Origin of the sequence: Mycoplasmopsis bovigenitalium (assembly GCF_900660525.1) — a bacterium.
GTDB classification, from domain to species: Bacteria; Bacillota_I; Bacilli_A; order Mycoplasmatales; family Metamycoplasmataceae; genus Mycoplasmopsis; species Mycoplasmopsis bovigenitalium.
Genome location: NZ_LR214970.1, coordinates 1 through 57,671 on the forward strand (window position 1 = coordinate 1; position 57,671 = coordinate 57,671).

At 28.5% G+C, this 57,671-nt stretch carries 49 protein-coding genes, 1 tRNA gene and 4 pseudogenes (1 of these 54 running past the window's edge); 25 read left to right on the plus strand and 29 right to left on the minus strand.

The window, feature by feature from the left end; translation table 4 throughout:
* The 4 genes from dnaA to EXC34_RS00020 form a co-directional block, all read left to right on the plus strand.
* Positions 1–1,413: chromosomal replication initiator protein DnaA (gene dnaA / locus EXC34_RS00005; protein WP_129687375.1), on the plus strand; the 1,413-nt coding region annotated here is incomplete at its 5' end.
* 122 nt (positions 1,414–1,535) lie between these two features.
* Positions 1,536–2,642 carry a DNA polymerase III subunit beta gene (locus EXC34_RS00010; RefSeq protein ID WP_129687376.1) on the plus strand — a complete coding sequence of 369 codons (1,107 nt, stop codon included), beginning with the start codon at positions 1,536–1,538 and terminating at the stop codon, positions 2,640–2,642.
* A 1-nt stretch (position 2,643) separates the two neighbouring features.
* Positions 2,644–2,856: an RNA-binding S4 domain-containing protein gene (locus EXC34_RS00015; RefSeq protein ID WP_129687377.1), complete on the plus strand. Its 213-nt coding sequence runs from the start codon at positions 2,644–2,646 to the stop codon at positions 2,854–2,856.
* A 19-nt stretch (positions 2,857–2,875) separates the two neighbouring features.
* Positions 2,876–3,829 carry a hypothetical protein gene (locus EXC34_RS00020; RefSeq protein ID WP_129687378.1) on the plus strand — a complete coding sequence of 318 codons (954 nt, stop codon included), beginning with the start codon at positions 2,876–2,878 and terminating at the stop codon, positions 3,827–3,829.
* 58 nt (positions 3,830–3,887) lie between these two features.
* Here the strand turns inward: EXC34_RS00020 and EXC34_RS00025 are convergent, their stop codons facing one another.
* Positions 3,888–5,324 carry a glycosyltransferase family 2 protein gene (locus tag EXC34_RS00025; protein ID WP_165001199.1) on the minus strand — a complete coding sequence of 479 codons (1,437 nt, stop codon included), beginning with the start codon at positions 5,322–5,324 and terminating at the stop codon, positions 3,888–3,890.
* 737 nt (positions 5,325–6,061) lie between these two features.
* Complete coding sequence (locus EXC34_RS00030) at positions 6,062–6,847, minus strand: PQ-loop domain-containing transporter (protein WP_129687380.1); 786 nt, start codon at positions 6,845–6,847, stop codon at positions 6,062–6,064.
* A gap of 430 nt (positions 6,848–7,277) precedes the next feature.
* Between EXC34_RS00030 and EXC34_RS00035 the strand changes: the two are divergent.
* The 3 genes and pseudogenes from EXC34_RS00035 to EXC34_RS03730 form a co-directional block, all read left to right on the plus strand.
* A pseudogene (locus tag EXC34_RS00035) lies at positions 7,278–7,783 on the plus strand (IS30 family transposase); the annotation flags it as partial.
* 282 nt (positions 7,784–8,065) lie between these two features.
* On the plus strand, positions 8,066–8,662 hold the full coding sequence (locus EXC34_RS03725; RefSeq protein WP_246003936.1) for a hypothetical protein: 597 nt from the start codon (positions 8,066–8,068) through the stop codon (positions 8,660–8,662).
* A 167-nt stretch (positions 8,663–8,829) separates the two neighbouring features.
* Positions 8,830–9,246, plus strand: a complete 417-nt coding sequence (locus EXC34_RS03730) for an IS3 family transposase (protein WP_246003937.1) — start codon at positions 8,830–8,832, stop codon at positions 9,244–9,246.
* A gap of 29 nt (positions 9,247–9,275) precedes the next feature.
* On the opposite strand, the gene EXC34_RS00045 is transcribed toward EXC34_RS03730, so the two are convergent.
* From EXC34_RS00045 to rpmH, 9 genes and pseudogenes are all read right to left on the minus strand, one after another.
* Positions 9,276–9,692, minus strand: coding sequence for a hypothetical protein (locus EXC34_RS00045; RefSeq protein WP_129687382.1), 417 nt, complete (start codon positions 9,690–9,692; stop codon positions 9,276–9,278).
* A gap of 243 nt (positions 9,693–9,935) precedes the next feature.
* Positions 9,936–10,508: pseudogene (locus tag EXC34_RS03735) on the minus strand (IS30 family transposase); the annotation flags it as partial.
* Positions 10,509–10,617: 109 nt separating this feature from the next.
* On the minus strand, positions 10,618–11,649 hold the full coding sequence (locus EXC34_RS00050) for a variable surface lipoprotein (protein ID WP_129687383.1): 1,032 nt from the start codon (positions 11,647–11,649) through the stop codon (positions 10,618–10,620).
* 90 nt (positions 11,650–11,739) lie between these two features.
* The gene (locus tag EXC34_RS00055) at positions 11,740–12,513 is read right to left on the minus strand and encodes a PQ-loop domain-containing transporter (RefSeq protein ID WP_129687384.1); all 774 of its coding nucleotides are present in this window, start codon (positions 12,511–12,513) and stop codon (positions 11,740–11,742) included.
* Complete coding sequence (locus EXC34_RS00060) at positions 12,513–13,337, minus strand: alpha/beta fold hydrolase (RefSeq protein WP_129687385.1); 825 nt, start codon at positions 13,335–13,337, stop codon at positions 12,513–12,515. The genes EXC34_RS00055 and EXC34_RS00060 overlap by 1 nt, the downstream gene beginning before the upstream one ends.
* A gap of 3 nt (positions 13,338–13,340) precedes the next feature.
* On the minus strand, positions 13,341–14,321 hold the full coding sequence (locus tag EXC34_RS00065; RefSeq protein WP_129687386.1) for a lipoate--protein ligase: 981 nt from the start codon (positions 14,319–14,321) through the stop codon (positions 13,341–13,343).
* A gap of 90 nt (positions 14,322–14,411) precedes the next feature.
* Positions 14,412–16,343 carry a membrane protein insertase YidC gene (gene yidC, locus EXC34_RS00070; RefSeq protein WP_129687387.1) on the minus strand — a complete coding sequence of 644 codons (1,932 nt, stop codon included), beginning with the start codon at positions 16,341–16,343 and terminating at the stop codon, positions 14,412–14,414.
* Positions 16,333–16,659: a ribonuclease P protein component gene (gene rnpA, locus EXC34_RS00075; RefSeq protein WP_096386553.1), complete on the minus strand. Its 327-nt coding sequence runs from the start codon at positions 16,657–16,659 to the stop codon at positions 16,333–16,335. Before rnpA ends, yidC begins: the two co-directional genes overlap by 11 nt.
* Before the next feature lie 20 nt (positions 16,660–16,679).
* Positions 16,680–16,829 carry a 50S ribosomal protein L34 gene (gene rpmH, locus EXC34_RS00080; protein ID WP_004420851.1) on the minus strand — a complete coding sequence of 50 codons (150 nt, stop codon included), beginning with the start codon at positions 16,827–16,829 and terminating at the stop codon, positions 16,680–16,682.
* Positions 16,830–17,112: 283 nt separating this feature from the next.
* On the opposite strand from rpmH, the gene serS reads away from it, so the two are divergent.
* Positions 17,113–18,378, plus strand: coding sequence for a serine--tRNA ligase (serS, locus tag EXC34_RS00085; RefSeq protein WP_004420813.1), 1,266 nt, complete (start codon positions 17,113–17,115; stop codon positions 18,376–18,378).
* A gap of 16 nt (positions 18,379–18,394) precedes the next feature.
* Here the strand turns inward: serS and nusG are convergent, their stop codons facing one another.
* Positions 18,395–19,000, minus strand: coding sequence for a transcription termination/antitermination protein NusG (gene nusG / locus EXC34_RS00090; RefSeq protein WP_129687388.1), 606 nt, complete (start codon positions 18,998–19,000; stop codon positions 18,395–18,397).
* 205 nt (positions 19,001–19,205) lie between these two features.
* Positions 19,206–19,355 (minus strand): 50S ribosomal protein L33, encoded by a 150-nt coding sequence (gene rpmG, locus EXC34_RS00100; RefSeq protein WP_004420806.1) that lies wholly within the window; start codon positions 19,353–19,355, stop codon positions 19,206–19,208.
* A gap of 176 nt (positions 19,356–19,531) precedes the next feature.
* Here rpmG and EXC34_RS03705 point away from each other — a divergent pair, with 176 nt between their 5' ends.
* Positions 19,532–19,675, plus strand: a complete 144-nt coding sequence (locus EXC34_RS03705; protein WP_220096526.1) for a hypothetical protein — start codon at positions 19,532–19,534, stop codon at positions 19,673–19,675.
* Here EXC34_RS03705 and EXC34_RS00105 read toward each other — a convergent pair.
* The 3 genes from EXC34_RS00105 to EXC34_RS00115 are packed head-to-tail and all read right to left on the minus strand — an operon-like array spanning position 19,672 to position 21,959.
* Positions 19,672–19,986 (minus strand): hypothetical protein, encoded by a 315-nt coding sequence (locus EXC34_RS00105; protein ID WP_129687390.1) that lies wholly within the window; start codon positions 19,984–19,986, stop codon positions 19,672–19,674. The genes EXC34_RS03705 and EXC34_RS00105 overlap by 4 nt on opposite strands.
* 1 nt (position 19,987) lies before the next feature.
* Positions 19,988–20,683, minus strand: coding sequence for a 23S rRNA (guanosine(2251)-2'-O)-methyltransferase RlmB (rlmB, locus tag EXC34_RS00110; RefSeq protein ID WP_129687391.1), 696 nt, complete (start codon positions 20,681–20,683; stop codon positions 19,988–19,990).
* Positions 20,684–20,726: 43 nt separating this feature from the next.
* A complete protein-coding gene (locus EXC34_RS00115) occupies positions 20,727–21,959 on the minus strand; it encodes a class I tRNA ligase family protein (protein ID WP_129687392.1) in 1,233 nt (410 codons plus the stop codon).
* A gap of 158 nt (positions 21,960–22,117) precedes the next feature.
* Between EXC34_RS00115 and parE the strand changes: the two genes are divergently transcribed.
* The 5 genes and pseudogenes from parE (at position 22,118) to EXC34_RS03770 (ending at position 29,745) form a co-directional block, all read left to right on the plus strand.
* Positions 22,118–24,028 carry a DNA topoisomerase IV subunit B gene (gene parE, locus EXC34_RS00120; protein ID WP_129687393.1) on the plus strand — a complete coding sequence of 637 codons (1,911 nt, stop codon included), beginning with the start codon at positions 22,118–22,120 and terminating at the stop codon, positions 24,026–24,028.
* A gap of 11 nt (positions 24,029–24,039) precedes the next feature.
* The gene (parC, locus tag EXC34_RS00125; RefSeq protein ID WP_129687394.1) at positions 24,040–26,619 is read left to right on the plus strand and encodes a DNA topoisomerase IV subunit A; all 2,580 of its coding nucleotides are present in this window, start codon (positions 24,040–24,042) and stop codon (positions 26,617–26,619) included.
* A 9-nt stretch (positions 26,620–26,628) separates the two neighbouring features.
* On the plus strand, positions 26,629–27,042 hold the full coding sequence (locus tag EXC34_RS00130; protein WP_129687395.1) for an MAG4940 family membrane protein: 414 nt from the start codon (positions 26,629–26,631) through the stop codon (positions 27,040–27,042).
* Positions 27,009–27,527, plus strand: a complete 519-nt coding sequence (locus tag EXC34_RS00135) for an MAG4940 family membrane protein (protein WP_129687396.1) — start codon at positions 27,009–27,011, stop codon at positions 27,525–27,527. The genes EXC34_RS00130 and EXC34_RS00135 overlap by 34 nt, the downstream gene beginning before the upstream one ends.
* Positions 27,528–27,541: 14 nt before the next feature.
* Positions 27,542–29,745 (plus strand): annotated as a pseudogene (locus tag EXC34_RS03770) (MSC_0775 family lipoprotein).
* Positions 29,746–29,801: 56 nt separating this feature from the next.
* Here EXC34_RS03770 and rbfA read toward each other — a convergent pair.
* A complete protein-coding gene (rbfA, locus tag EXC34_RS00155) occupies positions 29,802–30,146 on the minus strand; it encodes a 30S ribosome-binding factor RbfA (RefSeq protein ID WP_004420690.1) in 345 nt (114 codons plus the stop codon).
* A 165-nt stretch (positions 30,147–30,311) separates the two neighbouring features.
* Positions 30,312–30,872, minus strand: coding sequence for an inorganic diphosphatase (locus EXC34_RS00160; RefSeq protein WP_129687400.1), 561 nt, complete (start codon positions 30,870–30,872; stop codon positions 30,312–30,314).
* Positions 30,873–30,993: 121 nt separating this feature from the next.
* Here EXC34_RS00160 and lpdA point away from each other — a divergent pair, with 121 nt between their 5' ends.
* The 4 genes from lpdA to EXC34_RS00180 all read left to right on the plus strand — a co-directional run bounded on the left by lpdA (position 30,994) and on the right by EXC34_RS00180 (position 34,483).
* Entirely contained in the window at positions 30,994–32,445 is a 1,452-nt protein-coding gene (lpdA, locus tag EXC34_RS00165; protein ID WP_129687401.1) for a dihydrolipoyl dehydrogenase, read from the plus strand.
* A 74-nt stretch (positions 32,446–32,519) separates the two neighbouring features.
* Entirely contained in the window at positions 32,520–33,152 is a 633-nt protein-coding gene (tapR, locus tag EXC34_RS00170) for a TyrS-associated PheT N-terminal domain-related protein TapR (protein ID WP_129687402.1), read from the plus strand.
* Between the two features lie 7 nt (positions 33,153–33,159).
* Positions 33,160–34,398 carry a tyrosine--tRNA ligase gene (gene tyrS / locus EXC34_RS00175; RefSeq protein WP_129687403.1) on the plus strand — a complete coding sequence of 413 codons (1,239 nt, stop codon included), beginning with the start codon at positions 33,160–33,162 and terminating at the stop codon, positions 34,396–34,398.
* Positions 34,399–34,409: 11 nt separating this feature from the next.
* Positions 34,410–34,483, plus strand: a tRNA-Thr gene (locus EXC34_RS00180).
* Positions 34,484–34,549: 66 nt separating this feature from the next.
* Here EXC34_RS00180 and EXC34_RS00185 read toward each other — a convergent pair.
* A complete protein-coding gene (locus tag EXC34_RS00185; protein WP_129687404.1) occupies positions 34,550–35,740 on the minus strand; it encodes an acetate/propionate family kinase in 1,191 nt (396 codons plus the stop codon).
* Entirely contained in the window at positions 35,740–36,705 is a 966-nt protein-coding gene (locus tag EXC34_RS00190; RefSeq protein WP_129687405.1) for a phosphate acyltransferase, read from the minus strand. The genes EXC34_RS00185 and EXC34_RS00190 overlap by 1 nt, the downstream gene beginning before the upstream one ends.
* Before the next feature lie 590 nt (positions 36,706–37,295).
* Here EXC34_RS00190 and EXC34_RS00195 point away from each other — a divergent pair.
* The 7 genes and pseudogenes from EXC34_RS00195 to EXC34_RS00225 all read left to right on the plus strand — a co-directional run bounded on the left by EXC34_RS00195 (position 37,296) and on the right by EXC34_RS00225 (position 50,853).
* Complete coding sequence (locus tag EXC34_RS00195; protein ID WP_165001201.1) at positions 37,296–39,317, plus strand: S8 family serine peptidase; 2,022 nt, start codon at positions 37,296–37,298, stop codon at positions 39,315–39,317.
* Entirely contained in the window at positions 39,317–40,381 is a 1,065-nt protein-coding gene (locus EXC34_RS00200) for a hypothetical protein (RefSeq protein WP_129687407.1), read from the plus strand. Before EXC34_RS00195 ends, EXC34_RS00200 begins: the two co-directional genes overlap by 1 nt.
* A 246-nt stretch (positions 40,382–40,627) precedes the next feature.
* Entirely contained in the window at positions 40,628–40,837 is a 210-nt protein-coding gene (locus EXC34_RS00205; protein WP_096386484.1) for a hypothetical protein, read from the plus strand.
* Between the two features lie 14 nt (positions 40,838–40,851).
* Positions 40,852–41,583 (plus strand): 2-oxo acid dehydrogenase subunit E2, encoded by a 732-nt coding sequence (locus tag EXC34_RS00210; protein WP_129687408.1) that lies wholly within the window; start codon positions 40,852–40,854, stop codon positions 41,581–41,583.
* A 1-nt stretch (position 41,584) separates the two neighbouring features.
* A pseudogene (locus EXC34_RS00215) lies at positions 41,585–41,815 on the plus strand (biotin/lipoyl-containing protein); the annotation flags it as partial.
* A 102-nt stretch (positions 41,816–41,917) separates the two neighbouring features.
* Positions 41,918–49,903, plus strand: coding sequence for an FtsX-like permease family protein (locus tag EXC34_RS00220; RefSeq protein ID WP_129687409.1), 7,986 nt, complete (start codon positions 41,918–41,920; stop codon positions 49,901–49,903).
* On the plus strand, positions 49,903–50,853 hold the full coding sequence (locus tag EXC34_RS00225) for an ABC transporter ATP-binding protein (RefSeq protein WP_129687410.1): 951 nt from the start codon (positions 49,903–49,905) through the stop codon (positions 50,851–50,853). Before EXC34_RS00220 ends, EXC34_RS00225 begins: the two co-directional genes overlap by 1 nt.
* A 12-nt stretch (positions 50,854–50,865) precedes the next feature.
* Here EXC34_RS00225 and EXC34_RS00230 read toward each other — a convergent pair whose 3' ends face one another.
* From EXC34_RS00230 to mnmG, 9 genes are all read right to left on the minus strand, one after another.
* Positions 50,866–51,300 carry a hypothetical protein gene (locus EXC34_RS00230; protein ID WP_129687411.1) on the minus strand — a complete coding sequence of 145 codons (435 nt, stop codon included), beginning with the start codon at positions 51,298–51,300 and terminating at the stop codon, positions 50,866–50,868.
* Positions 51,293–52,153 (minus strand): ribosome biogenesis GTPase YlqF, encoded by an 861-nt coding sequence (gene ylqF / locus EXC34_RS00235; protein WP_129687412.1) that lies wholly within the window; start codon positions 52,151–52,153, stop codon positions 51,293–51,295. The genes EXC34_RS00230 and ylqF overlap by 8 nt, the downstream gene beginning before the upstream one ends.
* Positions 52,153–52,392 (minus strand): MAG0865 family DivIVA-related protein, encoded by a 240-nt coding sequence (locus EXC34_RS00240; protein ID WP_129687413.1) that lies wholly within the window; start codon positions 52,390–52,392, stop codon positions 52,153–52,155. The genes ylqF and EXC34_RS00240 overlap by 1 nt, the downstream gene beginning before the upstream one ends.
* Entirely contained in the window at positions 52,382–53,104 is a 723-nt protein-coding gene (locus EXC34_RS00245) for a TrmH family RNA methyltransferase (protein WP_129687414.1), read from the minus strand. Before EXC34_RS00245 ends, EXC34_RS00240 begins: the two co-directional genes overlap by 11 nt.
* Complete coding sequence (locus EXC34_RS00250; RefSeq protein ID WP_129687415.1) at positions 53,097–53,618, minus strand: tRNA (cytidine(34)-2'-O)-methyltransferase; 522 nt, start codon at positions 53,616–53,618, stop codon at positions 53,097–53,099. The genes EXC34_RS00245 and EXC34_RS00250 overlap by 8 nt, the downstream gene beginning before the upstream one ends.
* An 81-nt stretch (positions 53,619–53,699) precedes the next feature.
* Positions 53,700–55,166 (minus strand): trigger factor, encoded by a 1,467-nt coding sequence (tig, locus tag EXC34_RS00255; protein WP_129687416.1) that lies wholly within the window; start codon positions 55,164–55,166, stop codon positions 53,700–53,702.
* 93 nt (positions 55,167–55,259) lie between these two features.
* Entirely contained in the window at positions 55,260–56,510 is a 1,251-nt protein-coding gene (locus tag EXC34_RS00260) for an HAD family acid phosphatase (protein ID WP_129687417.1), read from the minus strand.
* Between the two features lie 99 nt (positions 56,511–56,609).
* On the minus strand, positions 56,610–57,056 hold the full coding sequence (locus EXC34_RS00265; RefSeq protein WP_129687418.1) for a 23S rRNA (pseudouridine(1915)-N(3))-methyltransferase RlmH: 447 nt from the start codon (positions 57,054–57,056) through the stop codon (positions 56,610–56,612).
* Positions 57,043–57,671, minus strand: the final stretch of a protein-coding gene (gene mnmG, locus EXC34_RS00270; RefSeq protein ID WP_129687419.1) for a tRNA uridine-5-carboxymethylaminomethyl(34) synthesis enzyme MnmG. 1,204 nt of this gene lie beyond the right edge of the window; only the last 629 of its 1,833 coding nucleotides appear in the window; the start codon falls outside the window, past its right edge; it ends in the stop codon at positions 57,043–57,045. Before mnmG ends, EXC34_RS00265 begins: the two co-directional genes overlap by 14 nt.

Genomic DNA, 57,671 nt, shown 5'->3' on the forward strand with positions numbered 1-57,671 from the left:
GTGGGTATTCAGGTACAAAAAGAAGAAAAGTTATTGGCTTATAATGAAAGTTTTTTAAATGTTGCAAAATCAGAAATTACTGACAAAATGATTTTAAAAAACTTTTTTATGGCATTAAAGATTGTTAATGTAAACGGAGATAATGTTGAAATTGATGCTGAGTTAACAACAGAAAGTATTAATATCATAAAATCTTCAATGAGAGAAAATTTGGAAAAAATATTAAAAGATGTTTTTGGAAGATATGTAAATTACATTATTAATAGTGTAAAAAAAATAAAAAAACAAGATAATGATTTTGATGCAAATGTCGGCGCAATAAAGAAAAATGTAGTAAAAAACATTAAAAATAATCAAAGTTTTTTAGTTGACTTTACTTTTAAAAATTACATTGAATCCGAATTCAATAAAGACGTTGTCAAGATGGCAAAATCATTAGTAAATGGTGAATTAAATCCCTTCAATGTTGTTTTTATTTTTGGCAATTCTGGATTAGGTAAAACTCACTTATTCAACGCTATTGGCAATGAATTGATAAAACAAGATAAATCAGTAATTTACATAAACCCAACCAATTTTGTCACAGAAATATCAATACTTCTTCAAGAAAATAATCAAAAAAAAATATACTCAAGAATAAAAGAACTTAATGAAGTTTCTGTGTTGATGTTTGATGATTTTCAAAATTATGGTCAAGGTAACAAAAAATCAACCTTAAATGTGATAAATCAGATTCTTGACCACAGGTTAAACTCCCCTGACAAATATACGCTTTTCGCTTCTGATAAACAAGTTTCTGCTCTAAATACCATGTTTGAAAGAAGACTTATTACAAGATTAACACAAGGTTTACAGCTTGAAATTAAGCCTCCTAAACAAGCTGACTTATTAAAAATATTAGAATATTTCATAACTATTAAAAAATTAAGCCCTGAAAATTGAGAAATTGAGGCCAAAAACTTTGTTACTCGAAATTTTAAAGAATCAATTAGAAGTTTAATTGGTGCAATTGACAGACTAGCTTTTTACGGAAAAGCTATACAAGAAAATACTAATGGCAAATATACCGAAGCAATTGTAAACAACATACTTTCGTCAATTGCTAATAACAAAGAACGAGTTACTCCAGATGTTATTTTAGATTATGTTTCGAAATATTATAAAGTTGCTAAAAAAGAAATTATTGGCAAGAGCAGAAAACAAGACATAGTGGTAGCGCGACATATAGCAATTTATATCATAAGAACTGAATTAGAGCTTCCTCTTGAAAAAATTGGTAAATTTTTCGGGAATAGGGATCATACAACAATTTTAAATGCTATAAATAAAATAGAAAATAATAAAGATTTAACTGACCAAGCGACAAACAGAGCTATTGCTGCAATATCAGACGAAATTTATAAATTACAATAAACTTATTAACAAAACAAAATATGATAAAAAATGAATTTAACTTATAAAATTGCTTTATAAAACCATTTTTTATGGCTTATTCACAAATTCACAAAATATATTTATTCTATGAAAGGAATAACATGAAATTTCAAATAAATAAAAAAATATTTGATGAAGTTTTAGAAATTGTCTCAAAGTACTCTGATGCTATTAGTACATTTTATGGTTTCAGATGTGTTTTAATTGAAGTCACTGACGAAAAAATAATTCTTAAAACTTCAAATGATTCAATAAATATAATTAAAAAAATAGACGTTGATGATATTAACGTAAAAGTTGAATCAACAGGAAAATTTTTAATACAAACTAATGTTATTAAACCTATTATTAAAAAACTGTCGGGAAATATTGATATCTCAACAGATAATAATCAATTATTAACCATTTCTCAGGGAACTTCAAACTATCAAGTATCTTTAGTTAATGAAAATAGTTTTCCAGCTTTTGACAATATAATAAATGTCAAGGAAATAAAAATTAATGCATCTAAGCTTAAAAAGGCAATTAAAAGCGTTATACATGCGGCAAGTTTAGACAATAATTTAATTTACAAGTGTATTAATATAAGAAATAAAAACGACTCACTACACTTCACGACAACCGATTCATACAGACTTGCACTTTATCAATTAAAACACAATGGATTAATAACAGAAAATGTTGATATATCAGTTGTTGCTAAAGATTTAAGTTCGCTAATACCAATAGATGCCCCCGAAGAAATTACACTATTCTACAACGATATAAAAGTAGGTATTAAATATGAAAATACAGTTATAACTTCAAGGGTGGTCACAATTCCTTTTAAAGACACTGAACCATTATTTGAAAATTTAAATATTAAACATAGTATTCAAATTGAAAAAACTGAGTTAAATGATTTATTAAATAGAGTTTGATTAGCAAACGGCGATAAACAAAACAGACTTTCTTTTGCGGTTAAAGAAGGCAGCTTAAAAATCACTAATAATGTTGTAGAGGTAGGCTTATTTGTTGCAACTACAGATAAATTTAAATACTCAGGGGATTTAATAGAATTTGATTTAAATTATAATTTTTTAAAAGATGCTATATCAATTTTTGATGGAGAAATTTCAATTCTTGTTGACGAAAGAGTTGCTAAATTTTTAATTATTTCTCACTCAGACACCGGTTCAAAACAATTGATAACCCCTTTAAGGAGATAAAATGAATAATGTGGTTTTAATAGATGGTAATTCAATTACATTAGGTCAGTTTTTAAAATTAACTAAAATCATTTCCACAGGTGGGCAAGCAAAATTTTTTATAGAAACAAATAATATTAAAATTAATAACAATGTCGTGAATGGGAGAAATACTAAAATTTTTTCAGGCGATGTTGTTTGAATAAACAATAAAGCATATTTTGTTAAAAATTAATTACCTTAAAGGATTTATTATGAAAAAATACGAGAAATTATTTTTGTTAACACCTATAGTTGCTATTGCACCGGTATTTGCGGCTGCATCTTGCTCTAAAAATGTTGAAACTAAAAAAACTCAACCTCTTACAAAACTTGAGTTACCTATTATAAGGAAACATAAAGACAATCCAAATGTTGATAGACAAAAAGATGAAAAAAGTAAAAGCTCTATTATATTTGGGTGAATGGGTGAGGCTAAAAACATAAATAAGAAAATAAAAATTAAGAAATTAGAAGGATTGAAATTGTTGCATCCGCAATTATTAATTAGACGGTTTGAATTTCTTATAGAAAAAAATATGATAGTTTCTTCAATTATTAGGGTTACTGATTGATTTGAACAATTGTCTATTATGTTTCCAAATGACAATGTTATTAAGAAAAATAAGGAACTTGTTTTAAAGATAAAGAAAGAAATAATTGATACAGAATCTTCTTGAAAAAATAGTGAAGACTCGGAAAGGCTAACTGAGCAATTTGGCAATATTTATGAAACAGATTTAAAACTATTGTTTTATAAATATGATTATGAAATTTTAAAAAAATATTTAGAAGAAAATCACCCTAGCTTTAAAGATAGTCTTGAAGATATCAATAAAAAATTAACTAGCAATCCCAAGTATAGCAACTATGAAAACGCTATAGACCAAATTTTAAAATTAGTATCAAGTAATATTGATTTAGTTAAATTCCCTTTCCCTAAAACAAGTTATATAGAAAAACAAACCGAAACTTCATTCTTTAATGGTATTTTTAAAGACTTTTATAAAAGATTAAAATCAGAGTTTGTAGAACAAGTTGATTTCATTAAGGAAATCGATGAAGTTTATAACTTTATAAACGGAGATTGATCGTTAGGTAATGTTAAAATAGCTTTAACTAAATTGATTAAACTACACTCTCAAGTAAGAAAAAACACTCAGCAATAAACTGAGTTTTTATATATGTGGCATAGTAAATTATATTGGCCAAAATTTTTGTTGTTTTTTATTCAACAGGTTGCCCGAAATTTTGTGTTTCGTATTCACTCAATAAATTTAAATCAACATTACAAGTCTTTTTGAAAACATTATTCATTTTATTGATTGAAATTTTTGCTGTTTTTTGGTCTTTTTGCATATAATTCTTGATTTTTATATTACTAAAAAAGATTAGAAATATGGGCAGAATTGCTGTTAGTACAATTAGTATTACCGGCAACACGCTTTTTAGAAAAATATAACTTATTGCAGATATTGCTACAGCAAACAACAATTCTTTCCATTGATATCTGAATATATCAAAAAACTTATATTTGCTAGTTTTTTTTGGCGTAACCACAAATTTTGCTTTTTTACCTACCAAAACTAAAAAACTTGTTAAAAGTGAAATCGTTAACATAGACCCATACAAAACAACTGTTGAAAATAAATATAGTATAAATTTAAATATGTTCATTCTAAAAATTCAATAAATAATATCATTTAGTGTAGGCGCTAAAAAAAATAGTACAGTAGGAATTAAGAATCAAACCGGATATATCTTAGTAAGATTTAAACCTATAAAAGGTGCTGCAACTATATTTATTATTATATAGAGAGAGAATAATGCGGTTAAAGGTAAATTGAAGGTAAATAAAACAATATCTAATTTTTCGAACCACTTCATTTTAGACATGAATATTTTTTTAGTATATTTTTTTATAAACTCAACATTGCCCTGGGTTCATTTAGAGTGTCGCTTTTTAAATGCTACATAATCAACGGGATATTCCTCTTCGCATATAATTTCTGGAGCGAATGCTACATAATAGCCCAAACTTCTTAATTCAATACTTATACATATATCTTCGGCAACAAGGTGTGGAAATCCACTATCTAATTTATAAAAGCATTCAGCTTTTATCATTGCTCCATGTCCTAACATTGTTGAAAAACCGAAATAATGCTTCATTGATTGATACACCGGTCAGTGAGAATTAACTCCAATATGGAATAAGTTCATAAAGAAATTTTTATTTTTGGTTGAAATGTGGTTAGCTTGAACTACACCCACATTATCATATGTATAAAAGTATTTTAATGACGATTCGATGAAATTTTTAGGAATAATTTCATCCGAGTCTAATATTACAAAATAATCATATTTTAGTTGTTTACATTCATCCGAGTTTAAGTAGTTATTTATATTACCTGCCTTAAACCCTTCCCTATTCGGTCTTCTCACAACTTTTATGTTGTGTTTTTTAGCAAAATTATCAACTTTTATTTTTTCTTCTTCTTTTCTCGAATCATCTAATATAACCACATCGAAATTTCTGTAATTTTGTTTGAAGCATTTTTCTAGTGACGCCTCAACAATATCGTCACAACAACAATAAACTAATAAAACTTTATCATCTTGTGTAATTTTAGTATTTAAGACTTTTGTATACTTCTTAAACATATGATGTTTAAATATGTAATACCAAATAACATATATTACATCTTTTACACCATTTAGCCAAAAGTAAGAAATAAAGATAGTATTTAAAATGATAAAAATTATGGCTACAACTTTTCTAGCTTTTGATTCAAAAATTATGTTCCCAAAAAAATCCTTTTGCCCTATATTAAAAGGCAAATTAACAATATTTTTAAATGCGTAATAAAGCAACCAAATGGTTAATGCACTTCAAATAATAAGTAAAACTCAGTAAAATAAAGAACTTTTTAAAAGTGAATTACTCTCTCTCTCTCTCTCTCTGATTCTATTTATTTTTGTATTAACTTTTTTCATTATTAAACCTCGTTTTTAATTTAGACAAATAAATGAATTTTACAATATGCAAAAATTTTAACAAATATATCGGAAAAATGTATAAATAATATAAATTCTTAAAGTAGATTGCTTAACTTTTTCAAGCACTGTTAAAATGATTATAAATTGAAAAATCGAGTTTAAATAAGTGTAAAATCAATTTAAAATAGAATTGAGGAAACAATACTCTTAATAATTTTTTATTAATTCGGTAATAATAAAGAAATAAATCAATAAACTTTTGTTGTATTTTACTTTAACAATGAAAACTTACAAATATTCATTTTTTGTTCCTCGCAGTCTATATCACTACGCAAGACAATATAATTTTACGAGTTGCCGAGAAACAATATGTCATAATCACACAAAAAAAACTAACGTTTTTATTCGTTAGCATTTTTTGTTATGATTCTTTTTTCGCGTTTGTTAATTACGTATTGTCTAATTAATAAATAAACTTGTGATAGGTAAATAGATAATGAAACAAATTGTCACACCATTGTTGTAATTAAACCGGCTGTGAATTCACCATTATTAATTCCTAGGTTAATTCTATATATTATTCAAGTTATGTTTATTGATACAAGTGTAAAAAGCATTCCTTTTGACATACCCATAAAACGTTTTTGTTCAAGAGATTTAATAACAGAAGGGAAGAAACTGAATGTTGTAAGCATAGGGAAGACAACAACACAAACAGCGTGCAATTGTGGTCACATTCTTAGTTGGTTTCCATTTGCATCTTTGCCAACTAAACCATAAATAGCTAGAGCACTTGATAAAGCCACTGCCACAACAGCAACAGTTAACGCGATTCAAGCTTGTTTTCTTTTTGCTTCGTTTCTTGCATATTTATAAGTGAAGAATATTGTAAATATAAATAACAGCAATGACAACATATTGGCAATTGCTGACGCTGCCATTTTAACTTCCGCAACGTCTCACGAGCCTATTAGCATTCAACCAATAGCTCCTACTAAAACTATTCAAAATGAGTAGAAGTTGACGCCCTCTCCTGTGTCTTTATTTTTAAGTAAGTAAACTAGTTGAGGCACGCCAATACTTACAGTTAAAATAATTGAAATTGTTGCAAATACTCAAGCTATTCACCCAGAAATGGGACTATCAGCTTTTAAAGTATATATGTCTAATATTTTTTGTTCTCACATATAACACCCCCTAATTTAGTATCTTTTTATTATATAACTTTGACAAAAAAATAAAATAAAAATAACATTATCAAGGATAAATTAAGGTAAATAAATTTGTTTTATATTTTACTTAATGAATTAATTTATGAATGAATTAGGCAAATAAAAACCCTGGTTTATAGATAAAAATCTAGATGCATTTTTACTACCTTTTTATATAAAATTTAAGTAACAAAAAAACAAAAAGGTGAATATATTATATATGAATGTGTATAAGATATCTAAAATTGATTTTTGTATAGGATTTAAGAAACTAAACTTAAAAAGAAACAAGTATATTATAAAACATGTACATTATGCTATTCAAGAAAGAGACTGAGAAAGCATTCTTGAAAAATGCAATATTTCTACAAATGCAAATAATATTTCTGCTAGAAAATTCATAAGAGATGTCAAGAAAAAAAGTATTGGAGAATTGATTAAGAAAAGACATGAATCAGTTAATCAAAGATTGAATGATAATGATTATGAATTAGATACAATGATTGGAACCGCTTCTGATAAATACTGTATTCTTACACTTATCAATCGAAAAACAAGAATGTTCTATTTTATGATTGTGCGGCGATCTGCTTTGGCTGTTAAACAAGCATTAATAACAATGATAAATAAATATCACTTAACTATTGACACCTTGACAATTGATAATGGAAACGAAAATTACAGACTTTCAGGAATTGATTGTATAAAAACCATTTATATTGCCCATCCATATTCTTCATCAGAAAAAGGTAGCATTGAAAATTGCCATCGCTTATTAAGAAGATACTTTCCAAAAGGAAAATCCTTGATAAATATGCAGACCAAGACACATCAAAAGTTATGAAATATATCAATTCATATGCTAGAAAAATATATAGCAAAAATTGCGTTTCAAATGCTTTATCTATGTAAATTTTATTAAAAAAATGTTTGTTTTGGCGGGTGCCGCCCCCTAGGGCCTTGGTTTCTATATTCTTTTTTAGTTTTTTGTCCTAAAAAAGAATATAGAAACCATAAATTTAGTAATATTTGTCATGTACTTAATGAAGGCGTATTTTACTTTTGGAATTTACACAGGACAAAAAAAGTTAACACTGAGGTGTTGGCTTTTTTTGTCCGAGTTTAAGGTAGGGAGCTAACATCAAAAGTGTTAGCTTTTTTAAATTTTCAAATGCAACAAAAAGGAGAATACATATGTCAAGACACTTTATCAAAGAAGAGTTTGATATGATTTATAAAATCTACAACGAATTTGGATTGAAACAAACAATAAATTATATAAATGATATTTCGCCAGATACAAATTTTATAACCAGAAAACATCTACTTGGAAGAATCGGAAAAATTATAAGATACTATAATAATGGTATGCAAGATCAATTATTAGATAAAAAGGGTGCAAACAGAAAGCCAGGGAGTGGTAGACCTAAAAAACCAATCGAACCCGATTGAAACGAATTTACAAAAGAAGAATTAATAGAAATAGCTAAGAGATATAACGAAATCAATAAAAATAAATCAAAATCAGAAAAACTTAGTGAAGCTAAAAAACTAAATATTCGTTATAGCAAATCTGCAAAATTTTTTAATGTATGCAGACAAGCAGTAGTAAAATCTAAAACTAGAGTTATAAAAGTAAGGGAACACAAAAATGACACAATAATTAGAAAATCTTTTCTTGATAACAAAGGTAGATATGGTCGCTTAAGATTGAGTGCTTATATTTCTATGAAATATAATATTTTTATTAACCCTCGAAGTCTTGGAAGACATTTAAAAGATTGAATTTAATATGCAAAATTAGAAAACAAAGAAGAAAGAGTGAAATTAAGAACACTAAATTCGCGTTGCCAGATATTGTTAAACGCGACTAAAATGACAAATTAAACAGAAATATTTTTGCTACCGATGTTTCATATGTAAAAGCGCCAAGAGATGTTAAGGATAACCTTGTATTTTTGTCCGTAATAATTGAGCATAAAACTAAAAAAATCAGAGATTTTAAATTATCTGTAATCAATGATCTTGATTTAGTTATGGATAATATAAATACATTTAAGTCTATTGATAAAGATTTTGTTATTCATTCAGACCGCGGATTTCAATACACTTCAAAAATCTATATTGACAAAATAAATAAAATGGGTGGAACTGTTTCATTGTCTTGTGTAGGAAATTCTTTAGATAATGGGGAGGCTGAATACTGATTTTTAATTATTAAAACTGAATGTTTAAACGAATTAGATTTCAGTAAAATAACTTTGGAAGATCTGAAAAAAATAATTGCAGATTATATATTTTGATACAACAACTATAGAATTCAATCGAATTTAAATTGAAAAACACCACAGCAATATGCTATGATGTTAAAATAATATTAAACTGTTAACTTTTTTGTCCTAGTTTAGATTCATTCTCTTTCTTTTCCGGTTAAAACCATTTTAATAATTGAACCAATAAGAATTCAAAGTCAATAAAAACATAACGCTATATCAAACCCAATATTTACTCATTTAAGAGTTTTTTCTTCAATTAATATTTTGTTCGAATAATGCTGAACTGTCTTGGTAATTTGAAGAGCAAAAAATGCAATAAAAACTAATACAAAAATTTTTGTAATTATTGAAAATCAGCTTGTTCGCCAGCCTAATCATATTTGGAGTCCTAATGCTAGTATTAATGAAATTGAAATACCAATTTCATATTTGGGATTATTAATGCTTGCTTTTTGAAAAATTAAGCTTGCTACGTATATTCCTATAAGTAAAAGAATTGAAAGAAAATTAAATAAATATCAAAAGAATCCATCATTTTTGTGCATTTGTCCATTTTTCCTCTTTTATTAAAAAATAGTCCTATACTTTAAATTATAAATGAAAAATGGAATTTACATTAGTTAAGTTGTAAATTCCAAAAGTAAAATACGCCTTCATTAAGTACATGATAAATAATACTAAATTTATGTTTTCAATATTCTTTTTTAGGGTGAAAAACTAAAAAAGAATATAGAAACCAAGGCCCTAGGGGGCGGCACCCGCCAAAACGAACATTTTTTTAATAAAATTTACATAGATAAAGCATTTGAAACACAATTCTTGCTATATATTTTTCTAGCATGTGAATTGATATATTTCATAACTTTTGATGCGTCTTGATCTGCATATTTATCAAGCGATTTTCCTTTTGGAAAGTATCTTCTTAATAAGCGATGGCAATTTTCAATGCTACCTTTTTCTGATGAAGAATATGGATTGGCAATGATAAATGGTTTTTATACAATCAATTTCTGAAAGTCTGTAATTTTCGCTTCCATTATCAATTGTCAAGGTGTCAATAGTTAAGAGATATTTATTTATCATTGTTATTAATGCTTGTTTAACAGCCAAAGCAGATCGCCGTACAACCGTAAAATAGAACATTCCTGTTTTTCGATTGATAAGTGTAAGAATACAGTATTTATGAGAGGCGGTTCCAATCACTGTATTTAATTTATAATCATTATCATTCAATCTTTGATTAACTGAATCAGGTCCTTCCGTAATCAATTCTCCAATGCTTTTTTTCTTGACATCTCTTTTGATTACATTTTGTTTTTCTAGCCTTTGCCTCGTGATAAATAAGGAAAAATATCTAATTTATTCGATATTCCTAAATAGTAAGTTCAAGTGCAACACATGCACTTACTATTTAGGAACACTGGTTTTATTGCAGTGTTTTATAAATTATTGATTTTTATTTGAAAACGGTTAGGCAGTTTTATTCTTTTCTTTGATTAATTCTTCTATTTTACTTGTAGCTTCTTGTAATTGTATTATGTTCGCTGTCGATGACAAATGCTCATGAATTCGCATTAATTTATCATATAGTGACTTATCTTTTTCTTTATCAAATAAAGCAGTTGCTTTTTCATATGTTTCGTTGTATTTTTCAGTTGCTGCCTTATATTCTTTATCATTATTTACGTCTTCATTAAACAATTTAAGGAGTAAATGGTTTAATCTAAATAGTGCGGCACTATAATCTCGCATCGTTGAAGAATGATTAAGGGAGTCATTTATTTTTTTAATTTTTTCTTGATATTCTGGTTTATTTTTAACTAAACTTTCAACTGATTTATACATTCCAGAATAAGTCATTTTAATTTCTTTAAGATTTTTTTCTGGATATATTTTTGAAAAACGTGAGTCAGGAGGAAAAGTGACATCTGCATCTGGATTCTTATCTAGATACTTTAAAAGTTTATCACCGTATATAACCGTCAAATTGCCAAGTAATGAACTATATGCATTTTTTTCATAACCATCTCTGTTTGATAATTCATTGAACCTAGCATCCACTTGGTTAATTTCATTTTTTGCTTCAGGGAATGTCTTTAAAATGTGATCTCGTAAGTCTTTGTAATCATATTTAATATAAATAATCATTAAATAATAATCTAAAAATTGCGAAAACTTGTTTCTCAAATGTTCAACATCGTCAGATTTTATTTCTTTGCTTAATTTAGATTCAAAATCAGTATAGAATTTTTGAATTGTAGGCTTGAAATTTATTACAAGTTTGTCTTCTGGGTTAGATTTTTCAATTTCTTGGTATATTTGTTTGCTTATCCTTACGGCTTGTTTTAATTCTTTAATTCGTTTAACTTCTTGTTGGTTTAATACATTTTGTTCGCTCGGTGTCGTTTGTTGTGGGTTATTTTTAGTTTTACTTTGGCACGAAGCCGCAATTAATGGAAATGTGCTTAATGTTGCTAACGCTCAAATAATTTTCTTTTTCATTTTTATCCTTTTTATTTATATATTCATATTATAGTACTTTTAGTAAAATTTGATTTCATTGATAAAATTCAAATAATAAAAAATCCCGCTTTAACGAGCGAAATTTTTGTCTTTTTGTTTTTGAGATACATTTACAATCAATAGAACAGTCAGTGATAAGTAGATTAATAACGCTAGTACTTGTCAAACTATTGCCATATTTAAGGCAAAATCGAATGAAGAGTTTAGTCCAAGAGCAATTCAATAACCTAATCAACCAATATTTAGTGTTAATAAAGTTATCAACATTCCACTTGACATACCTTCAAATTTTCTTTTCATAAATGAAGAAATTGCGGCAGGCAAGAAACTAAATGTAGTAAGAACTGGGAAGACTCAAACACTAATATTCATTAATCAGCCGGGCATACGTTTATTAGCAATAATTCCGTATAATGACACGCCAGCTATTGTTAGTGCTAATGTTATTGAAAAAGCCCCTATTATATAAGCCATTGATTTTCTTTTTTGGTCTCTTGAGTATAAATATGATAAAAATATTGTTATTGCAAAAATAATTGAAGACACCATGTTGGCTATAGCTGTCGCTAATTTTTTAGTTTCAGCAGCATCAAATGAACCGATGATTGTTCATCCTAAAATACCTGAAAAAAAGATTCAAAAAGTATAATATTTTATCCCGTCTCCAGTGTCTTTGTTTTTAATTAAGCTTATTAACTGAGGCACTCCAACGCCAATAGTTAAAATTATTGACACTATACCGAAAACTCAAGCAGTTCACGCAGATATTGGTTTATTAAAATCAAGACTCAGTCAAACAATATTGTTAATGATATTTGTATTATTTGATCCAGATTGATCCATTAATATAGACCCTCCTTTTTGATAATAAAATTATTTATGTAATTATGTATTTTTTGTGTGTTTTTGTAAAACATGGCATGCCCTGAATCATTCAGTTCATACGTTCCCAAATTATATAGATTTATATAATTTTCAACATCAGAAAAATTAATATATTTATCATTTCTACTTACAATAGCAGTAAAATTTTTGTTTTTTGCAAAGAACTTTTTGTATACATTTTCAATAAAAGTCATAGCAAAAATTTCGTGTGCCAATACAGAAAATACACGCTTACGTTCATCAATATAATCTTGCGGAGTATCTAATATTTTTTGTTTTACATCAGGTCTTAAAATTCATTCATTGTCAAATTCGGAAAAAAGATTGAATTGAGAGTCATATCAGTCCTCGGGGTTATTTGGTAACATTCATTTAATTCGTCTATCATTTTTTAAAGCATTTGTTGTTGGCATTGCTGGCGCCACCCCAAAAACATATTTAATTTTTGGGTTATTTGTTGCATTATATAAAGCCGGGATCGTGCCTAAAGAGTGAGTAACTATGTAAATTTCGCGATCGGGTAGGAATTTATCAATAAATTCGCCTACAATATCACAATAATATTGTAAAGTCGGCTGGCCAACATTATTGCTTGATTTGCCACAACCTGGCATATCAATGGAAACTATTGAATAAAGTCTATTTTTGCATTGAAAAAGTGTTGTTGCGCGTGTTGCATCGTCTCCAAAACCATGCAAAAATAAGACAACTATATTTGATAATTTTTCATCAGTTAAATAACTAATTGATTCATTTTTCAATTGAATTTGTTTTCTTATCATCTATTATCCTAGTATTAGTGAAAGCAATTCTTCCTGAGTTATTGTGCCAAAATATTCAGCAAAATTAAATTTAGTAAATACTGAACGAATAGCATCTTCTGAAAGTAAAATTTCATTAAATAATGGTTCAATTTCACTAACATCTTTTTTGCTTAAAAAGTCACCTTCAAATTTGATATTTTTTATAATTCCCTTTTCAATATTCCCTTTAACATTAATTATTCCACCCTTGAATTTATTTCCGCTTTTGAATGTAAAAGTCGCTGCTTTATTGTATATTCATTCATCTGAACTCACAAATTTAGATAATTCATCAAGTTGTTGTTTGTACTTGTCGTATGGAATTTCATGCAATTTTGCATTTTTATGTTCAACAAAATATGCGATAAGTCTTTGTATAAATTCTTCTACATCCATTTTTTCAATTAATTCGTCATAAACATTGGTTACACGTGATCTAACAGATTGAATACCTTTTGATTCGTATTTAATTCTAGCCGGGTTTAGTGCATTTGATAATTTGGTTAAATCGACATTGTATAAAATGGTTCCGTGACTTACTATTCTATTTTTGCTTAGGTATTGAGCATTACCGCTTATTTTTGCGCCGTTAACGTGAACATCGTTACGCCCGTGGAATTCAGCATTTAAACCTAGTGAGCGTAAAAAATCAATAATAGGAGCTAAAAAGCGTTCATATCCGCTTTGGCCATTGTAATCAGTAATAAAACTAAAGTTAATATTTCCCATATCATGGTATACGGCGCCACCGCCTGATTTTCTTCTTGCTAATTTAATGTCTTTTTCAATAACATATTGTCTGTTAATTTCTTCGTGTGTGTTTTGGTTAGCGCCAATAATTATTGCATTATCGTGTTGATATAAAATTAAAATATCACCCGTCATATCAGGGTCATTAAGGATTATGTTTTCAATTGGGAGTGTAATATAAGGACTAGTTTCCTTGATTCTATATATTTTCATTTTGCCTCTTTTCTATAAACAAATTTTACCATTAGATTTATTTTACAATTGATAATGGCAAAATAAAACCGGGTTAATTACCCGAATTTATTATGAAACAATTTTTTTGTTATATCTTTTTTTGTAGAATTCAGTTTTCTTAAAGAAATGAATTGCGATTGCTTGTAATATTGATCAAATATTGGTTATTATTCAGTATATTTGAACACCCGCATTGAAGATTACAGTCATAACAATGAAAACTAACATCATAATTCATTGCATTTTGTCATTTTTTCTCATTGCTTGTTTTTGTTCGATAGTTAGGTGTTTATTGTTTCGTTTGTTTAGCAATCTTGGAATAAGCATTGACAACACTTGTGTCAGCGCTGTTGTAACCAATAAAAAGATATATCATCATTCACCAGAAAGTAAACGTTTGTAAGATGTGGCCGCGAAGTCGAAACCTAGTCAGCTTGTTGATTTAAGTTCAGGTACTGATTGAATAACACGCCACATAGCCAAGAAAATTGGTATTGAAATTATTAGTGAAAGCATCGAGTCAAATGGGTTGATACCATTTTTTTTGTATAATGCTGAAACCTCTTGTTGCTGACGCATTCTCATTTCTTTATTGTTTTTAAATTCAGCATATTTAGCATCAATTTTTGCTTTTTTAACACGTAATTCTTCTTGCATTGATTGAGACATTGTTGCTTTTCAAGTGATTGCAAGAACTAATAAACGAGTAATTATTACTGCAACAATTAAACACAAAATTGTTGTTCAACCAGCGGCAGCAGGTAATGGAACCCTAATTGCCATTGTTAATTGTGCAATTGGCCAAATTAGAAACATAAAGAATGGCCCATATTTTGCTGTTTCAGCAAATGAAGTAAATGCAATTTGTGGTTCATCTGCCGACAATATTAATTTAGTATGGTTTGCAAAAACCGGTGATCCATAAACTAAGTTTTCATCGGCAACACCCGAGTCTCTAACATTGCCATTTTTATCAAATTGCTGAACACCATTTTTATCTAATAACGGCTTAAATATACTTGGTTTAGTCATATCTGTTATTTTTAAGTATTCAGCTAAAGCATTTTGATAATTTTTGATAAATTCGTATTCACTCGAAGTTAAAGTTGTTTTTTGATCATTTAAAACTTGAGTTATTAAGTCTTTGTAAGAAATATTTGATACGCGTTTATAGTAATTTCCTTCTTTTAGGAATGTTTCTCTGTATAAGAATTCCAAAACATCACGCGCGTATTTTAATTTTGGATTATCAATATTTTGGTTCGAATAAACAGAATATAAACTTGCCTTTTTAACAGTAATATCTTCATTTTCAGGGTGTTTAATTTCTAATTTATCTTTATTTAAGGTGTATGATTCACCTTCTTTTTTGAATATTTTATCAAGTTTGAAATCAGGATCTAGAAATACGATTTCGTTTCAACTATTGTAAATTGATTCGTATTTTTTCATTTTTGCATCTTGATTTCTTGAGTTATCAACAGCGAATAAGTATCTATTAGGTTTTTCGCCTTTATGAATTGGTTGTTCTTTAACAGCAAATTCATTTTTGCTATTTAAATATTGAATTGATGAAGAAAAACCATGTCATTCGCCATATTTTGCACCATCTGATTCAGCTTGGTTTCTCAATTCTTGAATTGTTTTTGAATATTCTTTGTGTGATAAGTGAAAGTTAGATTCAGGAGAATAATTTATTGAGTAATATTCGCCTGGTTGTAAATTCTTGTCACCTTTTGGTGCGGTTGATTGTTTAAATGTTCTAACAGTAGGTGATATTTTTGCTGATGAATCATAAAATTCAGTACCAGCTCCAGTAAATCCAGAGCTTTTGACTATCATTGTCTGAACGCAACCACCCAGAGTTAGTGCAAAAAGTAATACGTAAAAAATAATTTTTACGACAAGCCAGACAATTTTTCTGATTTTTTTAGGGTCTTTTCCTTTTTTTGATTGTCCTGAAGGCTTGAAATAATCAAAGTTTTTTGATCTATTTTCCATTTTCTACCTTTTTAATTAACCTTTTGGTAGTATCAAATTTTGTTTTATAAGTTTGGGTTAAAAAATCTTTACGCAAAATTACAACAAAGTGATAATTTAAATGATAAACATTTAACTCGTGAAAAATAGCCTTTAATTGTCTTTTGTAATAATTTCGGTAAACAGCATTACAGAATTTTTTTGGCACTGTTATTCCAACTTTAAATTCTGATGCTTCCTTAAAATAAACAATTAAAAACTTGTTTACAACTTGCTTTTTGTGCTTAATTACATTGTCAAATTCTCAACTTTTTTGTAATCTAAATTGTTTTTTCATTTTTAATTCCAAACAAAAAACTAATTAGCACTTGATACAGTTAATCTTGCTCTACCTTTTGCTCTTCTAGCTGCTAAAACTTTACGGCCGTTTGCAGTAGCCATTCTTGCACGGAAGCCGTGAACTTTAGCGTGTTTTCTTTTATTTGGTTGGTATGTTCTTAAACTCATAATATTACCTCCTGTATTAAGTTTTATTATCTAAATATATAAAACGCTTTTATATTATAAACTAAACAATTTAAAACAAAACAATTGTTTGCTCTTTTTAAAACGTTGATAAAAGTGTGCTATTTTTGATTCTAAATTTTACTTTTTCAATTGAAAAATGAATAAATAAATAAAATATAATAATTATAAAATTTAACAATAATATTTTTAAATACAGTCAAAATCGATTAATGTATTATTAGTGTTATAATTTACAAGATAAAAAATATAAGGATAAAATAGTATGCTAAATATTAAATATATACAAGAAAACAAGCAAAAAGTTAGGGACTTACTTGAGAAAAGAAATTTCAATGTAGAGATTTATGATGAACTTCTTTCATTACTTGAAAAACGCGGAAAATGCATGTTTGATGCACAAAGTAAAAAAGCAGAATTATCAAAATTCGGTAAACAATTTGTTGAATTTAAAGATGACAAAAATAAACTAAATGAATTGAAATTACAGGCATCTAAGTTAAAAGAAGAACAAGCACAATTAGAAGAAATAGCAAAAAAACTTGAACAAAAAACCGAGGAAATTTTACACATAATTCCCAATATTGCGCTTGATGATGTTCCGGTCGGAGATTCTGATAAACAAAATATTGTTATCGCTACACACGATAAACTTGGCAGAGGTCTAGTTTCAGGGGTTAAAGCCCACCATGAAATAGCTCGTGATTTAAATTTAGTTGATTTTGATAGAGGTGTCAAATTATCTGGAACTAGATTTGTGGTTTATAGCGGACTTGGAGCAAGACTTACAAGAGCTATTCAAAACTTTTTACTTGATTTGCATACTGAAAACGGTTATATTGAATATTCAACTCCCGTTATTACTAAACCAGAAATTTTATTTGGTACTGGCCAGCTTCCTAAATTTAAAGAGGATTTATTTAGTGTAGATAGCAATGGGTGATATTTAATTCCAACTGCCGAAGTAACATTGACAAACTTATTGAATAATGAAATAGTGGATTTAACAAAACCACAATGCTATACCGCTTTCACTGAATGCTTTAGGTCAGAAGCGGGAAGTAGCGGTAAAGATACAAAAGGAATAATTCGCCTACATCAGTTTAAAAAAGTAGAATTGGTAAAAATTACAAACGAAAAAGATGCGCTTATTGAGTTTGAAAAAATGTTAATTCAAGCAAAGAAAACACTTGAATTATTAGAAATACCATTTAGAGAAGTGCAATTATGTACTGGTGATACTGGTTTTTCATCAAGAAAAACAATTGATTTAGAAGTTTGACTTCCTTCTGAAATCAAATTTAGAGAAATCTCATCTGTATCATACATGGGTGATTTTCAAGCAAGAAGAGCAATGATTAGATACAGAGATGAGCATGGCAATACACAATATGCACACACAATGAATGGGTCCGGGGTTGCAATTGACAGATTGGTCGCTGCAATATTAGAAAACTATCAAAATCCAGATGGAACAATAAGTGTTCCAAAAGCATTAATACCTTATATGGGTTGCTCAATAATTAAATAAAAATAGTGGCGCGCCACTATTTTTCTTGACTTTTTATGTATTCATATTCAAATTCAGTTGGCACATATTTGCCAAAATATTCAACTTCAACGGTTGCCATTTTAGTAGAGTCGTTTGCTTGAGTTACTTTACCACTTTGACCTTTAAATGGACCATCAATAATTTCAACTATTTCGCCAATAGCGAATTTAGTTTCTAATTTACCTTCATTAAAGTCATTTAGTAATTTTTGCTCAGATTTGAAACATTTTCTAATTTCGCTTGCAGAAACTGGAGTTGGTTTAGCACCCTTTCCTGAAGAACCAATTAATCCAGTTACATATTGAGTGTTCCGAATAACAAATCAAGCCTCATCACTCATGTACATGTTTATAAAAATGTAACGACTATACATATTAATCATTTTAACTTTGTATGGTAAACCATTTAATTTATTTTCAGCTTCTTTAACAGTTAAACTAGGTTTTTTGAATATTTTAAAAGCACCTTCAGGAGTTGCTTCATTGTTAAAACAATCATCAACTTGCTCAGAAACAATTCTATTTTTCAATGATTCAACAACAATATCTTCTTTTCCTGAAACTGTACTAATCATGTATCATAAAAATTTTCTTTCTTCCATATTAACCTCTATTTAATACCAATTCTACTTCATAGCAATCCAACACAGGTTGCAAATAACACGACAATAATAGTGAATAATGTTGCAAAAAATATTACTTTTCAAAACGAAATTCAATTAGTTTTGTTAGATGGCCATCTAACCCTTTTTAGCTCCCTAAAAAACTTTTTGATTCTATATTTTTTTGGTTTTTTTGTCTTGTCCATTATTTTTCCTCTTTGTGAATAGCGTGTTTTCTACATTTTGGGCAGTATTTTTTTATCTCAATTCTCGAAAGATTTCCTGCTCCTTTATTAGTTGCATAATTCATGGCAAAGCATTCTGAGCAACTAAGTAATACCTTAGTTTTTTTCATAATAATATTTTACACCACCTAAAGCAAAATAAAAAAGTGCCAAGCACTGTTATTATTTTACACTATATTTATACATATGAAATAATCTTTTTTTAAGTTCAAATCGCAGTGAGTTAATTTTTGAAGTCGTAACCATTTTTGAATTTTTTCATAAATTGATTTTTTGTTTTAATTCATTGAAAAAATTCTTGTTTTTTTCAATGAATGATTTTCAATCTTCAATTGTTAATTCTTTGTTAAATCTTCCCTCCGAATCATTGTCATATAAATCAAATAATTCACTAGATGGTATCGGGATTAGTTTGGCATCTCTTTTTTAAGTGGAATTAGCACGATTATACATATAAGTAAAGTTTTTTAAGGATTTAAGAATAAATGTTTTAAAAGTAGCACCTTTTTCTTGATTGAAAGACAAAATAATTTTGTTAATACCACCTAAAAAATCATTGTAAATATCTTGTGGTTCAATGCTTGAGTTAACCTTTTTATTTAAATTGTTTTTAATTGTATAAATTAGAATATCTTTGTAACGAAAATCAATCAATTTAATTGATTTAAGTAAATTTTGTTGCTTTAAAAATTCACCAACTTCGTTTTCTGGAAGCTGTGTAAATTTTTCAATTAAAGTCATATTATTCCTTTGTTAATTTGTACAATAGTAAACCAGCAGCTACTGAAGCATTAAGGGATTGGACTGTTCCTCTTTGTGGTATATAAATTTTAACATCAGACTCATTTAAAACTGGTTTACTCACACCGGACGACTCATTACCGATAATTAATGCCGCAGGTTTGTTGTACTCAATCGAGTCAAAGCTAACTGCTTCTTTGTTTAATTCAGATGCGTAAATTCAATAACCCATATTTTTGAGTTTTTTTAGTGAAGCAACAAGGTTATTGACCTTTATTATTTTTATATTTATAAATCCGCCTGAACTGATTTTTAAAACAGTCGAAGTTATGCCAACGCTTCTTTCCTTTGTTAGAATGATATGTTTAATACCGAAAACATTTGCACTTCGCATTATTGCACCTAAATTGTGCGGGTCTTGAATATGATCTAATATTAAAATGTTTTGAGGTTTGTCTTTTTTTAATATATCCAAATCATAAATTGGAAAATCTTTAAGAACAGCAATTATGCCCTGGTGATTCTCGCTAGTTATTGAGTTGAAAAATGAATTATCTTCAACAATAACTCTGGTTTTTGTTTGATTTGTGATTAATTGTGAGGATTTAACTGAGTTTACATAAATAACTTCAATAGGTAATTTTGAATTTATTGCATCTAAAACAGAATTTTTTCCTCACAACATTAATTTTTCCATATAACACCTCTTATTTTTTATATTTTTTTCCATTTTGAAAATGTTAATAAAGTCCTGATTCTTGAAGTTTTTTTCTTAATATATCTGCTTGTTCGAAATCTTTATTTTTTACTAATTCAATTCATTTTGAATATATTTGGATAAATTCATTGTAATTTTGAACATCGGTTAATGTAGGATGAATTATTGACAATGTTTTGTGAATATTTCTAGCATATTGGATGTCTTTTGTTTTATTGTATTTTTTTATTTGTTCATTTAATAAAAGGTTATATTTTGCAAAATCATATTTTGATAAAGCTTCGAAAATTTCTTTAATTTCTTTATTATTTTCAAAACCAACTAGGTTGGTACCATGATTTACAAAAATTGAAAACATTGTTTTTTTATATTTTTGTTCAATATTTTTTAAATTTTCAATTAATTCATCACTCATATTTATTGGAGCGGATAGTTTAGCTGTAAGAATTAGTAATTTGTAAATTTCAACACCATGTTTGTTAAAGAAATCTTGCGGATATATTATGTTTCCTAATGATTTGGACATTTTAACTCCGTCTAAATTAATCTGACCGCATCTAATTCATTCTTTAGTTATATTTTGATTGTGGAGTGCAAAATGTTGAATGTTTTCATTCTCGTGGTGTGGAAAAGTTAAGTCCATCCCACCGCCATGAACATCAACTCCGTCTTTTCCGAAATGTTTATCTATTAATGCACAACATTCAGTATGCCAACCAGGTCTACCCAAACCAAAAGGTGAATTATATTGAATTCCTTTTGATGTTGACTTCCATAGTGCGAAGTCGGCATTGAATTTTTTGTCGTTTGATTTTTCATCAAACTCCATATTTTCTAGAATTTGACCCGATACACTTCCATACTGTTTTTCATTGTTTTTAACATTAAATCATATATCGGAATTAGACCCTTTATATCCTTGATTTAAATTTACCAATTTGTTTATATAATCAATAATTACGCCAATATTGTCGGTTACTTTTTCTACATCTGTTATTGTATCAATATTTAATTGTTTAAGCAATTCAAAGTATTGTTCTGTGTACTTTTCACTAATTTCTTTTTCAGTTACTTTTAGCTCAATGGATTTGTTGATAATTTTGTCATCAATATCGGTAATGTTGTGAACAAGTTTAAACTTTTGACCTAAAAAACGATTTGCCTTTAAAACCAAATCGAATGTTGTTATAGCGCGCAAATTGCCAATGTGTGGGTCATTATAAACAGTTGGTCCGCAAATATATATTTTTAACATATGTTAATTATACTCAATTAATTCATTGACTTTTTGCCATTTTTTTCAATGGTTTTTGAAAAATTATTGTTAAAAATCAATAAATATTGAAAATTTTAATTTATGTATTATTAATATAAATTTTTTAATTAATTCAAAAAATATTACAATTATAAAATATGTATAAATATGATGAAAATAGTATTCAACAATTAAAAGGGCTTGAAGCTGTTCGCAAAAGACCAGGTATGTATATTGGTAGTACTGATGTCAATGGATTACACCATTTAGTTTGAGAAATCGTAGATAACTCAATTGACGAGGCACTAGGCGGGTTTGCCACTGAAATTTCAGTTACTTTGACAAAAAGTGGGTCGGTAATCGTAGAGGATAATGGGCGTGGAATACCCGTGGGAAAAACTGAAACAGGTAAAACTGCTGTTGAAAGAGTTTTCACTGAACTTCATACTGGTGGTAAATTTGATAGCAGCGCCTATAAAACTTCAGGTGGTCTTCACGGTGTTGGTGCATCAGTTGTAAATGCACTAAGTCACAAACTAATAGCAACAGTTCAACGCGATGGCCAAGTTTATGAAACAATTTTTGAGAATGGCGGCGAGGATATAACTCAACGAACTAAAATAATCAAAAAATCTAACAAAACTGGAACTCGTGTTGAATTTTGACCAAATTATGATGTTTTTAAGCGTTCTAAATTTAGTTACGAAAAGATTTCTGAGCGCTTGCGTGAAAGTAGTTTTTTAATTGCAGGACTTAAAATAACTCTTAAAGACGAAACAAAAGATTTGTTTAATGAGTTCAAATTTGAAAATGGAATTAGTGCTTTTGTTGAATTTATGAATGATTCAAAAACGCCGATTGGCGAAATTTATAGCTTTAAAGAAACAAAAAAAGAAATAGAAGTCGAATGTGGTTTTCAATATACTGACAGCTATAATGAAACAATTTTGTCTTTTGTTAACAATGTTAAAACCAAAGATGGCGGGACTCACGAAGTTGGACTTAAAACAGCACTAACGAAATTATTCAATGAAATTGCAATGGATGAAAAAATTATCAAAGGCAAAAATACCTTTGATGGTGAAGACATTCGCGAAGGTTTAACTATTATAATTAGTGTAAAAATTCCCGAAAAATATCTTGAATTTGTCAGTCAAACTAAGGATAAATTAGGTACACCTGAAGCCAAAAGCGCTGTTGAGGAAGTTGCTTTTAAACATCTAAAAATTTGGTCAGTTGAAAATAAACCACTAGTTAAAAAAATACTTGACAAAATCAAAAAAGCAGCCGAAGCTCGCGCAAGCGCGCGCAAAGCAAGACTTGAAGCGCGTTCTACAAAAAATGCTTTAAAAGAAAAACAAATTTTAAGTGGAAAATTAACCCCTGCACAATCAAAAAATCCTGCTGAAAAAGAATTGTTTTTAGTGGAAGGGGATTCTGCAGGCGGTACTGCCAAAAAAGGTAGAAATAGAAAATTTCAAGCTATTTTACCTCTTCGTGGAAAAGTTTTGAATACAGAAAAAGCAAGGCTTTATGACATTTTAAAAAATGAAGAAATAGCGACAATAATTAATACCATTGGCGCTGGTGTTGGCGAAGATTTTGATATTAAAAAAGCACAATATAGCAAAGTTGTTATTATGACTGACGCCGATACCGATGGCGCTCATATTCAAATTTTACTTTTAACATTCTTTTTTAGACACATGCGTCAATTGGTTGATGCAGGAATGGTCTACATTGCATTGCCGCCTTTATTTAAGATTTCCAACAAGTCAAAACAAGTTACATATGCTTGAGATGAAAGTGAATTAAGAGAACTTTTAAGTGACCCAAAATTCAAAAATTCTGAAATTCAAAGATACAAAGGTCTTGGTGAAATGAATGCCGACCAAATTTGAGAAACAACTATGGACCCTGAAACTAGAACCTTAATCCAAGTTCGTATCAATGATGTTTCATTAGCGGAAAGAAGAGTTTCTACATTAATGGGGGATAATCCAGAATCGAGAAAAGAGTGAATTAATGCTAATGTTGAATTCACAATGGAAGATGATTTTACATATTAAGGAGGCAATAAATGAAAAAAGATATCAAGTCTAAAATTGACCAAATTATTGAAAAGATTGTTTCCGAAAATATTGATTCAGTAATGGAAGATCGTTTTAGTCGCTATTCAAAATACATTATTCAGCAAAGAGCGTTGCCTGATATCCGTGATGGTCTAAAACCAGTTCAAAGAAGAATACTTTATTCAATGAGTGATTTAGGCTTGTTATCAAGCAAACCATTCAAAAAATCAGCTAGAGTTGTTGGAGATGTTATTGGTAAATATCACCCACATGGAGATAGTTCGATTTATGAAGCAATGGTAAGGATGGCTCAAGATTGAAAAATGGGACAAACCTTAATTGAGATGCATGGTAATGTTGGTAGTATTGATGATGACCCGGCAGCCGCAATGCGTTATACTGAGGTGCGATTAGAAAAAATCAGTGAATATATCCTTGGAGATTTAAAGAAAAATACAGTTAAATTTGCACCAAACTTTGATGATAGCGAAAAAGAACCAGTAGTTTTACCTTCAATAATTCCTAATTTATTATTAAATGGAGCTAAAGGTATTGCGTCAGGTTTTGCAACCGAAATTATGCCTCATAATTTGAACGAAATCATTGATGCTACAATTGAAAAGATAAAAAATCCAACTGCAACTCTTGAACAATTAATGAAATTTATTAAAGGTCCAGATTTCCCAACTGGTGGGACTATTTTCGGTACACAAGGAATTTATGAAGGTTTTGAGCTTGGTAAAGGTAGACTAACTTTAGTATCAAAATACAAAATTTATGATGATAATAAATTTAAGTACATTGAAATTTTTGAGATTCCATATGGGGTTGTAAAATCTAAATTAGTTAAAGATATTGATTTATTGATTGCAAACGAAAATATTAATGGATTAATTGAAGTTAAGGATATGTCTGACAGGGATGGGATTAGCATCTTAATTACACTTGATAAGAATAGCAATGTTGACACAATATTGAACTTTTTATTGCAAAAGACTGAAATGCAGGTTTATTTAAACTCAAATAATGTTGCTATTGTTGATAATTCACCAAAATTATGTGGTTTACATCAGTTGCTTAACTCATATATTAGTCACGTTAAAGAGGTCAAAACTAAAACACTTCAATATGATTTAGCAAAATATAAAGCGCGGCTAGAAATTGTTCAAGGTTTTATTAAAGTTTCAGAAATTACTGATGAAGTAATAAAAGTTATTCGTGAAAGTGAAAATGGGAAACAAGGTGTTATTGAGAATTTAATTAAACACTTTGCATTTACAAATAATCAAGCTTCTGCAATCGCTGAATTAAGATTGTACAAACTTTCTAAAACCGACAAACAAGCATTTTTACAAGAAGAAATTGAATTGTTGGAGTTAATAAAAAAATGCGAAATTTTATTAACTCACCCAAGCAAATTTGATCAATGAATAATTGAATTATTAAAAGAAATTAAGAAAGAATTCGGAAAACCACGTAAAACTGAAATAGTTAATGAACAAATAAAAATTAAGTACAGTGAAGCTGATTTAGTTGTTGATGAAGAAGCGGTATTAACAATTTCAAAACACGGTTATATAAAAAGGTTTTCAAACAGAGTTTATGAATCGAATGATTGAACTACCTTTGGAGTAAAAGAAGAAGATTCAATAATATTTTCAAATAGAACAAGAACAACCAACACCTTGTTACTATTTACAAATTTAGGTAATTATGCTTTAATTCCTGTTTATAAGATAAATGAGGCTAAATGAAAAGAATATGGGAATCATTTGTCAGAATTTGTAGAGTTAAAAACAGGTGAAGAACTTGTGTCAGCAATTGAAATTAAGGACTTTAACGATAACTTGTATGTTGTGTTACTTTCAAGACAAGGACAAGGTAAAAGAGTTCTATTAAAAGATTTTGAGGTTTCTAGAAATAATAAAGCATTCAATGCAATTAGTTTAAAAGCTGATGACCAATTAGTGGGTGCAAAATTATCTAATGGTTTTGGCGATATTTTGATAGTTACTGATTTTGGACTTGCTTCAAAATATAGCGAAAATGACATGCAAATTTATGGCACTAAGGCCTCAGGCGTTAAATCTTGCTTTTTATCTGGTGCGGATTTAGTGGCAGATTTTGCAATTGTTAATGATGAAAATTTAGTGGCGCTAATTGACGAAAATAAACATATTAAGATTGTAAAGGTCGAAAATATTCAACCAATATCTAAGAAACATTTAGGAAAACCAATCTTCAAGCAATTTAAAACTGCTCCGATAAATGTTAAGTCAATTAACGTTGTTGACCAATATAGTGAACTTTTTGTAAAAAATACAAATAACGAGACATATATTGAATTAATTAAAAACTATCCAACATCAAAAGTTGGTGAAGGATTTTCAAAAATTAAGATTGAAAACATTCAAAAAATAACATTCAAAATAGTCTGCCAAGAACTTCAAAAACCTACAGACGAAAAAGTTTCTTATGAAAAAAACACTGAACAAGAAGACAAAATAATTGAAAATGCTCAAAAAACAATTGATAGCATTCTTGACATGGATGTTGAAGCAATACTAAAAAAATATGAAATTAAGTAAGGGGGGAACATGTTTAATACACCTGGTTCAGCACTAAAAGTATATTGAAATCCAACTGTTTTTAGTTTTGAAATAATAAGTGTGTTTTTGATTGTTTATTTATTGCTAATTTGAAAATTGATTGCAATAATGAATAAAAAACAACATAATAAATTATTTATGTCGAGCGGTTATATTGTCGTTATTGCAATTGCTATATTATTCCCATTTGGATTAGGCAGTATAGGAGCTAAAACAGCAATTTATCCATTTATAAATCCATTTAATATAATAACAAATAGCATTATTAAAGGATACGGAGTAATTGGTCAATCTAAACAACCTCCCGCACCACTTTTAAAAGGTATTCCATACATTTTTGGGGGGCAAATTATTGTGCATTGATTGGTTTGATTCTGTTTTGAGTTTCGTTTAAAGGAATAAAAAGCTACTTTAAAAATAATGAAGATTATTCCGAGTTAAAAAACTACAGTTTTTACCAGTTTTTTAAAAGTGACACAAAAACAAATTTTGGTTCATGAGGTACAAAAGAGATTGTATTCATTGCGCTTTTTGTTTTAGCAACAACCTTTACAGGTTTTATAAACAAAACTAATTATGATACAAACCATTTCCAAGTTGTTTTAATTCAAATTTTACTAATTGGATTCATAACAATAATTTCATCATATTTTGGATATTTTGAATTCCACTTGTTATTCCCATTAATTATAATTTTTGTCCAAACTATTGAACTTATCGGATTAAAAGGCAATAAAGAAGCCAGAAAAGAGCTTAAAAAACAATATTTAAATAGTTTTTTAAGATTTATTTTTATAACAATTGTTTCAATAATAATTCCAATTTTAGTTGGCTTTATGGTTATTGCAATTAAAATAAAACAGAATGTTAATATTTCACTTTCATAATATTTGGAGCATATATGAAAAAGTATAAAAAAATTCTAGCCCAATTAAGTTTAATAGCCAGTTTTCCATTTCTTGTAGCGTCATGCATACAACAAGAAAAGCAAGATTCGCGAAAACAAGGATCAGCACAACAAAACAGTAAATTGTTAGTTTTTAACAGAACCCAAAACAAAGAAGACCAAAATTACGAACTTTATAATCAAGTTTACACTCTTTCACAAATTAATGAATATTTTGAAAAGAATAGAAATTATGATTTATTTAAATACACAGAAGGCGGCTCGCCAGAAACTGTTGAGTTTAAGAACATGATGGCCAACAATTACATGTATAAATACATGAAATTTGACGAAAATCAATTTAAAAATATTGTAAAAAGTAAATTTAATATAAGTGATAAAGTATTAAATAAACTTAAATTTAAGGTTGACTATAGCAATGTTTATAGGGATTTAGGTAACAATTTTGATGTAAAAGTTCCTATTATTATTAGACTTGATTTAGAAAATCATGAAAAAGCAAATTATCCAAAAGGATTATATAGTCAGCAAACAATTAATGTCTATTTAAAAAACGTCAAGATGTCTAGTAATGAAGAAAAAAATCTTAAAGAACTTAAAGATTCAATTAAGAACATTGAAGCAATTAATGCTCAAGATTTCACAACTTCAATAAACATTGATGATTCACACAAAGAATTGATCGAGAAATATGGAATTAATGAATTAAATTCCAAGCAAATTTCAACAATTTTTAATACCCAAAACAAGAAATTTAATAAATAGCAGAACAACTAAAAGCAAAAAATATTGAGATTAAGGCTACTGTTAATAAAGTATATTTCGATGAAAAAGAACCTAACTTCATCAGAATCAATTTAAGAATAGGGGCTAAACATAATGGTAAAGAAAAAAACTTTAATGAATTCGGATTTGATTTACCTGTTTTAGTAAACATTGAGAATAATGAATATTTAAAACAATTAAAACTTGCAGAATCAATCAAAGTTAAAACAGTTGTTAACCCTGATATAAATACTGACTTATCTAAGATAACAAGCGATGATTTACTTGTTGAATTTAATAATGAAAGCATTGAAAAAATTGAATTAGATAAAATCACCTCAAATAATTTTAGATCTGCAGCAGTTAGTCTTAATGTTAAGTTGAAAAATACTGAAAAACCATTGAAATTGGTCAAAATGTTAGGAACACAGAATTATGGTCTGCTTTATAGTGAAGAATTTACAAAAAACAACATTCAAGCATATAATTTTGAAATGAATAGACTAACTCAAGAATTATTGCCAAGCATCAATAAAGACTTTTTCGGTCACTATAAATCTGAATTATTTACGGGCGGTTATGGAACTTCAAGGTCATTTTATTCAGAAAAAGTAAAAACCCCTAGCTTTTTACACTGGGGAGAAGACTATTTAGCCCCTGATTTTCAACCAGTATTGATGCCATTTGATGGCGAGTTAATTGGTGTTTACGAAATTGAACAAAAGAGAGAGTTTGAGGGCGTAGGGACTGTAGCTTTAATAAAAGTTAAACATGATAAATTGAATTTAACTCCAAGAGAAAGAGAAATTTATTTAGACCCTTCTGTTGATTACGTTTACATTGGTTACATTCATTTGGATGGGGCTAAAACACTTAATAATTCTGAACTTGGCTTAAGTTCTCAGCAATATTCAAAAAGTGGCAAAAACTATTTTGTAGCTCCGCAAGCTTCTCCAAAAAATCCAATTAGTGTTAATAAAAATCAAATAATTGGTTTTTTAGGAAATAATGCTTCAAATGGCGGTTGGATGTCGCATGCCCATGTTAATTTCTATGCAAGAATAAAAAAATCTACAACAGAAAACTACTTTACCAAAGACACAAGAACTGACATATCGGACAAAAGATTAAAAGATTATTTGAATTTTAGTGATCAAAAAAATGTTAATTACATAATTCACAATATAGGTGTTTTTGGCAACGCACTGAATAGTAAAAATGATGTAGTTTATCCTGTAGATCCTAAAACAGGTGAAAAAATTAAAAACTCCAAAGCTATTGAAAGTGAAATTTTATACTACAAAAAAAGTTTAAGTAAATACGAGCAAGAAGTAAAAAGAGGATATTCAGATCCAAATATAATTTTTAAACTTCGTGACCAGAGAACTTTATCATTTAGTGTTGATGACACATTTAATATAAAAACTCAATAATGCGGGAAAAGCCGCATTTTTATTTAAAAAACCGGGGAACCCGGTTTGAAAATGAATTAATCATTTTCGTGTTTGATTTGCTCTAAAATTTTTTCAATTTTCATAGCGCCATCAATGACGGTATCTAGCTCAAAATGAAGTTCAGGAACTTTGCGTCAATCTAGAGAGTGCGCCAGTGTTTTTCTTATAAAACCAGCAGCGTTTCTAATTGCCTCAATTCCATCACTTGATTTTTCACTAAAGGTTACAAATACTTTAGCATGTGAAGAATCGGCAGAAAGTTCACAATCAACAACAGTTGGATTGATAATATTTGAATTAGTTAATTCTGTTGTTACAATCTGAGCAATCATTGTTTTAAGTTGACTTTCTTTTCTTAGTGCATTTATACTTTTACTCATAATTCTTTCTTTCTAGTAATTGTATTTAGGAGCTACCAACTCCTTATTTAAATTATATTATTTAATGTTGATATTGCCGACTAAAAGGAATTTTTTAATAAATTTAAGATATTTTCTTTTGGATTTTTTATTGAAAAATAAAACCCCTTTTAAAAGGGGTAAGAATTAAAATTCGTATTTTTCTGGGTGCTCTTTCATCATTTTAGCAACGAATTCTTTTTTAGGCATTTTTCCGTATTCATTCATTAAATGAGTACATTCGTCAAGTTCTTCCAATGCTCATTCAATACCTTCAAAACCTGTAACTTTTGTTGAACCAGGTTTTTTTCAGTTTTTGTAGTTGTTAAAAAATGTTTCAACATCTCTTAAGAATGGTTCAGGAAGCTCCTCAAGTTTATTGATTGAGTCTAAACGATAATCATCAGCATGAACTGCGATCAATTTTGTATCAGTTTCGCCCGAATCAATCATTTTCATTGCTCCGATAATTCTTGCGTTTAATACAACTCCAGGAATGAATTTTTCTGGTGAATAAACTAAAACATCTAATTCATCACCATCTCAGTCGAGAGCATTAGGAATAAACCCGTAGTTAGCTGGGTAAACAAAATCTCCTCTTAAAATTCTATCAACGTGAATTTGACCATCTGCACGGTCAAATTCGTATTTAATATTTGATCCCTTTGGGATTTCAATTTTAATTTCAATAACATTATTTTTTGACATATTCTAATTATAAATATTTTGTGGAAATTTAAGATAAAAAGCCCTTTTTAATTTGTGAAATTGATTTCTTAATTATAATATGTTTATTATTTTATATTAGCTTATTTAAAAGGGGAAAAATATGAAAAAAGCTTTTAGCGAAAAAGGTGTTCAATACACTGGACACATTGATGAAGAATTTGATGTAATTGTCGTTGGAGCTGGCCCTGGGGGTTATTTAGCTGCTGAAGAATTAGGAAAATCAGGCAAAAAAACATTGATTATTGAAAAAGAATTCTGAGGTGGTGTTTGTTTAAATGTTGGATGTATTCCAACTAAAGCAATGTTAGCTTCTGCTCACGTAATTGACACAATAAAAGATGCTGCTAGCTATGGAATTGTTGCAAACTTAGAAGATATCAAGATTGACAACCAAGCAACTTGAATAAAAATGCACGAAAGAAAAGCTGCTGTTGTTAAACAAATTTCAGGCGGTGTAAAAATGCTTATGAAAGGAAGCAAAGTTACTATTGCTGAAGGGACTGCTGAGTGATTAGCATCTCACGTTGTCAAAGTAAACGATAAAATTTACAAAGCTCAAAATATTATTATGGCAATGGGAAGCCGTGCACGTAAACTTGATAAATTACAAGGCTTTGAACAAGGATATAAAGATTTCAAAGTTCTATCTTCAAAAGAAGCAATCAATTTTGATAAAGAATTACCAAAATCAGTTGTTATTGTAGGTGGTGGAGTTATTGGTGTTGAATTTGCACAAGTTTTTGCAACAGCAGGCTCAAAAGTAACAATTATTCAAAATACAGATTCATTACTAACTGGATTAGATAAAGACGTTATTAAAGAAATTACAAAACACTTTACAGCTCGTGGAATTGAAGTAATTTACAATGCGTCAACAACAGCACTAAATGATCAAAAAGAACTTGTTTACGAAACAAATGGTGAAACTAAAACAATTTCTGCTGATGTATATCTAATCGCTGTTGGACGTATTCCAAACTCTCAAAATCTAGAAAATACAGGTGTTGAAATTGGACAAAGACAAGAAGTCATTGTTGATGAATACCTAAGAACTAATGTTGAAGGTGTTTATGCGATTGGTGATTTAACTGCTCAAAACATGTTGGCACACGTTGCATATCAACATGCATTAACTGCGGTTGCTCATATTTTAGGACACGATGTTAAATACGAATTGAGCAAACCAGTCCCAGGCTGCATTTACACACATCCTGAAATTTCAATCATTGGTATTACTGAAGAAAAAGCTAAAGAACTTGGCTATGACGCATTTTCATCAAAATATTCATTTGGTTACTTAGGAAAAGGTATTGCAACTCGTGACACATCAGGATTCTGTAAACTAGTTGTAGACAAAGCAACAGGGTTAATTCTAGGTGCTTCAATTGTAGGAGCTAACGCAACTGACTATATTGCTGAAATTGGACTTGCTATGGAACATAAACTAACTGTATCAGATGTTACATACACAACTCACCCTCACCCAACATTCAATGAAATTGTTTGAGAGGCAGTAAGAGCGGCACACTTAAAAATGGAATTATCAAAATAACAACACCTAACAAGCTGCAAGGCTTGTTTTTTATTAATTGTATATATTAATAATTAAATGTATATAATTAGACTATGGCTATTTTAATAAACTTAAACAAAAATTTTTACAATACTTATGAGGTTGTATTTGATTGCAACATTTTGACTAATTCAATCGAAAAGATAAATGAATCAGGAACATTATATGTTTATAATTTTGATTCCCAAACTAAAAAAGTTGGATATGTATCAATTGTTAGCGAAAAAGAATTAACAAACAAGCAATGGTCTATTGTGAACCAAAATCTTTTTGAGAAGATATTAGTTAATTGTCCAACTTCATTAGTGATTGAAGATAAGGCAAATATTAAAATTGGTAAAATTGTTGCTCGAAACACTCATCCTAAATCAGATAAATTATTTATACTTGATGTTGATTTTGGCGCCGAAATAAACAAAATAGTTACAAATACATTGTATACAACAACTGAAAAATATTTGGCTTGATATCAGTCGGGAAGTATTACTCCACAAGGTATGGAAATCAAAACAAATGAAGTTATGGGTATTTCGAGTGACGGAATGCTATGTAGTGCAAAATCATTGGGTTTAAATGATAAAGAAAACTTATTTGAAAATGATGTAATTAATAATATTCCAATTGAATCGAAAAATGAGTATATTGGTAAAAATATTGAAGTAGTTTATAAAGAATTGTTATGCTAGGAGAATCATGAAATTTTTAGATGAATTAAAAACCAGGGGAATATTAAAACAAATTAGTAATGAAGAAAAATTTAATAACCTTGAACCTTCAAAAATTAATGTTTACGCTGGCTTTGACCCAACCGCTGAGAGTCTACACTTAGGAAATTACATTATTATTTCTGTATTAAAAAGATTTCAAAAAGCGGGCTTCAACACTATTGCGCTAATTGGTGGTGCTACTGGAATGATTGGCGATCCTTCGTTTAGAGATTCTGAACGAAAATTATTGAATAATGAACAAGTTCATTTAAATAAATCTAAAATCAAAAATCAGTTAGAAAGTTTTGGTTTAACTGTTTTTGATAACTATGATATTTATAAAAATATGAATATTTTAGATTTTTTAAGAGAAGCAGGAAAATTAGTAAATATTTCGTATATGTTGGCTAAGGATTCTGTTTCATCTAGAATTGAAAGAGGTTTATCATTCACAGAGTTTACATACCAATTATTGCAGGGATATGACTTTTTACATTTATATGAAAATCATAATGTTCGTGTTCAAGTTGGCGGTTCTGACCAATGAGGGAATATAACTACTGGTCTAGATATAATAAGCGATGTTGTTGATGAAAAAGAAGCCAAAGCTGTTGGAATAACTATTGATTTATTAACTGATGAAAATGGTCACAAAATTGGTAAAAGTACTGGTGGCGGGTCTCTATGGTTAGATAAAAAAATGGCATCTCCATTTCAAATGTATCAATACTTATTTAATAAAAGTGACGCAGTGGTTGAAAAATTATTATTGTGATTAACTTTCATTGAAATTGACGAAATTAAACAAATTATGATTGAGCACGCAAAAAATCCTTCAAATCACTATGCACAATATAAACTTGCGTTTGCGGTTGTTAGTGATATTTTTGGCGAACAAGAAGCTATTAATTCCCTTAACATCACAAAGATATTATTTGATAAAACATTTGATGCAACACAGCTTAAAGTTGAAGAAATTGAAAACTTGGAAAATTACTTAAAAGTTGCTAATTTATCAATTGGAGACAACATTATTGATTCATTAATTAAGCAAAATATTATAAGTTCTAAACGAGAAGCAAGAGAATTTATTGAAAACAATGCGCTTAAAATCGATGGCAAAAACATAGAAGAAAGCACCATTTATGAACCACAAAATTACTCTAAAAAATATGCCATCTTTAAAAAAGGGAAAAAACAAACAATATTATTAAAAACAGTTTAGTGCTGTTTTATGCCGGATTCGCTTAGTGGTAAAGCAGCTGACTCGTAATCAGTAGCCACGAGTTCGATTCTCGTATTCGGCACCATATGCACATTGCAAAATTCAAACAAAAAAGTTAACCATTTTGTGTTAACTTTTTTGTTTGAGAAAATTAGAATTTATTTTTCATTAAATTTTTAGCGTATTTTGCAATAACAATTTCTTCATCTGTTTTTACCTTATAAATAGGAAATTCAGAACCATCGGTCGAAATTTTTAGATAGTCATCATAAGACATATTGTTTTTTGGCATTGAAATTTTAATTCTATGAGCATTAATTCCTTGAACAATCATGTCTCTAATTATTTTGTCATTTTCACCGATTCCAGCAGTAAAGACAAGTGCGTCAATGCGTGGTCCAATTTTGTTTAAATAATTTGCTATATAATCAATACATCTTGCAACAAACATATCAATTGCTAATTTAGCATTTTTATCAGTGTTATAAACTTTGTGTAAATCTCTAATATCGTTTGATATTCCAGAAATACCTAATAAACCTGATTTTTTAACCATCATATCTTGAACTTCTTGAATATCAGCGCCCTCAACCCTAACCAAATAATCAGTAATACCTGGGTCAATTCCGCCAGCTCTAGTTCCCATCATTAAGCCATCATATGAGCTGAATCCGACTGTAATATCAATTGATTTGGAATCTTTAATTGCACAAATGGAACTACCAGATCCAAGGTGAGCAACAACTATATTAACTTTCTTTTTGTTTAGAACTTTTTCCATTTTGTGAGTAATATAATCGTGGCTTAAACCATGATATCCAAATTTATAAATGTGGTATTTTTTAGCTCAATCTTTATTGATTGCAAAATTTCTTGTTATTTCAGGTAATGTTGTGTGGAATGCTGTGTCTTGGCAAATAACTTTTGTAACTTTAGGCAAACATTCTTCAAACGCGCCAACTGCATCTAGTGTTGCGGGCGCGTGCAAAGGTATAAATTTTGCAGCCTCCTCGATACCTTTTTTAACTTCATTATCGTAAACAACTGGCGATAAAAACTTATGACCTGAATAAGGGGTTCTAAAGCCAATCACTTCGATTTCATCGAAGTTGTGTATTATGTTGTATTTTTCTCAAAGTTTCATTAGTTCACGAACAGCTGTTGTGTGGTCTGGCATATCAACTTTATGTTCATAAGATTTGTTGTCGTATTTAATAATAATGTTACCGTCTAGTCTTATTCTTTCACAAAGCCCTTTTGCTAGTAATTCAAGCCTAGTATATGAATAAAGAGCTCATTTTAAACTTGAACTTCCTGCATTAATTGTTAATATTTTTTTCATTATAAGAAATCATAACCTTTCAAAATAGTTATTGAAGCAACATCGATTACATCTTGAACTGTTGCTCCACGACTAAAATCATTGATTGCACCGTTTACACCAACCATAATAGCACCTACTGCACCATAATCACCCATTCTTTGTGCAATTTTGCAGCCAATATTGCAGCTTTCAAGGTTAGGGAATACGAATATTCCTGCTGGTTTTTGTGTTGCGGTTGGGAATTTTTTAGATCTAACATTTAAGTCGTATGCTGAGTCAAATTGAAGTTCACCTTCAATAATTTCCAATCCTTTTTCCATTGAAATTTTTACAGCTTCTCTTACTAAATCTGGGTTTTCTCCTTTGCCAGAACCATTAGTTGAATAAGTTAAAAAACCAGCTAAAGGATTCATATCCATTGATTTTGCAAAATCAATGGCATTTGTTGCAATATCAACTAATTGGTTAACATCTGGTTTTTGAACTGTTGAAGGGTCCGTAAAAATAATTTTTTCTTCACCTTTGTGCATAACAATAACTGAAGACATTGTTTTAATTCCTGGTTTAGGACCTACGCACTTAAATGCAGCTCTTAAAATATCTTGTGTTGAATAAATCAACCCGCCAACTGCACTTTCAACTTCTTTTGTTCTAATCATCATTGCACCAAAATATGGTCTATAGGCACATAATTTTTTGCAAGTTTCTAAATCTTCTTTACCTTTTCTTAATTCAAACATTTTATTTGCATATTCATCGATTTTTTCTGATTGTTGCGACATTATTATGTTTTTTAATCCGTCTTCAACAACTTGTGATTCATTTTCTAAAAGCATTATTGGTTTAGCTAGTTTATTTTCTTGTAAAAATATTGCGGCTTCTCTTGATCTTTTATCATCACCGTCAATAAATAAAACACTTAGTACTCTATCTTTTGATTTTTTTGTTAATAAATTTTGAATGTGTTGACTAAAATTTGCCATAATTTCTCCTTATTATTTATATTTTATAATTTTATTATTAAAGTATGGAATTTTTTACATATTTTGGTTTTATATTTCATTTTTTTATTTTTATTAAATTTTTTCTAATTAGTAAATTTTTGTATTCAATATAAATATCAGTCTATAAGAAAAATTGATATTAAAAAATATCGTTTATAAAATAAAAAAAATTTTTCCATAAACAAATAATTGAATTTTTTGTTTAATGTATTTTAAATGGATTAAGTATAACTTCTGTATAAAAAATAACTACTATTTTATTCATTGATTATTGTGTATATTCATAACACATAACAAATCACAAAAAACAAATCTACCACTGGAAAAACAATTCAAACGTTCGTTGATTTTTTCTTTATTATTATCAAATTAATAGAAAATTTGGGTGCACTATTTTCACAATTCTTTCTTATATTTTTTAAATTGATTTTTGGCACTAATTTTAACAACTCTTACTAATGTGAAGAGTTTTACTTTAAGAATTTATAGTTATAGAATTAATGATTATCAATGGCACATGACATATAGCATTATAAATAGTATAATAAAGATAAGAGGATAATTTAATGATGAAAAAACTATTATTTAATATTTGCCCAGTTATTTTAGCCCCAGTTGTTTTGTCTGCTAAATATCACGAACCCAAAGATTTTACAAGTGAAGAATATTCGAAAATTAAAGATATTTATAGACCTTACTATCTAAAACACGCAGTTTATTATAACAGAGATGATGATTACGATAATGATATGAATAATTACAACAAGGTTGGTATTATAGAAGTAGAAAATTTTGATAGAAATTATTTATTATCTAGTGATCAAAATTTCCATTTTGATAATCATTCTAAAGATGCACAAACTAGCGATAACCACGGCTATGCTGTTACGTCAATTATTGGAACTGATTTAGGAATTAATAAAAATGCAAAATTGTATTATTCAACCCTCCCTACAAAGGGCTTTGTTGATCTTATAAAGGAAATGCATGAAAAGCATGATATAAAATTGTTTAATTTTAGTTTTAGTCGTAAATTATTGTGGCGAGAAGAAGGTGAGGAAAGCTTATTAAAATATGACAATAACAATATATCAATGAGCTACGAACTTAGGTCTTTTTTAGCACTAGCGCAATATCTTTTATATGAACTATATTTTATTGATACTTCATTTCGTAATTTAATTAACAAGGATATAGACGAATTTTACGGAAAAGTTAACAAGTATGCTGCTGAAAACGATATTAAAATTGTTAAATCTGCAGGAAATTTAAGTTATTATGACCACATCGACAAAATAAAACGTACTAAAAATTTTTTTCTTGAAAAATACTTTACAAATTCAAATTTTGATTTTGATAGATTAAAAACTGATTTTTTGGAAACTATTACAAGGGAAAATGCTAATAGTCAAAACATAACATATTTTAAAAAATATCTTACTAGTGTAAAAGATTCCCCAGAAAAATTAGGTAATTTTATAAAAAATATGGACCAAAATGAGAATATTTTAGAGGGTATTAATTTATGATCTACCGCAACAAATATGAGTTCATTCATAAATGTTGGCGCTGTAGACTTTAACAACTATCCTACTTATTTCACATCTTTTGATACAAAAAATAAAGATAATTCACCTTTAGTTTCTGCATATGGTTTAGGAATCGATGATGATCATGATAAAATTAAACATTTTTATAAAAATAAATATTATAGTGAGGACTATGAACTTGAAAAAACAAGCATTGATAATATAATTAATAAACTTCATGATACTGAAAGAATTAAAAAGTTAAATTATCTAAGACATTTTGACGGTACTAGCAAAGCAGCACCATTAGTAACTGGAATGCTATCTCTTTTACAATATAAGCTAAAAAGAAATTTATCTATTGCAGAAGCTAAAACAATTTTGGCTTCTAGCTCAATATATAGTCCCATAAAAGCTCTTAATTTTGAACTTTTTTTTGGCCATAATAAATCTTTGTGATTAGAATATTGGCGAAAAAATAAATCTAAATCCAAAACCGGTTATGGTGTGCCAAAATTTGAAAAAATGTACGATATATCAAGAAATAAAAGTTTTTTAAAATTAAACGATTTTATACGAGGAATTGAGAATCAAGACGGTAATCACTACATAAACATTTTCACGGATCATGATGTAAAACATAAGGGGAGACATTTTACTCATACAATATCAATTTCACCAACTAAGTCATTTAAAGAGTATGTTGAATCAAATACACTATTTACCAAGTGATTTTTAGGCAATTTAGAACCAAGTAACATTGATAATTTATATGATGTGTCGGGTGAGATTAAATTTGAATATACCCCTAACGAAGATGGGCAAACCAGTAAAGGAAGTAGAAAACATCAAAGCACATCAAATAACTCAAATACTGAGCGTTTATATTTTAATTTGCCAACTGATTTCGCACGTGGAAAATATAATCTTAGATTTGAATTAAATGAACTTAATTGATATGCAAAACAATATAAATTCATAAAATACAATTGATTAATTGCTGCATACAAAGACTATCTAAAAGATGCTGTTGATATTAGCTCTTATATGGAGGTCAAATAATGGTTAAATTATTACTGATTCCACTAATATTTCCGCTTTTAGCTGTTGGCAGCTGTGCCAATAAGTTTGAATATAGTGATGAACAAAAAAGAGTTCAAAAATTAATAAGCAGAGACTTTAAATTGAAATTTAATATAGAAAAAACAAAATTTTTCAAACCATTCATATACAATTTTTCTGTAACTGATAACGATGAACCTTATAAATATGAAGGCATATATCATTTATATAAAGATTTTTTTGAAAATATAGACAGTAAATCTTATTTTTATAACACGGAATATATATCATTTTTAGGACTAAATTCATTCGAGTTCAATAAAAAAACTTGAAAAGATTATCAACCACTTAGTTATATTAAAAATGAAAAATCTAGTGAAATTTCTTCCAATGTTATTTCGCTTGATAATTTCTTTCAAAATGAGTTTAATATTGAGTATCATTCGAACATATTCTATCAAGAGCCCTTGAATTATAAAGAAACAAAATATAAAATGCAATCTTATCGTGATTTTGTGCTGAGTCATTGAGAAAGACCACATATTAATGATGATCATTATGGCCAAATAGATTCAGGCAGAATAGGCAATAAGTATTGAATAGATAACAATTTTAATGGGACTTACGGAGATAAATCCACAGTATATAATGATTTCTATATCACAGATGTTAAAAAGTATAATGATAGTATAAAAATTTGATCAAGTAGTACTTTTGATCGTGATTACAATTATTCATATTCAATTAAAGATTTGGGTTCTGATGATGAATTTATTTTAAAACAAATTACTATTCGAAGAGACTTGAAATTGATGCCTTTTGGTCAATTTGTTAAGATATATAATAGAAAAAAACCAGCCCAAAATAACAACAAACAATTTCAAATAAACTATTTAAAAAATGATAAACAAGAAGGAAAAAGAAATATATATTTCATTGTTTCTCAAAACGAAGGCCACATTAATTTTGTTGCTAAGGCGATAAAACCAAAAGAACTAATAAATTTAGCACGACACTATTACGGTTCAAATAATGATGGCAAGGACATATTTATTTACATTTAAAATAGATAGATAAAAGCACTTATATTTAAAGGGATTTTTTTCTTTTTCAATTGAAAAATCAGTAAATAAGTCCAAAATGAAATCGTTTTCATTTTTATAAATATGAAATTAATTCTTTTTAATTTTATATTATAATTAAGAAAGCAATTTTATTATTTAATATTCGGATGCATACGATGTTAAGTTAAATAATAATTGCTAAATAAATTCGAATTTAGATTTAAAAATACATAGGAGGCTAGCATTATGTCAAATCAAAACGAAGAAAAAAAACAAGAAAGTGCGCCAGCAGTTGTTGGTCTAATTAAAGTTTCAGATGAATTACTAGATCTTTCATCATTTAAAAAACCTACAAAAAAAACAGAACCTGTTGCGGACGTTGTTAAAAAAGATGGTGAACTTACACCACGTGAAAAAGCTATCTTAGAAAGATTAAAAGCTAAAGCTGAAAAATAATTGAAGGAATAAATATGGCAGAAATTATTCAACCAAAAGCATTGGAAGCTAAAACCGAAAAAATAGCCCCAATTCGTAAAGCTATAGCAAAAAACCTAAAACAAGTAATGGATTCAATCGCTTACGTATCATTAACACGTAAAGGCGATGTGTCTAATTTATGAGACTACCGTAAAGCTAATTTAGCCAGTGTTCAAGAAAAACATGGTGTTAAATTAACATTTTTATCTTGAATTATTAAAGCTACATCAATCGCATTGACTGAATTTCCAGCTTTTTTAGGAAATTGAAATTCAGAAACTGGTGAAGTTACATACCCAGATACTGTAAACATTAATATTGCAGTGGATACACCATTTGGCCTTGTTGTGCCAGTTATTCGTGAAACTGAAAAATTAAGTATTGTTGAAATACAAAAAGAAATTATTCGTGTTGCGGATTTAGCACAAAATAGAAAACTTACAATGAAAGATATGGCTGGTGGCCACTTTACAATTACAAACGTTGGTTCAGTTGGAGCGATGTTTGGTAATCCAATTCCAAACTTAGGACAAGTTGGAATTATAGCAGTTGGAACAATTGCTGATGAAGTTAAAGTTAATAAAGATGGCACTTTTGCGCCAACAAAACAACTTTACACTACTATAGCCGCTGATCACCGTTGAGTTGATGGTGCAGATATGGCTCGTTTAAATAATAGAATTTTAGAATTACTGGAAAAACCAGAATTGTTAGGAGAATTATAATATGTTTAGAATGAAATTTACAGACATTGGTGAAGGTCTACACGAAGGAAAAGTAGCAGAAGTTTTCGTTAAAGTTGGAGACGCTGTTAAAGAAGGTGATGTATTATTCTCAGTTGAAACTGACAAAATGACATCAGACATCCCTGCACCTACAACAGGTACAGTTGCTGAAGTTCTAATTGAACCAGGTCAAGAAATTACTGTTGGTGATGAAATTTTTGTAATTAACGAACAATAATTTTGTATAAAAACTAGCCCATTTTCGGGGTTAGTTTTTTTGTTTTCTTATACAAAATTAAATTTATAATTTAATACATAATTTATAAGAGGCCTAATGTGAAGATTATTTAAAGAAGTATTAAGATCGCTTAGAAAGAATAAAGTAGTTGTTATTGGGCTAAGTATATTAGTTTTTTTAACTTCTGCTATATTCACACTATTATCAAGTGTCAAAAATGTTATTTCTGGCGGGTTTGATAATTACAAAAATGTTTCAAAATTGCACGATGTTAGTGTTGATTTAAATTTGCCTAATCAAGGTTCTCCATACAATCAAGGTTATTATATAAATGGTGAAACAAGTGAAACGCTTGCAAACGATAAAAAGACTTCATATTCGCCAATCATTTATCAAGTTGATGAATCTTCTTTTAATAAATATAAAGAAATTTTCAATGAATATAGATACAAAGAATTCAATGACCTTGATTCTTCTTTGATTGATTCATACATAAAAATCAATGAATTAGGAATAAATGATCCAAAATATTTAGACTTGTTTGTAAAAAAAGACGATTTACTTAAATCGTATTCAGTTTATAAAGCTGAACAACAAAACCACAAAGAACAAACAATAAATTTCGATTTAAAATCTGTTGAGAACTTTAATTTTTCAACACAAAAACCTCTTAAATGACAACTTTACAAATTTGATGGAAAAAACTATCAACCTGTTCAAGATAAAATTGACGTAAATGTTAATGCAAAATTTAAAACACAAAATAATATAAAACTTGGCGATATTTTAACTATTACAAACATTGATAATGTTAGTTATTTTTCTCAAATATCGAATCTTTATGCAAATATTAAAGATAACACAATAACTTCAGATTATAAACTTGGTCAATTTTGAATTAATAATGACGAAGGCATAGTAATTAATGCAAATAAAATAATAAGTGCTTTAGGGTTAAAAAGAGTATCTTCTAACCCGCATGATTCTCAATATTATTCATACGTGATTGGTGACAAAGACAAATTTTTAGCCTTGGTTGATGTTGAAAATATTCAACAAATTAATGAAAAAACCTCATTAAAAAATGAGTTTGAATTTAAACAAATTTTCAATGAAAATTTCTCAAAAAGCTTTAATTCGTACATAAATCTTGAAGCAAACAAAAAGTATAATATTTCTCCTTCTTGAGTATCAAAAACTACTTTAAAAACAGTATTTTTACGCGATAACTATTACACAAGTTTTGTCGAAGGATTCGGTAAAGAAAAGTGGACCGGCGCATTTAAAACATATATGGATTCACTTGGTAAAATTAAGGTTGCAAATAGAAATGAAGTTTGAGATGAACTTGAAACATTTGATTATTGAAGAAAGAATAAAATTGTAGTATTAAAACCATATAAAAGAACTGTTGATGGCAAGTGAGAAATTGACGAAAATCAATATAAAACCAAAACAATTAGTCTACCACTAAGTTCCAATTTTGATTTTGCAGATTTAAAAACCATCAAATTATGAACAGACGACCCAAGAGTAAGACCGGACGGAAATAAATATAAAATCGACAAGAATAATTCGCAAAATATTATTGATATTTATTCAACTAACTTATATGATAGAGTAGCTAAAAAATTCAATAATTTAGATGATATTAATAAATTGCAATATCTATCGAATGAAAATATTTTAAATGAAAGATATTCAATAATAAATTCAAGAGCTTATGAATCAACTAAATCGGTTATAGTTGATAAAATACTAGCAAAAGTTGGCGAAGAAAATGTTGGTATAAGACAAACAATAACTGTCAATGCAGTTGATGAAAAAACAAATCAACAAAATGTATATCATTTTATTAATGCTGGAAATAATGCACACACAATTTCTGGAATTAAAATGAATGTGGGGGAACTTTATAATGAAAAAACTCACCCCACTTCATTAACAACTTTGAGCAATGAAGATAAACAAATATACAATTCAACTCAATTAAACTCATACATTTCTTCATTGTTAATTAATTCTATTTTTAAAAATTTATACCCTGACCCCAACTTCATCAATCCTATATATGAGTTTAAAAATGTTATAGATTTTAATCCTGAAACAAACAAAACACAAACATTTTTGAATAAAAAGATTGTTAAATTAGCAAACTATAGTAATGATGATAAGTTGCATAGTAATGAGCAAACAAATTATGGGATTGTTGGCTTTGCAAACAAATTCAAGATTGTTGAAAAAGTTGATGAAAATAACTATAATGTTAAATATTTCAATAAAATGCCTGTTGATGGAATGGATTTTGGAACATTAAATAATTTCTTGAAAAATAACAAATTAACTATCGCACTTAAATATATAAAAACAGATGGCGAGGGTTGAGTTACATCAAGCAAAGAATTTAACAACATCAAGTATATTCCAATTAAATATTTATCTCCAAAAGCAGAGCTAATGCAAGATATTTTAGCTAACGGTAGAATTGACGCACTTGCAAATGCTATTGAGAAATATTTATTAACGTCGGAACTTTTAAATAAATCATTTTTAACAAATGAGCAAATATTGGAAATTACCGATATACTGAAAATTGTATTGAATAAGCATAATTTTGCATCTGTTTTCGCAAGTGGAAAATTAAATCAAGGCATCATGCCAGAATTAATTTTTGACATATTATATGAATTGTCACACCATAAAAAAGGTAATTTACTGAAGTTAATTTTAGATAATATGTTGAACCAAGCTTTGACTTCCGTTGAATGAAATGGGTCTCTTGAAGAGCAAAAACAAAATCTAGTAATTGAGGTTGAAAATCTTTTCACTGTTCTAAAAGAAGCAATAAACATTGATTTAGGTAAGTTTATTTCACCAAAAACACTTGTTTATTCTTCAAAAAATCCAGTATTTTTTTCTGAATCTCTTGTTGAATTAATAAATTCAATCGATTTCAAAAAACTTTCAGAAAAAGCTAGAGTGTTTTTTGAGCAAACAAATAATAAAGCTAAACTACACCCTGAAAATAAACAACCCTACATTCATAAGTTAAGTAGTGGCGATGTTATCAAATGAGTTTTTGAGTCAATTGACCAAAAACAATTCAAAAATTCAATTGCGAGATTAATTAATAATCTTGATATGAGATATATTTTTGACATAAGAAATAGTGATTCAATCATATTTAAATTAGTGTCGCAATTTGTTCCTTCGCTATCTGATGGGCTTGAAAAAATAATAAGTAAAATTGACCAAAATAAAGATAATGAATTCATAAACGTCAAAAATGGACTAATTAATATTATAAATAGCATTGACTTTGAAATCCTTTCCGCCGAATTAAATAAATACCAAGTTGAAAAATTTATAGAATACACTGACAACTATTTTGATGTCGAAACTAATAAACAAGTTTCGAAAAAACACAATATTGTTTTAAACCAAATTTCTGCAAAAAATGGTATTTTAGCATTTATAAAATCGCTATTTTATGCCCCTGGTTCAAATAGAACGTTTAAAAATAATTTAATTGAGATGTTCAACCTTTCATCAAGTGTTGAAGTAAAAACAACACAAAATGGTTCAAAAGTATTTGTTCCTAAAAGCGACAATGATAAGTTATCATTCCTTGATTTTCTATCAATATTTAGTGGACTAAATAATTCAAGTAGTTCCACAGTGTTTAAAAACTATATTTATGAACAACTTTTATTGAGCATTAAAGATAAAATTTCAAAAAGTGATAAAACAATTAATTTTGATTTACTAAATAACGAAGAAACTCGTTTTATAAAAGAATTCGGAATTTTTAATGATAAAAATACCATTCAAGAAGCCTTAAATAAAGTAGATAATTTAATTACCTTTATCAAACAAACAAAAGGTGGTTCGAATTCGTTTGTTGATCCTAAAAACAAAACAGGTGCTGACCTTTTAGGTGATTTAATTCGCTTCAATGATGGTAACACTACTTGACAATTATTAAAACAACTAATTTCTTTAAATGCTGGTTTTGATATTCAAAATGATTATTCAGTTTCTGCACAAGCATTTGATATTTTTACTCCTTGATTGCAAATATTTTTAAATAAGGATGCAAACCAATCTGAGACCAATAAATTTGTTAAAGATTTATTAAATTTTGCTATATCGCCTTCAATTTTGCAACATATGCAAACTAAATCAAAAGGTGATAACATTCCATTTGTTGATAATAACGACTACTATATAACTGATGCCCTTTCAAACCCAAATAACAACACATTATTTAATACTGACGAAAATTACAATTTTTTAAACAAAGATGTTGAAAATTTAGCAAAAAACAATCCAAAATTTAGAAATTGAATTTTAAATAATAAGTTACTTTTAATCAATCAATTGGCTATGATTGCGTCAAGTCATAAATTCAGTGCAAATCAGAAATATCCACAAGGAATTTACTATGCTATTGTTAAACAATTTGTTGATAATTACTTGTCAAAACCCGAGTTTTATTCAATAGCGCCAATTGCCTTCAATTTAACATCTAAAATTGTTGTGAATATTCCTGTTGAAATTTTTGGTATTAATAAAATTTTAAGTAATCCAATATTAAGATTTATGTTTCCAGAAGTTGCTCTTACTTATTTAGCTTCACAAAGAGAAAATGAAAGTTTAATTAATGGAAACCTTGCTTACTTAGTTTTAAATAGAACTGTTGATTTTGAGTTATTAGCAAATGAGAATACTAATGAGTTTAAATTGCTTTCAAATTATCTTGATTTAGCCCTATCTGATAAAGATACATCTCTTATTCCATTAAACTTGGACAAAACCAAGAATTTAGTTATGGATGGTCCAGCTATTGAAAATATAAAGGAAAAATCATTCAAAATTCCCAAGGTTTTTGGCATTAATTTATTAAAAATTATTCCTGATATACTGCAAAATATAGTTGAACCAACTGAATTAAAAGAAATTGTATTTAATAGTTCATCAAGTTATGTAGCTAAAGCGAATTATGCTTATTTAATTAAAAATAACAAAGAAATTTTCAATGGAGAAATACCTAGTGATCCATTGAAAATTGATGATTTTATAAACAATTTAGATGAAAAATATTTATTAAACGTCAATGGAATAAAATTTGTAATTGTTGGCCAAGATATAACTGTTGATTATATGTATCCTGTTGTGGATGAAAACAATTTACAAGTGAATACGTCAAATCAAGCACTTGTTTATGTTAATAATTCTGGCTTTGACAGAATTAAGTTAGCATACGCTGGAAACGTTGTTAAGGAAGCCCTTTTAGTTAAAAATTCTACTCAACTAAGTAACAATGAATTGAAAACACAATTAACTGATATTGTTGATAGATCAATTAGCGATTCAAATAAATTACAAAGAGTATTTTTAAGTACAGAAATTGACCCAATTAACCCTGAAAGAGCGCTAAGACTTAATACTGTTGAATCAATAATTAAGTTAATATCAGTGGCGACAACTGCGTTAATTACCGGTTTATCTATTGTTGTCGGTGTTGCAATTATATTTGTTGTAAAAAGATACATTTCAAACAAAAATAAAGTTATTGGCATTTTAGTTTCGCAAGGTTATAGTGTTTCGCAAATTGCACTTTCACTAACTATATTTGCTTTGGTTACATCAATTATTGGTGGCGTATTGGGATATGTAATTGGAAATAGGCTCCAATTAACGCTATTGAGTGTGTTTTCTAATTATTGGACAATGCCAAAAGAAACAATTAATTTTGACTTAATAGCAATGATTTTTACAGTCTTTGTTCCTTTTATTTCAATGAGTATATTAATTTATATTGTTGCGCTTGTTTCACTAAGATACAAACCGGTCGAATTAATGTCAAATCAAGTTGAGCTTCCTAAATCAAAAACAATTCATAATTATCATAAATTTACAAAACGCGCTAATGTCAAATCAAGATTTTCAACGGTATTGGCTCTTGGAAATATTTGAAAACTTATTGCATTCTCAACAAGTGTGGCACTAACAAGTTCAGCTACAATATTTGGTATTGCTACAAGCAATGTGTTTAAAACAACTGTTTCAGATACATACAAAAATAGAAACTATTCATTCAAAATTGATTTAGAATCGCCAACTATTGAAGGCGGTTTATACACAACGTATCAACCTGAAAATCTTTACAAAAACTTATATACTCCAATTGGTGATTCGATAGAGTCTCAACGTGAATTAAATGATTTCTTTAAACCCGGATATTCAAATGTAGTCAATAAAAATGGCCTTAATGGAATTAAAAATGACTCAGATTCATACTATGATTCGCATATCTTAACACAATTTTCTGCTTCAATAAAAGTTGATGCTGGGGTCTCAGTTGACCCTTGACAAGTTGCTTACAATTCAATGCCTGACTCACAAAAAGCAAAAATTGATAAAGATAGAGATCGTGTTGGTGTTCTGCTTGAAAGAACCCAAATTGAGAACACAAAAAATAAATGAGATATTAATCCAATTACAAAATATGTCTCATTAAAAGATGAAAAAGGCAATAACTTAGACTTTTTCAAATATTATCGTTCACCATTTGAAAAACAAGGTAAATTTGTTTATGCGAAATGAAATGGGGCTGAGTACGAAATGCGTTCAGTAACTACTGAACAAAAAATGCGTGAATTATATAGAAAATTCCTATTAAATGGTTACAAAGCATTGCAAAATCGAATCAATTTGGAAACGAAAAACCCAGATTTAATTAAACGTCCTTCGACCAATTCAATTGAAAAACCTATTCAATACAATTATTGACTTGAAGATGCTGGGGAATTATATGGCCCAACAATTAATGATTATTTCATTAGTTTCGGCGGGGTTTATTTCAATGAAAATCACGACGAAGTTTATTCATATATTAAATCTAATTACAAAGGGAAAGATATTAAGGTATATGGATATAAACGTGATAGCAATTTTGTTAAATTGTTAAACGATAAAGGGCAAAATTTATATGAATCATTGTATAACTTCAACAATGAGCAATTGAACCCACTAGTTATTAACAAAGTAGCAGCTGATAACTATAATTTAAATCTAAATGATGTTATTGAACTTGAAATAAACAACCATATTGATAGATATCACAATGAAATACTAAAACAAATAGGCGAACAACCAATAAAACATAAAGCTAGATTTAAAATTGTTGGCATTAATCCAACGTATGTTAATAATGAATTTATAACAACTATTGATGCTGCAAATAAATTGATAGGTTTAGACAAGTTTTCTAATGGTAAAAATACACCGTTTAATGGTATTTTAACGAATAACTCTAACCCATTACAAGTGACTGGATCTACTGGATTATATTCAAGAAGTGGTTACTGGTCAAGTATAGATACTTTTAACACTGGCGCACAATCAATTGAAACTACAAAATCAATGTTTGATCAAATATTCAATCCTAAAAATGGTGTTTTATCAAGAACTCTAAATCAAGATCAAATAATGAAATTCTTAGATCCAACAAAAGATAAATTTGACGAAAATGCCTATAAATCAATTCGTGAGCAACCACAACAAGCAATTAGCAAGTTTGCCAATATATATGAAAATAAAGTTTATATTGCGCTTTCAAGTGCCATCGATTCTAAGGAAATTGAATCAGGATTCATAGGTCAAATTAGCAATACAATTCAAACAATAACTATTTCAATTATTGTTCTAAGCTTCAATGTTTCGCTAATTATTTTGATTATTATGTCAACAATAATAATTAGCGAAAATCAAAAAAATATTGCAATTTGGTCAATATTGGGCTACAAAAATAGAGAAAAATTGAAAATGTTCTTCCTTGTTTATATTCCATTTATTATTGCTGCAATTTTAATTTCAATTCCAATTTCAATTGCTATTATGGCTTCATTCAAGGCTGCATTACTAAGTTTTTCTGGCGTGGCACTTAACCTAGCTTTAAAACCAATTTATGTTTTATTAACTACTTTGATAATGTTATTAATATTCTTTGTTACTTCATTTATTACTTGAATTAGTGTAAATAAAATGAAGCCAGTTGACTTGCTGAAAGGAAAATAATGAACAAAAAAAGAAAATTAAATGATGAAGACAAGCAATTTAGCGATTTGCAGTCTTTAACTTCAATTGTTACATTAGAGACCAAAATTACAAAACACAATGTTTTGGATGTTTTTGAAAAATCCGGTAAAAGAAATATTATTGCTCCTTGAAGGGCTTATTCATATATTCGCAAAATCGGTAGAAAAAAACGCAAAAAAGACGGCAATGAAAATTTAACTAATTCATCTGGCAACATTATTGAAGTGCAAAATGTAACCAAAATTTATTCAACTGGCAATGTGTTAACAAAAGTTTTAAACAACATAAACCTTGAAATTAAGGCTGGCGAAATTGTTTTAATTTTAGGTATTAGTGGTGGGGGAAAATCAACATTGCTTAACCTGATTTCGGGATTAGATAGGCCAACTAAGGGCAACATTATTGTTGCAAACAAAAATTTACCCTACATGTCAGATCGTGAAATTACTAAACTTAGACGCGATAAGGTAAGTTTTATATTCCAAAATTACAATTTATTGGAAAATTTGAATGCTTTTGACAATGTGATGACCGGAGCATGACTTCAAAAAGATTTATCAAGAAGACTGGATTTAACCGATTTATTCAAAGAGTACGGCATGAGTGATGAAATTAACAAGTTTCCAACTGAAATGTCAGGGGGTCAGCAACAAAGAGTATCAATAATGAGGGCTTTATCAAAAAATGCTGAAATTATTTTTGCTGATGAACCAACCGGTGCACTTGATGAACAAACAACCAGAATTGTTTTAAATTCTCTTTACAAAGCAAATCGTGATTGAAAAACAACAGTAATTATGGTTAGTCACAACCCAGCAATGTCAGCAATGTGTCATAAAGTTGTACATATTGAAAAAGGTAATATAGTTCGGATTGATATTAATGAGAATCCATTGCATCCAGACCAAATAGGTTTATATAACGAATAAAAAACAACGCCCTTAATTTTCTGGGGTGTTGTTTTCATTTTGTTCTGATTCAAAAGGCATTAAATATTTGCTTGGTTTTGCTACAAAACCAAATTGAATTCAAGTTTTAAGTCTTTTGTTAATAGTTTTTTCGTCTGCTTGTTTTTCAAATGCTTTAAGTATGCCAATTAATAATATTGATTTAATTAAAAAGTAAATTGTGGCAATAGATAGAAGTGAAAATGAAACAATTGATAGGATTTTTACTCATTCCGCAAGGGTTTGCGATTTATTTGTTACTCAGCCATAAATAAGTGCTCCGGCAGTAAATATGGCAATTAATAAAATAAATATGCAAGATTGAAGAGTCATCATATTTCTTTGGCGTAAATGGTCGCCCCGGTATTCAATAACTTGTTTTCAAGCCATTATTTTATCATCTAATATTTGGTTATGTTTTTTAGTCATAGGTAACTCCTTTAAGTTCTTTGATTCAATTTAAAAATGTTGTGTATGCTCGATTAAGGTCAATTTTAGAGTTATTTTTAAAATTTTTTAAAACAGCAATATTATTAAATATATTATACTTTGTTATTTCATCTAAATTTTCGTATTGTTTAATGTTTATATTGAAATTGGTAAAAAATTTATCTGGATAATATGCGTGAATTACTTCAATAAATGAGTTGGCAAGAAATTGAATAGGAAAGATTTTAGTTTCAATTGAACCAATCATTGCTAATTTGGTGGCAGCTAGTTGGTTGTCTTGTTTTGGTAATAAAATACCAGGTGTATCCATAAAAAAGAAATTATCAATTGCAACTCATTGTTTTGAGCGAGTAACACCAGGATAATTTGCTACTTTTAATGTCTTTTTCTGACTAATTAAATTGATAAGAGTGCTCTTACCAGCATTAGGTATACCTACAACAAATGCCTTAATTTTCGGGTTAAGAAGACCTTTTGCCTTATCTTTTTTAACCTTGTCTAATGTTAATTTTTCAATATTTTTGATAATTATATTGCGCGATGATTGTTTTCGTAAATCAAGTCATAGAACCTTTGATCCTTTGAATCGTTTTTCAATCATTTCTTTTTTTGAAGTATCCATTAAATCTGATTTTGTAATAACAAATAATCTAGGTTTGCTTGGAGCAATTGAATCAAAATCTTCATTGTAGCTACTAATAGGGCAGCGAGCGTCTAAAACAACAACGAATATGTCTGCTAAAATTGCATTTTCCTTAATTTCTTTCATTCCTTTTGCCATATGGCCAGGATATCAATTAATTAAGTTTTGGTGTTCTTTATCAAAATTCATTAATTTTCCTTATTGTTCAAACTTCTAATGAACTCATTTTTTGATTTTTCGGCTTTTAGTTGTTCATTTTCGTCAATAATTTTTTTAATCGATTTAGTTAAATTTTCGTTTTTGTTTGTCAATTCATCAACTAATAGAACAAAATCATTGATTAAATTTTCAACTTCAGCACAACTATAGCCATTTAATTCCCTTGATAATTCCTTAAATTCTTGGATTAATTTATTTTTATCATTCATTTTTACCTCTTGCTTTATTTAATATTATACCCGTTGCAACAGATACATTCAAACTTTCAAAATCAATAGGAATATGAATTTTACTTGTCGCATATTTATAAAGATTTTTATCAACTCCATGACCCTCATTGCCTATTACAATAACTTTCTTTTCAGGGTAATTTATTGTATTAAAATCTTTTGAATCAGCATCTAATGAGGTTATATAAATTGGATAATTTTTTACTAATTCTTTTATAAATGATTCAGATTCGTTAATTTTAACAATCTTAATTTTAAATATTGCCCCTTGGGTTGAACGAATAATTTTAGGATTATAAACATTAACGTTCGTGTAAATAGTATCATAACCAAAAGCCACTGCTGTTCTAATTATTGTTCCGATATTTCCAGGATCTTGAACATTATCACAAAAAACTATGTTCTTTGATTCTTTATTTATTTGAGGTTTTTGACACAGTGCCACAAATCCCTCGGGATGGGTTGTTGTTGTAATTGATTTCAAAACATTATCTGTGATTTTAATTGAATTTTGATAGCAATTTGAATTGTTTAATTCAAAAATTTGAATAATTTTAATGTTATTTTTTATTGCTTCATTTATTATATTTTTACCCTCAATGACAAACAAATTCTCATCGCCTTTATTGATAATTTTTTTAACCTGCTTTATTGTTTCATTGTTGACGCTTGATATCGTTTTTTTATTCATTTAAGTAAAATTTGCCTTTCTGAGATTCAAAGCAACTAAGCCCCTCAAAATCAAGTTGTCTCATTATCTCAAAACCAATTATTGAAACACAGTTTGCTAAATTTAAACTCCTCATAGCTGATACCATTGGAATTCTTAAACAATTGGATATGTTTGATGAAAGAATTTGTTTATCAATACCTGTTGATTCACGACCAAACATGACCCAAATTTCGCGATCTTGCATTGCTACATTTTTGTAATCTGGTTCAACATATGACTTTTGCCCATATCTTGTTATATAAAAAATATTTTTTGATGAGTATTTTTTGTAAAAATCATCATAGGAAGCATGTATTTCATGTTGAATATCACTTAAAAGTCTGCCCGCTGCTGGCCTACTTAATCATTTTGGCAACAATTCAAAACCGATAGGTTTAATAATATGTAATTTTGCTCCTAAAGCATAACAAGTTCTAATGATATTTCCAGTGTTTGGGCAAATTTCGGGTTGATACAAAACAATGTGAAGCATGTTCCTCCTATTTAATATGTATATTTTAACAAATACGCGAAAATGTATATAAAACATCGCAAGTTTATGCGATGTTAGGGATTATTTTTTGTCTTTTTTCTTAGCTGCTTTTTCGATTTCTTTTTCTTTTTCTAGTTTTAATTCTTCAGCTCTTTTGTTTCATTCAATTGAAATTCTTGTTGCGTTAGTTTCAAGTTCTTTTTGAAGTTTTTCTAGTTTTTCTCCAGATTTTTCATCTTGTGATTTTACAAATGCAACAAATGCACGTTTTTCAAGAATACGTTCTGTAATTTGTCTTTTATTGTTTTCATCTTGCATGAAGAAACCGGTTAAGAAACTTGTTGGTAAACCTGATGACATTGATGTAATAGCTGCTCATTGTTCAATTTCTTCTTTTGAAACTTCTTTGCTTTCAACAACTGATTTTAATAAGTGTTGTGCAACTAATGTAAATGAAATGCTTTGTTTTTCTTCTTTAAATACTAATTCATTAAATTCTTTTTCATTTTTGTCTAGGATTTTTAGATAGTCTTCAAATTTAATACCTTGTTGTTTTAATTGTTGAATAACTTGTTTACGTTTTTCTTCAACTTGGTGGTGAACAAATATTTCATTGATGTTAATTTCGTTATTTTTCAATACTTCATTTGCGAATTCTTCAATGTATTTATTCAATGAAATTTCAATTTCGCTGTTTGTAATTACTCATTTAATAACATCTTTAGCTTCTTCGATTGTTTTTGCTTGTCCGGCACGAAGTACAAAAATATTGTCTTCAGTAAGTTTTGTTTCTTCTGGTCTTTTAGCTGCTACGATTTCAACTTCAAAAGTTGCTTTTTGGCCCGCTAATTTATCAACAGGGTATTTTTCTGGGAATGTTACAACTACTTCGCCTTTATAGCCAACTTTTTTATCTACAAGTTGGTCTTCAAAAGTATCGATAAAAGTTTTTGAACCAAGTTTTAATTCAAAGCCTTCTGCTTGCCCGCCATCAAAAGGTTCATTGTTTACGAAACCTTTGTAATTTAAAGTAACAGTGTCGCCAAATTTTGTTTTTTGTGTTGCTTTTAAAGGTGCTTGTAGTGAAGTTTCTTTTAATTTTTCATCAATGTATTCTTCAACATCTTTTTCAGTAACTTTTGGTAAGTCGAATTTAACTTTAACGCCGTCAAGTTTAATTTTTGATAAATCAACATCAAGTGGATAGGCAACTTCAAACACAACTTTTTCATCTGTTATTTCAATAACATTGATATTTGGTTGAGTAGCAATCACTCTGTCATTTTCTTTTTTTAGTTCTTCAAAAATATCTTTTAGGTTAGTTGATAGATATGAATTTAATGCATTTTCAAAAGCTTGTGGTTTTGAAATGTATTTTTTAGCAATGTCAGCAGGAACTTTACCTTTTCTAAAACCATCAATTTTTAAGTTTTTAACTAAATTTTGTAAGGCTTTTTCATGTAATTTTGATCATTGTTCGTCTTTTAATTCAATTGTTTTTCTTATTTCGACTTTTTTCTCGTCGATAACAATGTTTTTCTTAGCCATATAATCTCCTTATTTAATCTGAATAATAATATAATTGTATTATAAATTAAATTTATATTAATAAAAACAAAAGGGACAAGCGCCCCTTGATTGTTATTTACTATCCTGCGAAGTATTTCTAACTTCTTCTAATGCTTTTCAAACATCTTCAAATGATTCATAATCGTGTGCTCATCCACCATACATTGCGTTACCTGGGACTTGAACGTTAAATTGATGTCATGATAATTCCTCAATTTTAACATTTTCAGTGCTATCGTGTGTTGCTGTGCCAGTTACTTTTACACCCTTAGCGCCATCAATTTTTGTAAATAGATCATTAATTTGTTGTTTCTCAGCAAATTTAATATTTTCGCCTGATTTAGCGTTTTTGTATGCATCATCGAAGAAATCGTTAAAATCATCTCCAATTTTCATTATTACTTTTGTAACAATTTTGTCTCCCGATCCTTCCTGAGAAACACTGAAATTTCAACCATTTGGATTGTCACTTACTGCATTCATTCTTGCATTTTTTGAAGGTGCTTTTGAGCCAGATGGAAGTTTATCAACGCCTAATTCTAGAGCAGTTTTTCAAGGTGTTGGATCATATGTTTTGTCATCTTTCATTGGAACAACACCTCTTGTTCAAAACATTCAATCGTGTACAAATTGCTTTTTAACACCTACTTTGATTAAGTTATTTTTGATGCCATCAACAGAAGCTCTAAGTTGTCTAATGTTTGAGTTAAATAGAACAATTCCGCCATTTTCAAATACATGGTTAATAAAGTCTACAGCGCCAGGAACAGCTTTTCTGTTTCCTTTTTGGTCTATATTTTCCTTGAAATCTCTACTGTATTTTCCATTGTTTGCAATAACATTTGATGCTTGAGTGTATTCGTTAACTAGAACAGTTTCGTCAATATCCATAAATACAACAGGGATTGCTTTTCCGCTTTCAGGGTTTGAAACTTTACCAGAAGTTTTATCCACTTTGCCATAATCCATATTATCTTGAGTAGCTTTTTTCTTTAAGTTATCAAAAGCTGCTTTTGCCAATGTATATGCTTGCAGAGCAGCTGCTCTTTGTTCGGCAGATTTCACATAGAATAGGATTGAACCGGCAATATGTGCACCATCATTAAGTTGAGCAATAAGTTTTGCTTTGTCAGTGTTACTTAGTTTTAACTTACTAATTAAAGTTACTTTTTGAGGGGTAGTTAAAGAATCAACTTCTTTTGCTAATTGATTTCTTTTTTCAGCATTATTTAATGTTTTTGAATCATTTTTACAACTTGCAACTATAGAAGAAACACCAATAATTGGCGCTATACTTGCAATTAATTTGAACTTTTTATTCATTATTCTCCTTATTAGTACTAATTTAATTTTACTATTTAGTTGTGCTAAATAAAACAAAATTAAAAACCCTAAACTATTTCATTTAGGGTCAATATGTTTTTATTTATGATATTTTTTGTTATTTAATATTGAAGCTGCTCGATATATCTGTTCGCTTAGCATAACTCTAAAAAGTTGGTGTGGAAAAGTTAATTTTGAAAAACATCAACTAAAATTTGATTTTATTTCGCTTTCAATTACACCATCTGAACCACCAATAATAAATGTTATATCTTGTTGATTGTCAATTATTTTACTCAGTTCAATTGAGTCGATATTTTTTCCTCTTAAACTACATAATATTACAAATGAATTTTTTTGTATTGCGTCAATAATTAATTTTGTTTCTTTTTGTTTTTTGGCTTCTGTGTTTTTTTCTTCACTAAATTCTTTTACTTCTACAATTGAAAATGAATAGTAATGGGAAATTCTTTTAGCATAAGAATTGAATAATTCTTTGAACTCTGGAGATAAATTTCCAACAGAAATTATCTTAATTTTTTTCATTGTGTTTGCTTTCGATATGAAACATTAACATTTGGATGTCAGCAGGATTAATGCCGCTAATTCTTGAAGCTTGACCAATTGTTGTTGGCTTGATTTGTATTAATTTTTGTTTAGCTTCTGTCGCAATATTTTTAACTAATTCGTAGTCTATATCATTTGGTATTTTTAAATTTTCAAGACGAACCATTTTGGCAGCATCATTTTTTTGTTTTTCAATATAACCATGCAATCTAACCATAATAGTTAGTTCTCGCTTATACTCAAAATCAGGGATTACATCATCTACTTCAACCTCAGGTCTTGATAAAATTTTTAGTAATGATGGACCATCAAAAACATTATATTTAGTAGCTAATTCAGACTTGCTTGAAATATGGTTGTTTGCTAAATATTCGATTTTATTGTCAATTTGTTTGTATTTTTCAATAACTTTGTCATATTGTTCTTGTGTTAATGTTCCGGCATAAAGTCCATATTCAGCCAATCTTATATCTGCATTATCATTTCTTAATAAAAGGCGATATTCTGCTCGAGATGTTAGCATTCTGTATGGCTCTTTTGTTCCTTTTGTTACTAAATCATCAATCAATACGCCAAGATAACCATGGTTTCTCA